The 55,023-nt window shown below is 67.8% G+C and carries 57 protein-coding genes and 1 pseudogene (1 of these 58 only partly in view); 30 read left to right on the top strand and 28 right to left on the bottom strand.

Translation table 11 applies throughout. The features are described 5' to 3' along the window. Both purD and ACJH7A_RS18380 read left to right on the top strand, forming a co-directional pair. A protein-coding gene (gene purD / locus ACJH7A_RS18385; protein ID WP_212813519.1) for a phosphoribosylamine--glycine ligase crosses the window boundary here: on the top strand, positions 1-603 show its 3' end. The gene continues 666 nt to the left of window position 1, outside the view; only the last 603 of its 1,269 coding nucleotides appear in the window; the start codon falls outside the window, past its left edge; it ends in the stop codon at positions 601-603. Between the two features lie 117 nt (positions 604-720). Beyond that, the gene (locus ACJH7A_RS18380) at positions 721-1,917 is read left to right on the top strand and encodes an IS481 family transposase (RefSeq protein WP_406802505.1); all 1,197 of its coding nucleotides are present in this window, start codon (positions 721-723) and stop codon (positions 1,915-1,917) included. Positions 1,918-1,999: 82 nt separating this feature from the next. On the opposite strand, the gene ACJH7A_RS18375 is transcribed toward ACJH7A_RS18380, so the two are convergent. Then, positions 2,000-2,896, bottom strand: coding sequence for an alpha/beta hydrolase-fold protein (locus tag ACJH7A_RS18375; RefSeq protein WP_318987364.1), 897 nt, complete (start codon positions 2,894-2,896; stop codon positions 2,000-2,002). Positions 2,897-2,981: 85 nt separating this feature from the next. Between ACJH7A_RS18375 and ACJH7A_RS18370 the strand changes: the two genes are divergently transcribed. From ACJH7A_RS18370 to ACJH7A_RS18360, 3 genes are read left to right on the top strand one after another with little or no spacing between them, the layout of a single operon-like run. Then, the gene (locus tag ACJH7A_RS18370; protein WP_020098760.1) at positions 2,982-3,596 is read left to right on the top strand and encodes a TetR/AcrR family transcriptional regulator; all 615 of its coding nucleotides are present in this window, start codon (positions 2,982-2,984) and stop codon (positions 3,594-3,596) included. Between the two features lie 24 nt (positions 3,597-3,620). After that, entirely contained in the window at positions 3,621-5,039 is a 1,419-nt protein-coding gene (gene purB, locus ACJH7A_RS18365) for an adenylosuccinate lyase (RefSeq protein WP_318987363.1), read from the top strand. After that, entirely contained in the window at positions 5,036-6,253 is a 1,218-nt protein-coding gene (locus ACJH7A_RS18360; protein WP_318987362.1) for a cytochrome P450, read from the top strand. Before purB ends, ACJH7A_RS18360 begins: the two co-directional genes overlap by 4 nt. Positions 6,254-6,301: 48 nt before the next feature. Here the strand turns inward: ACJH7A_RS18360 and ACJH7A_RS18355 are convergent, their stop codons facing one another. Both ACJH7A_RS18355 and ACJH7A_RS18350 read right to left on the bottom strand, forming a co-directional pair. After that, positions 6,302-7,156 carry a cyclopropane mycolic acid synthase family methyltransferase gene (locus tag ACJH7A_RS18355; RefSeq protein WP_318987361.1) on the bottom strand — a complete coding sequence of 285 codons (855 nt, stop codon included), beginning with the start codon at positions 7,154-7,156 and terminating at the stop codon, positions 6,302-6,304. Between the two features lie 121 nt (positions 7,157-7,277). After that, positions 7,278-7,943 (bottom strand): fasciclin domain-containing protein, encoded by a 666-nt coding sequence (locus tag ACJH7A_RS18350; RefSeq protein WP_318987360.1) that lies wholly within the window; start codon positions 7,941-7,943, stop codon positions 7,278-7,280. A gap of 265 nt (positions 7,944-8,208) precedes the next feature. On the opposite strand from ACJH7A_RS18350, the gene ACJH7A_RS18345 reads away from it, so the two are divergent. Further along, the gene (locus tag ACJH7A_RS18345; RefSeq protein WP_318987359.1) at positions 8,209-9,420 is read left to right on the top strand and encodes a geranylgeranyl reductase family protein; all 1,212 of its coding nucleotides are present in this window, start codon (positions 8,209-8,211) and stop codon (positions 9,418-9,420) included. A 72-nt stretch (positions 9,421-9,492) separates the two neighbouring features. On the opposite strand, the gene ACJH7A_RS18340 is transcribed toward ACJH7A_RS18345, so the two are convergent. From ACJH7A_RS18340 to ACJH7A_RS18330, 3 genes are all read right to left on the bottom strand, one after another. Continuing rightward, positions 9,493-10,377: a cyclopropane mycolic acid synthase family methyltransferase gene (locus ACJH7A_RS18340; RefSeq protein WP_318987358.1), complete on the bottom strand. Its 885-nt coding sequence runs from the start codon at positions 10,375-10,377 to the stop codon at positions 9,493-9,495. 75 nt (positions 10,378-10,452) lie between these two features. Then, a complete protein-coding gene (locus ACJH7A_RS18335) occupies positions 10,453-11,316 on the bottom strand; it encodes a cyclopropane mycolic acid synthase family methyltransferase (protein ID WP_406775169.1) in 864 nt (287 codons plus the stop codon). A 379-nt stretch (positions 11,317-11,695) separates the two neighbouring features. Next, the gene (locus tag ACJH7A_RS18330; protein WP_406775107.1) at positions 11,696-12,325 is read right to left on the bottom strand and encodes a hypothetical protein; all 630 of its coding nucleotides are present in this window, start codon (positions 12,323-12,325) and stop codon (positions 11,696-11,698) included. A 30-nt stretch (positions 12,326-12,355) separates the two neighbouring features. Here ACJH7A_RS18330 and ACJH7A_RS18325 point away from each other — a divergent pair, with 30 nt between their 5' ends. Further along, positions 12,356-13,255 (top strand): phosphoribosylaminoimidazolesuccinocarboxamide synthase, encoded by a 900-nt coding sequence (locus tag ACJH7A_RS18325; RefSeq protein ID WP_406802493.1) that lies wholly within the window; start codon positions 12,356-12,358, stop codon positions 13,253-13,255. Continuing rightward, a complete protein-coding gene (locus ACJH7A_RS18320; RefSeq protein WP_406775105.1) occupies positions 13,252-15,408 on the top strand; it encodes a S9 family peptidase in 2,157 nt (718 codons plus the stop codon). Before ACJH7A_RS18325 ends, ACJH7A_RS18320 begins: the two co-directional genes overlap by 4 nt. Here the strand turns inward: ACJH7A_RS18320 and ACJH7A_RS18315 are convergent. Next, positions 15,337-15,783 carry a DoxX family protein gene (locus ACJH7A_RS18315; protein ID WP_212813490.1) on the bottom strand — a complete coding sequence of 149 codons (447 nt, stop codon included), beginning with the start codon at positions 15,781-15,783 and terminating at the stop codon, positions 15,337-15,339. The genes ACJH7A_RS18320 and ACJH7A_RS18315 overlap by 72 nt on opposite strands. 80 nt (positions 15,784-15,863) lie before the next feature. On the opposite strand from ACJH7A_RS18315, the gene ACJH7A_RS18310 reads away from it, so the two are divergent. From ACJH7A_RS18310 to ACJH7A_RS18300, 3 genes are all read left to right on the top strand, one after another. Continuing rightward, positions 15,864-16,415, top strand: coding sequence for a TetR/AcrR family transcriptional regulator (locus tag ACJH7A_RS18310; protein ID WP_212813488.1), 552 nt, complete (start codon positions 15,864-15,866; stop codon positions 16,413-16,415). Between the two features lie 398 nt (positions 16,416-16,813). Then, positions 16,814-17,518 carry a DUF2334 domain-containing protein gene (locus ACJH7A_RS18305; protein ID WP_212813486.1) on the top strand — a complete coding sequence of 235 codons (705 nt, stop codon included), beginning with the start codon at positions 16,814-16,816 and terminating at the stop codon, positions 17,516-17,518. A gap of 24 nt (positions 17,519-17,542) precedes the next feature. After that, positions 17,543-19,183 carry an FAD-binding dehydrogenase gene (locus tag ACJH7A_RS18300; protein WP_212813484.1) on the top strand — a complete coding sequence of 547 codons (1,641 nt, stop codon included), beginning with the start codon at positions 17,543-17,545 and terminating at the stop codon, positions 19,181-19,183. 4 nt (positions 19,184-19,187) lie between these two features. Here the strand turns inward: ACJH7A_RS18300 and ACJH7A_RS18295 are convergent, their stop codons facing one another. Together ACJH7A_RS18295 and ACJH7A_RS18290 are read right to left on the bottom strand one after the other, a co-directional pair. Further along, positions 19,188-19,781: a phosphatase PAP2 family protein gene (locus ACJH7A_RS18295; RefSeq protein WP_212813482.1), complete on the bottom strand. Its 594-nt coding sequence runs from the start codon at positions 19,779-19,781 to the stop codon at positions 19,188-19,190. Positions 19,782-19,798: 17 nt separating this feature from the next. Then, positions 19,799-20,449, bottom strand: coding sequence for an MBL fold metallo-hydrolase (locus ACJH7A_RS18290; RefSeq protein ID WP_212813480.1), 651 nt, complete (start codon positions 20,447-20,449; stop codon positions 19,799-19,801). A gap of 111 nt (positions 20,450-20,560) precedes the next feature. On the opposite strand from ACJH7A_RS18290, the gene purS reads away from it, so the two are divergent. Together purS and purQ are read left to right on the top strand one after the other, a co-directional pair. Beyond that, positions 20,561-20,800: a phosphoribosylformylglycinamidine synthase subunit PurS gene (gene purS / locus ACJH7A_RS18285; protein WP_020098778.1), complete on the top strand. Its 240-nt coding sequence runs from the start codon at positions 20,561-20,563 to the stop codon at positions 20,798-20,800. Beyond that, positions 20,797-21,471, top strand: a complete 675-nt coding sequence (gene purQ, locus ACJH7A_RS18280) for a phosphoribosylformylglycinamidine synthase subunit PurQ (protein WP_406802492.1) — start codon at positions 20,797-20,799, stop codon at positions 21,469-21,471. The genes purS and purQ overlap by 4 nt, the downstream gene beginning before the upstream one ends. A gap of 227 nt (positions 21,472-21,698) precedes the next feature. On the opposite strand, the gene ACJH7A_RS18275 is transcribed toward purQ, so the two are convergent. After that, positions 21,699-22,496, bottom strand: a complete 798-nt coding sequence (locus ACJH7A_RS18275) for a family 1 encapsulin nanocompartment shell protein (RefSeq protein ID WP_212813478.1) — start codon at positions 22,494-22,496, stop codon at positions 21,699-21,701. Continuing rightward, positions 22,493-23,509 carry a Dyp-type peroxidase gene (locus ACJH7A_RS18270; protein WP_212813471.1) on the bottom strand — a complete coding sequence of 339 codons (1,017 nt, stop codon included), beginning with the start codon at positions 23,507-23,509 and terminating at the stop codon, positions 22,493-22,495. Before ACJH7A_RS18270 ends, ACJH7A_RS18275 begins: the two co-directional genes overlap by 4 nt. Positions 23,510-23,560: 51 nt before the next feature. Here ACJH7A_RS18270 and ACJH7A_RS18265 point away from each other — a divergent pair, with 51 nt between their 5' ends. After that, complete coding sequence (locus ACJH7A_RS18265) at positions 23,561-24,820, top strand: M18 family aminopeptidase (protein ID WP_406802491.1); 1,260 nt, start codon at positions 23,561-23,563, stop codon at positions 24,818-24,820. Positions 24,821-24,829: 9 nt separating this feature from the next. After that, positions 24,830-25,183, top strand: coding sequence for a VOC family protein (locus ACJH7A_RS18260; RefSeq protein WP_020098783.1), 354 nt, complete (start codon positions 24,830-24,832; stop codon positions 25,181-25,183). A gap of 4 nt (positions 25,184-25,187) precedes the next feature. Here ACJH7A_RS18260 and ACJH7A_RS18255 read toward each other — a convergent pair whose 3' ends face one another. Beyond that, positions 25,188-25,358: a hypothetical protein gene (locus ACJH7A_RS18255; RefSeq protein WP_212813467.1), complete on the bottom strand. Its 171-nt coding sequence runs from the start codon at positions 25,356-25,358 to the stop codon at positions 25,188-25,190. Positions 25,359-25,494: 136 nt separating this feature from the next. Between ACJH7A_RS18255 and ACJH7A_RS18250 the strand changes: the two genes are divergently transcribed. Genes ACJH7A_RS18250 through ACJH7A_RS18240 form a run of 3 tightly spaced genes read left to right on the top strand, consistent with a single transcriptional unit; the run spans position 25,495 to position 28,691 of the window. Then, positions 25,495-25,917 carry a DoxX family protein gene (locus tag ACJH7A_RS18250; protein WP_212813465.1) on the top strand — a complete coding sequence of 141 codons (423 nt, stop codon included), beginning with the start codon at positions 25,495-25,497 and terminating at the stop codon, positions 25,915-25,917. A gap of 51 nt (positions 25,918-25,968) precedes the next feature. Next, positions 25,969-28,257, top strand: coding sequence for a phosphoribosylformylglycinamidine synthase subunit PurL (purL, locus tag ACJH7A_RS18245; RefSeq protein ID WP_406775820.1), 2,289 nt, complete (start codon positions 25,969-25,971; stop codon positions 28,255-28,257). A gap of 53 nt (positions 28,258-28,310) precedes the next feature. Further along, entirely contained in the window at positions 28,311-28,691 is a 381-nt protein-coding gene (locus ACJH7A_RS18240) for a sterol carrier family protein (protein ID WP_406775819.1), read from the top strand. A 3-nt stretch (positions 28,692-28,694) separates the two neighbouring features. On the opposite strand, the gene ACJH7A_RS18235 is transcribed toward ACJH7A_RS18240, so the two are convergent. Further along, on the bottom strand, positions 28,695-30,047 hold the full coding sequence (locus ACJH7A_RS18235; protein WP_406775818.1) for a DoxX family protein: 1,353 nt from the start codon (positions 30,045-30,047) through the stop codon (positions 28,695-28,697). Between the two features lie 207 nt (positions 30,048-30,254). Here ACJH7A_RS18235 and purF point away from each other — a divergent pair, with 207 nt between their 5' ends. Next, positions 30,255-31,787: an amidophosphoribosyltransferase gene (gene purF / locus ACJH7A_RS18230; protein ID WP_406775827.1), complete on the top strand. Its 1,533-nt coding sequence runs from the start codon at positions 30,255-30,257 to the stop codon at positions 31,785-31,787. A 63-nt stretch (positions 31,788-31,850) separates the two neighbouring features. Next, a complete protein-coding gene (gene purM / locus ACJH7A_RS18225; protein ID WP_406775817.1) occupies positions 31,851-32,933 on the top strand; it encodes a phosphoribosylformylglycinamidine cyclo-ligase in 1,083 nt (360 codons plus the stop codon). A gap of 61 nt (positions 32,934-32,994) precedes the next feature. Here the strand turns inward: purM and ACJH7A_RS18220 are convergent, their stop codons facing one another. The 5 genes from ACJH7A_RS18220 to ACJH7A_RS18200 form a co-directional block, all read right to left on the bottom strand. Then, the gene (locus ACJH7A_RS18220) at positions 32,995-33,210 is read right to left on the bottom strand and encodes a DUF3073 domain-containing protein (protein WP_318987077.1); all 216 of its coding nucleotides are present in this window, start codon (positions 33,208-33,210) and stop codon (positions 32,995-32,997) included. A 144-nt stretch (positions 33,211-33,354) separates the two neighbouring features. Beyond that, a complete protein-coding gene (locus ACJH7A_RS18215; RefSeq protein WP_406802490.1) occupies positions 33,355-34,464 on the bottom strand; it encodes an alcohol dehydrogenase catalytic domain-containing protein in 1,110 nt (369 codons plus the stop codon). After that, a complete protein-coding gene (locus ACJH7A_RS18210; protein ID WP_406802489.1) occupies positions 34,461-35,678 on the bottom strand; it encodes an aminotransferase class III-fold pyridoxal phosphate-dependent enzyme in 1,218 nt (405 codons plus the stop codon). Before ACJH7A_RS18210 ends, ACJH7A_RS18215 begins: the two co-directional genes overlap by 4 nt. After that, positions 35,675-36,691, bottom strand: coding sequence for a transketolase family protein (locus ACJH7A_RS18205; protein ID WP_406802487.1), 1,017 nt, complete (start codon positions 36,689-36,691; stop codon positions 35,675-35,677). Before ACJH7A_RS18205 ends, ACJH7A_RS18210 begins: the two co-directional genes overlap by 4 nt. Continuing rightward, a complete protein-coding gene (locus tag ACJH7A_RS18200) occupies positions 36,688-37,563 on the bottom strand; it encodes a transketolase (protein ID WP_406802486.1) in 876 nt (291 codons plus the stop codon). Before ACJH7A_RS18200 ends, ACJH7A_RS18205 begins: the two co-directional genes overlap by 4 nt. Before the next feature lie 65 nt (positions 37,564-37,628). Here ACJH7A_RS18200 and ACJH7A_RS18195 point away from each other — a divergent pair, with 65 nt between their 5' ends. The 3 genes from ACJH7A_RS18195 (at position 37,629) to ACJH7A_RS18185 (ending at position 41,557) form a co-directional block, all read left to right on the top strand. Further along, the gene (locus tag ACJH7A_RS18195) at positions 37,629-38,369 is read left to right on the top strand and encodes an Lrp/AsnC family transcriptional regulator (protein WP_244872685.1); all 741 of its coding nucleotides are present in this window, start codon (positions 37,629-37,631) and stop codon (positions 38,367-38,369) included. Positions 38,370-38,540: 171 nt separating this feature from the next. Further along, on the top strand, positions 38,541-40,007 hold the full coding sequence (locus ACJH7A_RS18190) for an aldehyde dehydrogenase family protein (protein ID WP_406802485.1): 1,467 nt from the start codon (positions 38,541-38,543) through the stop codon (positions 40,005-40,007). A gap of 74 nt (positions 40,008-40,081) precedes the next feature. Further along, on the top strand, positions 40,082-41,557 hold the full coding sequence (locus ACJH7A_RS18185; RefSeq protein ID WP_406802484.1) for an APC family permease: 1,476 nt from the start codon (positions 40,082-40,084) through the stop codon (positions 41,555-41,557). On the opposite strand, the gene ACJH7A_RS18180 is transcribed toward ACJH7A_RS18185, so the two are convergent. Beyond that, on the bottom strand, positions 41,554-42,621 hold the full coding sequence (locus ACJH7A_RS18180; RefSeq protein WP_406802483.1) for a YgfZ/GcvT domain-containing protein: 1,068 nt from the start codon (positions 42,619-42,621) through the stop codon (positions 41,554-41,556). The genes ACJH7A_RS18185 and ACJH7A_RS18180 overlap by 4 nt on opposite strands. 39 nt (positions 42,622-42,660) lie before the next feature. Here ACJH7A_RS18180 and ACJH7A_RS18175 point away from each other — a divergent pair, with 39 nt between their 5' ends. Continuing rightward, complete coding sequence (locus tag ACJH7A_RS18175; protein ID WP_406802482.1) at positions 42,661-43,467, top strand: aminodeoxychorismate lyase; 807 nt, start codon at positions 42,661-42,663, stop codon at positions 43,465-43,467. Positions 43,468-43,706: 239 nt separating this feature from the next. On the opposite strand, the gene ACJH7A_RS18170 is transcribed toward ACJH7A_RS18175, so the two are convergent. The 8 genes from ACJH7A_RS18170 to lmeA form a co-directional block, all read right to left on the bottom strand. After that, positions 43,707-44,111: a hypothetical protein gene (locus ACJH7A_RS18170; RefSeq protein ID WP_244872684.1), complete on the bottom strand. Its 405-nt coding sequence runs from the start codon at positions 44,109-44,111 to the stop codon at positions 43,707-43,709. A 141-nt stretch (positions 44,112-44,252) separates the two neighbouring features. Beyond that, positions 44,253-44,912, bottom strand: coding sequence for an FABP family protein (locus ACJH7A_RS18165; RefSeq protein ID WP_212814988.1), 660 nt, complete (start codon positions 44,910-44,912; stop codon positions 44,253-44,255). Positions 44,913-45,203: 291 nt separating this feature from the next. Further along, positions 45,204-45,506 (bottom strand): DUF1416 domain-containing protein, encoded by a 303-nt coding sequence (locus ACJH7A_RS18160; RefSeq protein ID WP_020098804.1) that lies wholly within the window; start codon positions 45,504-45,506, stop codon positions 45,204-45,206. 1 nt (position 45,507) lies between these two features. Then, positions 45,508-46,344, bottom strand: a complete 837-nt coding sequence (locus ACJH7A_RS18155; protein WP_061001504.1) for a sulfurtransferase — start codon at positions 46,342-46,344, stop codon at positions 45,508-45,510. Positions 46,345-46,382: 38 nt separating this feature from the next. Then, the gene (locus ACJH7A_RS18150) at positions 46,383-46,850 is read right to left on the bottom strand and encodes a DUF4395 domain-containing protein (protein ID WP_212813441.1); all 468 of its coding nucleotides are present in this window, start codon (positions 46,848-46,850) and stop codon (positions 46,383-46,385) included. Between the two features lie 82 nt (positions 46,851-46,932). Beyond that, positions 46,933-47,025: an Ms5788A family Cys-rich leader peptide gene (locus ACJH7A_RS18145; RefSeq protein ID WP_350224456.1), complete on the bottom strand. Its 93-nt coding sequence runs from the start codon at positions 47,023-47,025 to the stop codon at positions 46,933-46,935. Positions 47,026-47,054: 29 nt separating this feature from the next. Then, positions 47,055-47,480 (bottom strand): thioredoxin family protein, encoded by a 426-nt coding sequence (locus tag ACJH7A_RS18140; RefSeq protein WP_318987067.1) that lies wholly within the window; start codon positions 47,478-47,480, stop codon positions 47,055-47,057. Next, entirely contained in the window at positions 47,477-48,274 is a 798-nt protein-coding gene (lmeA, locus tag ACJH7A_RS18135) for a mannan chain length control protein LmeA (RefSeq protein ID WP_406802481.1), read from the bottom strand. The genes ACJH7A_RS18140 and lmeA overlap by 4 nt, the downstream gene beginning before the upstream one ends. A 208-nt stretch (positions 48,275-48,482) precedes the next feature. Here lmeA and ACJH7A_RS18130 point away from each other — a divergent pair, with 208 nt between their 5' ends. The 6 genes from ACJH7A_RS18130 (at position 48,483) to pstB (ending at position 54,224) form a co-directional block, all read left to right on the top strand. After that, positions 48,483-49,259 carry a winged-helix domain-containing protein gene (locus ACJH7A_RS18130; RefSeq protein WP_406802480.1) on the top strand — a complete coding sequence of 259 codons (777 nt, stop codon included), beginning with the start codon at positions 48,483-48,485 and terminating at the stop codon, positions 49,257-49,259. Beyond that, positions 49,256-50,146 carry a mycothiol synthase gene (mshD, locus tag ACJH7A_RS18125; RefSeq protein WP_406775813.1) on the top strand — a complete coding sequence of 297 codons (891 nt, stop codon included), beginning with the start codon at positions 49,256-49,258 and terminating at the stop codon, positions 50,144-50,146. The genes ACJH7A_RS18130 and mshD overlap by 4 nt, the downstream gene beginning before the upstream one ends. 149 nt (positions 50,147-50,295) lie before the next feature. After that, positions 50,296-51,405, top strand: coding sequence for a phosphate ABC transporter substrate-binding protein PstS (gene pstS, locus ACJH7A_RS18120; protein ID WP_406775812.1), 1,110 nt, complete (start codon positions 50,296-50,298; stop codon positions 51,403-51,405). Positions 51,406-51,477: 72 nt separating this feature from the next. Then, the gene (gene pstC / locus ACJH7A_RS18115; protein WP_036427561.1) at positions 51,478-52,509 is read left to right on the top strand and encodes a phosphate ABC transporter permease subunit PstC; all 1,032 of its coding nucleotides are present in this window, start codon (positions 51,478-51,480) and stop codon (positions 52,507-52,509) included. An 8-nt stretch (positions 52,510-52,517) separates the two neighbouring features. After that, positions 52,518-53,432, top strand: a complete 915-nt coding sequence (gene pstA, locus ACJH7A_RS18110; RefSeq protein ID WP_318987087.1) for a phosphate ABC transporter permease PstA — start codon at positions 52,518-52,520, stop codon at positions 53,430-53,432. A 15-nt stretch (positions 53,433-53,447) separates the two neighbouring features. Further along, positions 53,448-54,224, top strand: coding sequence for a phosphate ABC transporter ATP-binding protein PstB (gene pstB / locus ACJH7A_RS18105; RefSeq protein ID WP_020098814.1), 777 nt, complete (start codon positions 53,448-53,450; stop codon positions 54,222-54,224). Between the two features lie 110 nt (positions 54,225-54,334). Here pstB and ACJH7A_RS18100 read toward each other — a convergent pair. Continuing rightward, a pseudogene (locus ACJH7A_RS18100) lies at positions 54,335-54,943 on the bottom strand (hypothetical protein); the annotation flags it as partial. Between the last annotated feature and the right edge of the window lie 80 nt (positions 54,944-55,023).

Genomic DNA, 55,023 nt, shown 5'->3' with positions numbered 1-55,023 from the left:
AACACCGGTGGCATGGGCGCCTACACGCCGCTGCCGTGGCTGCCCGCCGCGGTCGTCGACCAGATCGTCGACGAGGTCGTCAAACCCGTTGCCGCGGAACTGGTCCGGCGCGACAGCTCCTTCTCGGGCCTGCTGTACGCGGGCCTGGCCATCACCTCGAACGGCCCGGCCGTCGTCGAATTCAACTGCCGCTTCGGCGATCCCGAGACTCAGGCGGTCCTGGCGCTGCTGCAGACCCCGCTCGGCACGCTGCTGAACGCCGCCGCCACCGGGACCCTGGACTCCGTCGGCCCGCTGCAGTGGCAGGACGGATCGGCCGTGACGGTCGTCGTCGCCGCCGAGAACTACCCGGGCCGCCCCCGCGTCGGCGACGTCATCACCGGATCGGAGACGGCAGGCGTGCTGCACGCAGGCACCACCCGCCGTGACGACGGCAGCGTCGTCTCCTCCGGCGGCCGGGTGCTGTCGGTGGTCGGTACCGGTGCGGATCTGGCGGCCGCGCGGGCCGAGGCGTACCGGATCATCGAGTCGATCCGCTTGCCGGGCAGCCACTTCCGCACCGACATCGGCCTCGCCGCAGCCGAAGGCCGCATCTCCCTCTAGGGATTTGTGCACGATTTTCCGCGGTACGCGCGGTGTTCTGTTTCGGGACATCGCTGACACATGGATGTCTCGGGACATCGCTGACACCTGAGTGAGGTTGTGGACCCATCGTGGTTCATGGCCCAGAAGGTGACGGCGATGGATATTCGTGCCGCGACGGCGTTGGCCGGGCAGGTCGAGAATGTGGCGGCGTTCTGCCGGGATCAGCAGATCAGTCGGCAGACGTTCTACAAGTGGCGAAAACGGTTCGGGCAGCTGGGGCTGGCCGGACTCGAACAGCGGTCACGTCGGCCGATGTCGTGTCCCGGACAGACCGCGGCCGCGGTCGAGGAGCTGGTGCTGCGCCGCCGCAAAGAACTGTTGGAGGCCGGCCGGGATCACGGCGCGCACTCCATCCACTGGACCCTGCAGCGTGAGGGCCATGCTGATGTGCCTGCACCGGCCACGATCTGGCGGATCCTGACGCGCCATGGTGCGATCACCCCGCAGCCGCGTAAACGCCCCAAGTCAGCGACCAAACGGTTTGTCTTTGATCGCCCGAACGACTGCTGGCAATCGGACTGGACCGAATGGGCACTGACCGACGGCACCGCAGTGGCCATCGCGGGCTGTCTCGATGATCATTCTCGCTACCTGGTCGGGTCGGCCGCCGCGGCCGGGCCCGGCACCGGTGAGTTGGTGTGGTCGGTGGTGCTGGCCGGTATCGATGAGTGTGGGATTCCGTCAATGTCGTTGTCGGACAACGGACTGATGTACACCGGGCGGCGGCTCGGGTTTGAAACGACGTTCGAGGCCAACCTACGCGCCCTGGGAGTCAAAACGATCAACTCCGCCCCCTATCACCCGCAGACCTGCGGCAAGATCGAGCGGTTCTGGCAGACCCTCAAAAAGTGGCTCCACGCGCACCCCACCCCGGACACGGTCGCTGATCTCAACGATCTACTCGAGGCGTTCCGACACTTCTACAACCACCAACGACCACACCGAGCACTCGGCGGAGCCACTCCCGCAGAGGCTTTCGCCGCCACCGAACGCGCCCGCCCCGCCGACCGGCCCTTGCCGGCCCCGGTGTTCGTCACCACCGGCACCGTCAACGACACCACAGGTCGGGTGTTCGTGCCGCCCTACGTCATCAACGTCGGCCGGTACTGGGCTGGGCACCACTGCGACTGCATCCGCGACGGCGACCACATCGCCATCTTCAGCGGCACCACCTTGATCCGCGAACTCACCGCCGACCCAACCCGCCGCTACCAGCCCGGCGACAAAACCACGCGAACCTACCGCACCCGCGCACCCAAACCCGCACACTGACTGTCAGCGATGTCCCGAGACATAAGTGTCAGCGATGTCCCGAGACACCACACCGCGGTACGCGCGGAAAATCGTGCACAAATCACCGGACGAGGAGCGGGGCGAGCCAGGAAATCTCGGCCGGCAGCTGCGCGCTCCAGAACGACGCGTCATGCCCGCCGGGGGAGAAGCCGCCCGCAGCGCCGTTCGGCAGCTGCGCGATGAACTGCTTGGTCGCCGAGTAGAACGGGTCGCTGTCACCGCAGTCGATCCGGATCGGGATACCGGCCAACCCGGGCAGGCCCCACACCGAGTTGGCCGCGTAATCGGCCGCACCGTCGAACGCGCCCGGGGCCGTCGCGCCCGATGACGTCCACAACGCCGGGCTGACGGCGCAGATCGCCGCGGTGCGGGCCGCGCCCAGTCGGGCCCCCAGCAGCAGCGCGCCGTAGCCGCCCATCGACCAGCCGAGGAAACCCACCCGCGAAGTGTCGAGGCCCTCCGAGGCCAGCATCGGGATCAGCTCGTCGAGCACCATGGCGCCCGAATCCTCCCCGGACGCCCGTTTGTGCCAGTACCCACCGCCGCCGTCGACGGCCACCACCGCGAACGGCGGCAGTCCTGCGACCACGGCCTGCGCCAGCCCCTGCTCGACACCGCCGGCCATCACCGTCGCGGCGTCGCTGCCTTTGCCGTGAAGCGCGATCACGGGCCGCAGCGGCGCGGTCTGGCCCGGCGGGCGGGCGATGGCCCAGTTGGTGGAGATGCCGCCGCGCGCCTGCGAGACGAACGAACCGGTCACGTAGGTGGGTGCCGGATCCGCGACGGTCGGCGGTGGCGCGAGGGGCGCCCCGACGCTCGTCATGGTCACCGGGGGCGCGGTGACGGTCGGGCGGTTGGACGTCGACCCCAGCGCGAACGCGCCGGCGGCCCCTGCGGCGGCGCCGGCTCCGAGACGGAGGACGGCGCGTCGGCTCAGCTCTGCCATGGCCGTCATCATGCCATCGGCATTTCTGAGCGTTGCCTAATGGATTACGTGAAATCGTGATCGCCGCGTGACCATTCCTGGCAGCATTTACAGGGTGATGACAGCAGTCACCCCGAAGGGGGAACGGCGACGGTATGCGCTGGTCAGCGCGGCTGCCGAGCTGCTGTGTGAGGGCGGCTTCGACGCCGTCCGGCACCGCGCCGTGGCGCAGCGGGCCGGGCTGCCGCTGGCCTCCACGACGTACTACTTCTCGTCCCTCGACGACCTCATCGAAAAGGCGGTCGAGCACGTCGGAGAATCGGAATCCCAGCAGCTGCGCATGCGCGTCTCGGCGCTGTCGCGGCGCCGCCGCGGCGCGGACGCGACAGCGGACCTGCTGGTTGACCTGCTGGTCGGCGACGGTAACCGCGCGTCCGACCAGTTGATCTCCCGCTATGAGCGCTACATCGCCTGCGCCCGCCAGCCCGGGCTGCGCGACGTGCAGCGACGCATCCTCAAGCAGCGGTCCGAAGCCGTCGTCGAGGTGGTGGAACGGTCCGGGCGCTCGGTGCGCGCCGAACTGCTGACGGCCCTGGTCTGCGCCGTGGACGGGGCAGTGGTCGCCTCGATGGTGAGCGACGGCGACGGTCCGCGTGCGACGGCTCGGGCGACGCTCGTGGACGTCATCGACGTCTTGGCCCCTTTCGACCAGGAACGCCGGGTCGCCCTGTAAGCGGGCTTAGTAGGCTGTAGTTCCGTGAGCATCCCCAACGTGCTGGCCAATCGTTACGCCAGCGACGAGATGGTGGCCATCTGGTCCCCGGAGAACAAAATCGTCGCCGAACGCCGGCTGTGGCTGGCCGTGCTGCGCGCGCAGTCCGAACTGGGCGTGGCCGTGCCGGCCGGCGTCGTCGAGGACTACGAGCGGGTGCTGGAGCAGGTCGACCCGGGTTCCATCGCCGCGCGAGAGCGCGTCACCCGGCACGACGTCAAGGCGCGTATCGAGGAGTTCAACGCGCTGGCCGGCCACGAGCACGTCCACAAGGGGATGACGAGCCGCGACCTCACCGAGAACGTCGAGCAGCTGCAGATCCGGCAGTCGCTGGAACTGGTGTTCTCGCACGGTGTCGCGGTGGTGGCCCGGCTCGCCGAGCGCGCCGCGCTGTACCGCGACCTGGTGATGGCCGGCCGCTCGCACAACGTGGCAGCGCAGGCCACCACCCTGGGCAAGCGGTTCGCCTCGGCCGCCGAGGAGACGCTGATCGCGCTGAACCGGCTGCGGGAGCTGATCGACCGGTACCCGCTGCGCGGCATCAAGGGCCCGATGGGTACCGCGCAGGACATGCTGGACCTGTTCGACGGTGACGCGTCCCGCCTGGCCGACCTGGAGCGCCGGGTTGCCGAATTCCTGGGATTCACCGAGGTTTTCACCTCCGTCGGGCAGGTGTACCCGCGGTCGCTGGACCACGACGTGCTGTCCGCGCTGGTGCAGTTGGGCGCCGGCCCGTCGTCGTTCGCGCACACCATCCGGCTGATGGCCGGCCACGAACTGGCCACCGAGGGCTTCGCGCCCGGGCAGGTCGGCTCGTCGGCCATGCCGCACAAGATGAACACCCGCTCGTGCGAGCGCGTCAACGGCCTGCAGGTCGTGTTGCGCGGCTACGGCTCCATGGCCGCGGAACTGGCTGGGGCGCAATGGAATGAGGGCGACGTTTTCTGTTCGGTGGTGCGCCGCGTCGCGCTGCCTGACGCGTTCTTCGCGATCGACGGCCAGACCGAGACGTTCCTGACGGTGCTCGACGAGTTCGGCGCCTACCCCGCGGTGATCCAGCGCGAGCTGGACCGCTACCTGCCATTCCTGGCGACGACCCGCATCCTCATCGCCGCGGTGCGCGCCGGAGTCGGCCGCGAGACCGCGCACGAGGTCATCAAGGAGCACGCCGTCGCCGTCGCGCTCGCGATGCGCGAAAAGGGTTTGGAGCCCGACCTTCTGGACCGGCTGGCCGCCGATCCGCGACTGCCGCTGGACCGTGTCGAGCTCGACGCGGCACTGGCCGACAAGCAGGCGTTCAGCGGTGCGGCCGGCGACCAGGTCGACGCCGTCGTCGCCGCGGTGGACCGCCTGGTGGCGCAGTACCCGGAGGCCGCCAAGTACACCTCGGGCGCCATCCTGTGACCTTGGCGGGAAGCTTGGCCGGGGTTGACCTGACCGATCTCGACAACTTCGCGTCGGGCTTCCCGCACGAGTTGTTCGCGCGGCACCGCGCGGAAGCTCCCGTGTACTGGCACGAGCCGACCGAGAACACCCCCGACGGCGAGGGCTTCTGGTCCGTCGCCACCCACGCGGAAACACTTGCGGTGCTGCGTGATCCGGTGACGTACTCGTCGGTGACGGGCGGTGCCCGGCCGTTCGGCGGGACTCTGATCCAGGACCTGTCGATCGCCGGCCAGGTGCTGAACATGATGGACGACCCGCGGCACGCGGAGATCCGGCGGCTGGTGTCGTCGGGGCTGACGCCGCGGATGATCGCGCGGGTCGAGGACGACCTACGCGCGCGCAGCCGGGCGCTGCTGGACGCGGTGGCGCCGGGGGTTCCGTTCGACTTCCTGGTCGACATCGCCGCCGAGCTGCCCATGCAGATGATCTGCATACTGATGGGTATCCCTGAGTCGCAACGGCATTGGCTTTTCGAGGCCATCGAGCCGAGCTTCGATTTCGGCGGCTCGCGCAAGGCCGCCATCACCCGGTTGTCCGTGGAGGAAGCCGGTTCCCGGATGTACAACTTCGGCATGGAGCTGATCGCCGCCAAGCGCGCCGAACCGACCGACGACATGCTGTCGGTGGTGGCCAACGCCGAGGGCGTGTCGGACCTAGAGGTGTACCTGTTCTTCAACCTGCTTTTCAGCGCGGGTGCCGAGACCACCCGGAACGCGGTGGCCGGCGGACTGTTGGCGTTGTGCGAGAACCCATCTCAGCTGGCGCGGTTGCGCGCCGACCTGTCGCTGCTGCCGTCGGCGATCGAGGAGATGGTGCGCTGGACGTCGCCGTCGCCGTCGAAGCGGCGCACCGCCACGCGGGCCGTGTCGCTCGGCGGCTGCGACATCGAGGCGGGGCAGAAGGTGGTCGTCTGGGAAGGTTCGGCCAACCGCGACGAGCTGGTGTTCGCCGACCCCATGACTTTCGACGTGACACGGAAACCCAACCCGCACTTGGGATTCGGGCAGGGCCTGCACTACTGCCTCGGGGCCAACCTGGCCCGTCTGGAGCTGCGGGTGCTGTTCGAGGAGATGCTCGCCCGGTTCCCGGACATCCGGGTCGTCGAGCCGCCGGAATGGACCCGCAGCAACCGGCACACCGGACTCCGGCACCTCTGGGTCTCCCTGTCGTGATTTGTGCACGAAAATCCGCGGGTGGCGCGGAAAATCGTGCACAAATCACTACTTTTCGAGGGTGAATTGATTGACGTCGACCTGGCGCAGCCGGAACAACTTCGCACACCCGGTCAGGTATTTCATGTACCGGTCGTAGACCTCGACCGATTGCACTGCGATGGCTTCGTCGCGGTGTGATTCCAGGGCTTCGGCCCAGAGGTCGAGGGTTTTCGCGTAGTGCGGCTGCAATGACTGGACACGAGTCACCTTGAATCCGGCCGCGGCGGCGTGCTGACGGACCATCGGGGCGGACGGCAGCCGGCCGCCCGGGAAAATCTCGGTCATGATGAACTTGACGAACCGCAGGAGGTCAATCGTCACGGGCAGGTTCGTGTAACGCGGATCGGTGGTGCAGATGGTGTGCAACAGCATGACGCCGTCGGGCGGGAGGGCGTCGTACGCCATCTGGAAGAACGCGGGATAGCGTTCGTGACCGAAATGTTCGAAGGCGCCGATCGACACGATACGGTCGACTGTTCCGTCGTATTGTTCCCAGCCTCCGAGGAGGACGCGACGGGAGCGGGTGGTGTCCATGTCGTCGAAGAGCCGCTCGACGTGGGTGGCCTGGTTTCTGGACAAGGTGAGGCCGATGACGTTCACGTCGTACTTCTCGATGGCGCGGCACATGGTGGCACCCCAGCCGCAGCCGACGTCGAGCAGCGTCATTCCCGGTGTGAGGCCGAGTTTTCCGAGGGCGAGGTCGATCTTGGCTGTTTGGGCTTGTTCGAGCGTCATGTCGTCGCGCTCGAAGTATGCGCAGCTGTAGGTCTGGCTGGAATCCAGGAACAGCCTGAAGAAGTCGTCGGACAGGTCGTAGTGGGCTTGAACGTCCGCGAAATGGGGTTGAAGTTTCTGCGCCATGAGGTTCCTTCCTGGCGGTTGGACTGGAATCGGTCGCTTATGAAAAGCCTTGAAGTGCAACGGATACCGGCTTGACGTCGGCGACTTCGCCTGATCAGTACCGAATCGCGGTGTGATTGCGTCAGGTCGGCGGCATCAGGACCGAATCGATCATGTACACCGTGGCATTCGCGGTCTTGACCCCACCGCACACGAGCGCGGCGTCATTGACTTTCAGACCTGCGCCGACGCCGGTGACGTTCACCGGCGAGCTCTCGAGGGTGGTGTGGATTCCGGCCACCGCCGCAGGCGAGAGTTGGCCTTGCACTACGTGATACGTGAGGATCCTGGTCAGGGTGGCGGAGTCCGTCTTGAGTGAGTCCAGAGTCGCTGCCGGCAGCTTCTTGAAGGCATCATCGGTGGGCGCGAAAACGGTGTATTCGCCGTTGTTCAGAGTCGCGACCAGGTTGACGTTTGGGTTCAGCTTGCCCGACAGCGCCGCCGTCAGCGTGGTCAGCATCGGATTGTCGGAGGCTGCCGTCGCGACCGGGTGCAACCCCATCCCGGCGACCGAACCCGGCCCGGTGGGGACCTGCTGTGCGTAAGCCTGGCAACCAGTGCCCACGAGTGCCGTATCGGGTGGGGCCGATGTCGCTGCCGAGGCAGCACTTGGCATAGAAGCCATGTTCGTACTCGGCGCAGCTGAGGATGCCGACTTGGTGCCGGCGTCCGAACACGCTGATAGGCCGATGACGGCGGCAATCGACAGGCCGGCGGCCGCGATGTGTGGATAGCGAGGGTGTTGCATCGAGGTCTCCTCAGTACGGACGACTGCCGCCGTGGTTTGTTCTTTGTTTACTGATTCGGAGCCCCGGCGCTTTTGGATGGGTCTGCGGGCAGATGGAATCAGGATTGTCCGCCAACGTGATTCGACTGAAGGGGAGGAGCGGCCAGACTCGTGTACCCGAAGACACCGAATTCGCTGCCACACCCATCCGGGCCGCCCCTGACTCCGAATCCCTTCTGTGACCCGCAGCGTGGTGGCTCGGGCGTTCGGACGAGAGTGAAACCAGATGACGCAGCGATTTGACGTGGCGATCGTGGGCGGCGGTCCGGCAGGGTCGGCGGCCGCATGGCAGGCGACGCAGGCCGGGGCTCGCGTGCTGTTGCTGGACAAGGCTGAGTTCCCCCGAGACAAGCCGTGTGGTGATGGCCTGACACCGCGGGCCGTCAGCTACATCCAGAAGATGGGACTCGCTGAGCAGGTCGCGAAGTTCCACCGCGTGAATCGAGCCACGGTCTACAGTCCGAGTCGCTGGGACCTGGCATTCCCGGACCGCCCAGGGATGCCTGATCACGGCCACGTGGCGCGCCGACTGGATCTCGACTTGATGCTGCTCGACCGGGCCGAGTTCTGCGGTGCCGAGGTGCGCCGCGGCACCGAGGTCGCCGGACCGATTCTCGATGACGGTGGGCGCGTGGCAGGAGTGGTGCTCAAAAGCGGCGAACGGGTCGCAGCTGATGCGGTGATTGCCGCAGACGGCGCCCATTCGCCGATCAAGCGGGCCCTGAATCTCGTCTCGCAGCACAACGGTTACGCCGCGATCGCGATCCGGGCCGAGATGTCCGCCAGTCGACCGGATGTCGACTCGCTCGATGTGCACCTACAACTGAGATTCCGTGGCGATCAGCTGCCGGGTTATGGCTGGGTTTTCCCACTCGGCGGGGGCCGGGTGAACATCGGTCTCGGGTATGTGAACAGCTACAAGAAGTGGCAGCAGATCAACGCGACGCAATTGTTGGGTGAGTTCCTGGCGGGACTACCCCAAGAGTGGCAGCTACCGTCGATCGGCGAGTTGATGAAAGCGAAGGCCGTACGGGCGTGGCGGCTACCGATGGGATTCACGGCGTGGCCGCCGTGGCGACCCGGTGTCCTGTTCGCCGGCGACGCGCTCGGCGCGGCGCGGCCGGCTTCAGGCGCAGGAATCTCCAAGGGGTTGCAATCCGGACTGGCGGCCGGCGAATGCGCAATCGCGGCGCTGACCAACGGTGGGCCAGACGATTTCACCAACTACACCCAGCGGGTGGAAGCGGCATGGGGCAAGGAGTATCGCCGCGGTCGATGGTTCCACCGGCTGGTCGGTGTGCCTGCGATCGCGGCTGCCGGGGTGCGCACGCTCGATGCTGTCAGCAATCCATCGGTGCGGGCGAGGCTGCTGTTCTGGGAGCAATGGTCCGACCCCGGCGCCCTGCCGCATGTTGCAGGGCCGGGTACCGAATCCTAGGTATTAGCAAAAGAGCTGAGGGGCAACGCATTAAACGTGCGACCGGCCCGCCCGGGCCGGTCGCACGTTTACCTAGGCGCTGCGCTTGTGATAACTGGCGAGCGTGACGTCGAGCAGGCCTTCGGTGAAGTACCGTTCACACCCGCGCAGATACCTCATGAAGCGCTGGTAGACCTCCTCGGATTGGATTTCCACCGCCTCGCTGTGGTTGGACTCCAGCGCGTCGCCCCACGTCTTGAGCGTCCGGATGTAGTGCGGCCGTAGGGAGATGGCCTCGGGGACAACGAAACCGGCCCGTTCGCCGTGTTCGACCATCATGTCCGTCGTCGGAATCCGACCGCCCGGGAAGATTTCGGTGACGATGAATTTGATGAAGCGCGCGGTCTCGAAGGTGACCTTCTTGCCGTCCGCGTTCAACTGATACGGATGGAAGCCGACGCTGCTCTGGATGGTCATCCGGCCGTCGGCGGGAAGGATGTCGAAACACTTCTTGAAGAAATCCGGATAGCGCTCGAAACCGAAGTGCTCGAAGGCCTCGATGGACACGATCCGGTCGACGGGCTCGTCGAATTGTTCCCAGCCCTGCAGGAGGACCCGGCGGGTCCGGTCGCTGTCGATGCCGTCCAGAAGTTGTTGTGTGAACGCCCTCTGGTTCTTCGACAGCGTCAATCCGATGACGTTGACGTCGTACTTCTCGACTGCTCGTCTAGCGGTCGCGCCCCAGCCACAACCGATGTCCAACAACGTCATTCCCGGTTTCAGGTCGAGTTTGTCGAGGTTGAGATCGATCTTGGCGAGCTGCGCTTCCTCAAGGGTCAGGGTCGGAGGCTCGAAGTACGCGCAGCTGTAGGTGCGCGACGGGTCTTGGAATAGGGCGAAGAAATCGTCCGACAGGTCGTAGTGGGCTTGAATCTCTTCGAAATGTGGACGCATTTCTTCTTGGGAACCAGCAGGCATGGATCCGTGCTTTCCAACGCGGCGCAACGCCGCGTCTGTGTGATTGCGGTCTGGTGACAGGCTGTGGGTGGTCTGCTACTTCTGCAGGGTGAATTGATTGACGTCCACCTGGCGACGGTGGAACATGTCGGCGCAACCGGTCAGATATTTCATGTACCGGTCGTAGACCTCCACCGACTGGATCGCGATGGCCTCGTCGCGGTGCGCCTCCAGTGCCTCGGCCCAGTGGTCGAGGGTTTTCGCATAGTGCGGCTGCAGTGACTGCACGCGGGTGACGCGGAATCCGGCTGCGGTGGAGAGGTTTTCAACCATCTCGATGGACGGCAGACGGCCACCGGGGAAGATCTCGGTCACGATGAACTTCACAAATCTGGCCAACGCGAACGTCAACGGAATGCCCATTTCCGCGGCCCGGCGCGGGTCGATGCCGCAAATGGTGTGCAGCAGCATGACGCCATCGGACGGCAACGCGTCATAGGCCATCTGAAAGAACGCCGGATAACGGTCGTGACCGAAATGCTCGAACGCGCCGATAGACACGATGCGGTCGACCGTTTCGTCGAACTGTTCCCAGCCTTCGAGGTACACGCGGCGCGAACGCGTGGTGTCCACGCCGTCGAGCACATGATTGACATATGCGGCTTGGTTTTTCGACAGGGTCAGCCCGACGACGTTGACGTCGTACTTTTCGATCGCGCGCCGCATCGTCGCGCCCCAGCCGCAGCCGACGTCGAGCAGTGTGATGCCGGGTTCGAGGCCCAGCTTGCCCAACGCGAGGTCGATCTTCGCCAATTGGGCCTGTTCCAGCGTCATGTCGTCGCGCTCGAAATATGCACAACTGTAGGTCCGGCTCGGATCCAGAAACAGTCTGAAGAAATCATCTGACAGGTCGTAATGCGCCTGGACGTCCGCAAAATGCGGTTTGAGTTTTTCTGCCATGGCTTCCTCTCCAGGCCGGCGGCCTGAGAATGCTGATCGCGCGCACACCTGCTCGAGCCGGCGACGTCGACGGCTCGTTGGGAGGTGCTGTGCCCTGTACACGTATGTGGTGCCCGCACGGTTCACGAGCACGACACCCTGGTATTCGTTGCCAGGTTTCAGTTGGATGGGTGGGGCGCCGAAATTGAAGATTTGCCCGGTTGCTGGAGCGATATCGGCACAGCGATCGGCAGCGCAGGAATTCGCGGTCCGGCGGTGCCCGCGCTGCTGGAGCGATCAGCCAGAGAAGCCCTGAAGTATGTTGCCGACGGCTTACCAGTGAAGCAACGACTCAGCTGCAATGCAAGAGCAAACGCCCACCAACCGTCGACGTCATCCGTTAGGCCGACGTCGGCCGGGCCGGCCGTAGACCGGCCGACCGCAGCTCCAACGCCGCCAACTTCCGGATCGCGACGGTGTCGTGGGTGCGCCACGCGGTCACCGGGTCGTCGGAAACCTCGGTCAGCTTTGCCAGCGGCCGGTTGGCCAGCGCCCGCAACGCCAGCAGCTGTTCGCCGGCGTCGGTCGACGCCAGCGTCACGGCCGTCCACTTCCGGCGGAAGAACCTGATCCGCAGCACCAGCCACGGCATCGCGACGGCGAGGATCGGCGGCAGCGCCACCGCCAGCGCGAGCACCCAGGCCAGCCAGCTGGCGGTGCTGTTCAGGCTGTCACCGGCGCCCGCGATGTCGACCGCGGCGTGGCCGGCCGAGCGCAATGGACCGCCGAAGGCCTTTCCGATCAGAGGAATGCCGTCGGCGTTGTGGCCGGCGGAGGCCAGGCTGTCGGCGACGCCGTCGGCGCCGTCGTGCACCTGGCGCCCGACGTCGGCGATGGTGGCGATGGCGCTGTGCACCGCGACGCCGACCGAGATCCAGATGGCGAACCACACCAGCGCGACGACATCGCTGGTCAACTGGGCGAGCAGCCGGCCCGGCGTGCGGGCGTAGGGCACGTAGCGCGAACTCATGCCAACCATCCCAACAGATAGGGTGGTCCGATGCGCCCAGCTTTGTCCGACTACCGCCATCTCACCAGCGGCAAGGTTCGCGACCTGTACCGCATCGACGACGACCACCTGCTGTTCGTCGCATCGGACCGGATTTCCGCTTTCGACTATGTACTCGACAGCGAGATCCCGGACAAGGGCCGCGTGCTCACCGCCATGAGCGTCTTCTTCTTCGACTACCTGGCCGAGCAGCTGGGCACCGCCAACCACCTCGCCGGCCCGGCCGACGACGAGCGCATCCCCGCCGAGGTACTGGGCCGTGCCCTGGTGGTGCGCAGCCTGGAAATGATGCCGGTCGAGTGCGTGGCGCGCGGATACCTGACCGGTTCGGGGCTCATCGACTACCGCAAGACGGGCCAGGTGTGCGGCATCGCGCTGCCGGAGGGCCTGACGGAGGCCAGCCGGTTCGGTGAGCCGCTGTTCACGCCGGCGACCAAGGCCGAGATCGGTGCGCACGACGAGAACATCGCGTTCGACGCCGTCGTGAAGCTGGTCGGCGCCGAGCGGGCCGAGCAGCTGCGCGACGAGACCCTCAAGGTCTACAGCGCCGCCGCCGCGCACGCGCTGACCAAGGGAATTATCCTGGCGGACACCAAGTTCGAGTTCGGGGTCGACGCCGACGGTGGGCTGGTGCTGGCCGACGAGGTGCTCACTCCGGACTCGTCACGGTACTGGCCGGTGGACGGCTACGCCGAGGGCGTGGTGCAGCCCAGCTTCGACAAGCAGTTCGTCCGGAACTGGCTGACGGGCCCAGACTCCGGCTGGGACCGCGGCGGCGACACCCCGCCGCCGCCGCTGCCCGACGACATCGTCGAGGCCACCCGGGCGCGATACATCGAGGCGTACGAACGGATTTCGGGTCGCCGGTTCGCCGATTGGATCGGCGCATGAGCAACCCGCCGATCGCCAAGAAGGTCGAGCACCGCCGCGAACACCACGGCGACGTGTTCATCGACCCGTACGAGTGGATGCGGGACAAGAACGATCCCGAGGTGATCGCGCTCCTGAACGCGGAGAACGCCTACACCGAGGAGATCACCGCGCCGCTGGAACCGTTGCGGCAGAAGATCTTCGACGAGATCAAGGCCCGCACCAAAGAGACCGATCTGTCGGTGCCGACCCGGCGCGGCGACTGGTGGTACTACGCCCGCAGCTTCGAGGGCAAGCAGTACAGCGTGCACTGCCGGTGTCCCATCAGCGATCCCGACGACTGGACCCCGCCGCAGCTCGATGAGCACACCGAGGTCCCCGGCGAGCAGGTGCTGCTGGACGAGAACGTCGAGGCCGAGGGCCACGACTTCTTCTCGCTCGGCGCGGCCACCGTCAGCGTCGACGCCAACATCCTCGCCTACTCCGTCGACACCGTGGGCGACGAGCGATACACGTTGAAGTTCAAGGACTTACGCACCGGCGAGCTGTACGACGACCGGATCACCGGCATCGGCGCCGGCGGCACCTGGGCGGCCGACAACCGGACGCTCTACTACGTCACGGTCGACGACGCCTGGCGGCCGGACACCGTCTGGCGGCATCGACTGGGCTCCGGGCTGCCCGGTGAGAAGGTGCACCACGAGTCCGACGAGCGGTTCTGGGTGGGCGTGGGCCGCACCCGCAGTGACAAGTACATCTTCATCGCCGCCGGCAGTGCCGTCACCTCCGAGGTGCGTTACGCCGACGCGGGCGACGCCAAGGCCGAATTCAAAGTGGTGTTGCCGCGCAAGGACTCCGTCGAATATTCGGTCGAGCACGCGGTGGTCGGCGGCGAGGATCGGTTCCTGATCCTGCACAACGACGGTGCCGAGAACTTCACGCTGGTCGATGTGCCGGTGTCCGATGCTCCGCTGACGAGCCTCGACGGTGCCCGCACGCTCATCGAGCACCGCGACGACGTCCGCCTCGACGGTGTCGATGCGTTCGCCGACCAGTTGGTGGTGAGCTATCGGCGGGAGGCGTTGCCGCGAATCCAGCTGTGGCCCTTCGATTCCGACGGCAACTACGGCGAGACCCAGGAGATCGCGTTCGAGTCGGAGTTGATGTCGGTCGGCCTGTCGGGCAACCCGAACTGGTCGTCGCCGCGGCTGCGGGTGGGAGCGACGTCGTTCGTCATCCCGGTGCGGATCTATGACCTGGACCTGGCCACCGGTGAACGAATCCTGTTGCGCGAGCAGCCGGTTCTCGGTGACTACCGGCCCGAGGACTACCTCGAGCGCCGGGACTGGGCGGTGGCCGCCGATGGCACGAAGGTGCCGCTGTCGATCATCCAGCGCGTGGGCGCACCGACCCCGGCGCCGGCGCTGCTGTACGGCTACGGCGCCTACGAGTCCTGCGAGGACCCCCGTTTCTCGATCGCCCGGCTGTCGCTGCTGGACCGCGGCGTGGTGTTCGTCGTCGCGCACGTGCGTGGCGGCGGAGAGCTGGGGCGTGGCTGGTACGAGCACGGCAAGCTGCTGGAGAAGAAGAACACCTTCACCGACTTCATCAGTGCCGCAGAGCATCTGATCGCCACGGGCGTCACCAGGCCGGAGAATCTCGTGGCGCTCGGTGGCAGTGCCGGTGGCCTGCTGATGGGTGCCGTGGCCAACATGGCGCCGCACCTGTTCGCCGGCATCCTCGCCCAGGTGCCCTTCGTCGACGCGCTGACCACCATCCTCGACCCGTCGCTGCCGCTCACCGTCACCGAGTGGGACGAGTGGGGTAACCCGTTGGCGGACAAGGCCGTCTACGACTACATGAAGTCCTACACGCCGTACGAGAACGTGACGGCTCAGGACTACCCGGCGATTCTGGCGATGACGTCGCTCAACGACACCCGCGTGTACTACGTCGAGCCCGCGAAATGGGTTGCCGCGCTGCGCAGCACCAAGACAGACAACCATCCCGTCTTGCTCAAGACCGAGATGGCGGCCGGGCACGGCGGCACCAGTGGGCGCTACGAACGCTGGAAGGAAGCCGCGTTCCAGTACGCCTGGGTGCTAGCCACCGCGGACCGCGACAAATATGGCAGCGGCCAGGTAGATGACCTCCTGGACGGAGCGCACGCCTAGGTTCGACGCCATGGAGGGCGGCGTGTCGGGCATCTGCGCGGCGTAGATGTTGGCGGGGAACATGGCCAGCATCAGCAGGAACAGGCAGATGGCGGCCGCGACACGCGTGGGCGGGAACAGGAGCCCGACGGCGCCGAGCAGCTCCAGCACGCCGGTGATGGCCACCAGTCGTTCCGGCGACGGCAGCCGCGGCGGGACGATCGCGATCATGTCGCGCCGCATGCCCGGGGTGAAATGTGCGACGCCGGTCATGAAGAACATCAGAGCCAAGCCGACCGCGATGGCGCTCGGCCAGCTGTCGACGTAGCCGACCCCGAGCCAGCCGGCGACGCGTGCGGCCAGGCTGCCCAGCACGAGAGCGAGAAGAACGGCCATGGGCTGCGCCTCCGTAATCTAGTCGACGTCTAGATTGAAGGATATCCTGGAACTTGACACTGTCAAGATAGGATGCGGACATGGCCAGGCAGAGCTACCACCACGGCGACCTGAAGGCCGTCATCCTGGAGCAGGCGGCCGCGCTCGTCGCCGAACGTGGCGCCGACAGCATCTCGCTGCGCGAGTTGGCCCGCGCGGCCGGCGTATCGCACGCGGCGCCGGCGCACCACTTCACCGATCGGCGGGGGTTGTTCACCGCGCTGGCGACCGAGGGCTTCACGCAGCTGGCGGCTGCCCTCGCTGAGGCGGAGCCGGAATTCGCCTATGCGGCAAGGGCTTACGTGCAGTTCGCCCTCGACCACCCCGGCCACTACGCCGTCATGTTCGACAAGATGCTCTACGACGCATCCGACCCGGACCTGCGCGCCGCCGAAGCCGAGGCGGCCGCCGAACTCACCGGCGGCGTGGCGACCCTGGTTGATCCCAATGCCCAGAACGACCCCGAGGGCTCGGCGCTGGCCGCGTGGTCTCTGGTCCACGGTTTCGCGCTGCTGACCCTCAACGGCGCGGTCACCGACCCCGATCCCGTCGACACCGCCGAACGCCTCGCCCGCATCCTCTTCTCCGGCTAGTTCTCCGGCCAGCCCCGCCCACCTCCCGCCTCTCACCCCCACTTCCCGCGCACCCCACCTCCCGCCGCCCCCCTTCCCGCCTCCCACCCCCACTTCCCGCTGCCCCCACTTCCCGCGAGCGGCCGTGTTTGTACGGCGACGCGCCGCAATTTGCGTGCAGGAAGGTGCCGCTCACAACTGCTGAGCGGCCGTGTCTGTACGGCGACGCGCCGCAATCTGCGTGCAAGAAGGTGCCGCTCGTGGCTGCTGAGTGGCCGCGTTTTGTACACGTAGGTCGGCGTGTCGCCGTACAAACACGGCCGCTCGCGCTGAAGAGCAGGGAGAGAAAAGGGGCAGTGTTCAGGCGGCACCAATGTCACGGCAACCGACGGGACACCTGACGTTGTCACACTGCTTACATGGCTGGCCAATTGATCGTCTCGATCTCGGGGATCCGGGACCGCACGCTGGGTGACGTCGCCGACTTCTGTGCCGAGCTCGACGCCCGGCAGATTCCGGCGTCGCTGCTGGTCGCCCCGCGGCTCAAAGGCGGCTACCGGCTGGAGCGTGACATCCCCACGGTCGAGTGGTTGACCAAACGCCGTGCGGCGGGGGCCGCTGTTGTCCTGCACGGGTTCGACGAAGCGGCCAGCAAGAAGCGTCGCGGCGAATTCGCCGCCCTGCCCGCACACGAGGCCAACCTGCGGCTGATGGGCGCCGACCGGGTGCTCGAACACCTCGGCCTGCGCACCCGCTTGTTCGCCGCGCCCGGTTGGACGGCGTCGCAGGGCACCGTGACCGCGTTGCCGCGCAACGGATTCCGGCTGTTGGCCGGCGATGCGGGCATCACCGACCTGGTGCGGTCCACCACCTTGCGGTCGCGGGTCTTCGGCATCGGCGAGGGGTTCCTCACCGAACCCTGGTGGTGTCGCACCCTGGTGCTGGCCGCCGAGCGCACGGCCCGGCGCGGCGGCACCGTCCGGCTCGCCGTGGCCGCCGGTCAGCTGCGCCGGACCGGGCCGCGTCAGGCCATGCTCGACGCCATCGACCTCTCACTCATGCACGGTTGCGCCCCCGCGGCCTACGAGTGGACGCCCGACCCGGCACTAACTGACGCGGCCTGACCCCTGGGACGCTAGCGTGGCCCCATGGACGCTGACGTCATCGTGGTGGGGGCCGGGCTGGCCGGGCTGGTCGCTGCCGCCGAACTGCTCGAGCGGGGCCGGTCAGTTCTGATCGTCGACCAGGAGAACGAGGCCAACATCGGTGGCCAGGCGTTCTGGTCGTTCGGCGGACTGTTCTTCGTCGACAGCGCCGAACAGCGACGGGTCGGTATTCGCGACAGCTACGAGCGGGCGCTGGAAGATTGGCTGCGCACAGCAGGTTTCGACCGCGACGAGGACCACTGGCCCGAGCAGTGGGCGCGCGCCTACGTCGACTTCGCCGCGGGCGAGAAGCGCAGCTGGCTGCGCGAGCGGGGCCTGCAGACCTTCGCGTTGGTCGGCTGGGCCGAACGTGGCGGCTGGGACGGCAAGGGGCCGGGCAACTCGGTGCCGCGCTTCCACATCACCTGGGGTACCGGCCCGGCACTGGTCGACATCTTCGCGCGACGGGTCGTCGGGCACCCCAAAGTGCGCTTCGCACACCGGCATCGGGTCGACGAACTGATTGTCGATCAAGGCGCCGTCGCCGGCGTGCGCGGCGCGGTGCTGGAACCGTCGAACACTGCCCGTGGTGAGGCGTCATCGCGTAACACCGTGGGGGAGTTCGAGTTCCGCGCGCAGTCGGTGATCGTCGCAAGTGGTGGCATCGGCGGCAACCACGACCTGGTGCGCCAGAACTGGCCCAAGCGCATGGGCCGGGTGCCCGGCCAGCTGCTGTCCGGTGTGCCCGCGCACGTCGACGGCCGCATGCTCGGCATCAGCCAGGCCGCCGGCGCCAGCGTCATCAACAACGACCGGATGTGGCACTACACCGAGGGCATCACCAACTACGACCCGATCTGGCCGCTGCACGGCATCCGCATCCTGCCCGGGCCGTCGTCGCTGTGGCTGGACGCCACCGGCAAGCGGCTGCCCGACCCGCTGTACCCGGGCTACGACACCCTGGGCACGCTGGAATACATCTGCCAAACCGGTTACGACTACACGTGGTTCGTGCTCGACCAGAGCATCATCGCCAAGGAATTCGGGCTGTCCGGACAGGAGCAGAATCCCGACCTCACCGGCAAGAACCTGCGGGAAGTGCTGGGGCGTAGCCGGGGCGGTGGCCCGGCCCCGGTCCGCGCGTTCGTCGACAAGGGCGTGGACTTCGTGTCGGCGAACACATTGCGCGACTTGGTTTCTGCCATGAACAAGGTGCCCGACGTCGAACCGCTGGACTACGCGACCGTCGAGGCCGAGGTCAACGCCCGCGACAAGGAGATGACCAGCAAGCTCACCAGCGACGGCCAGACCGTGGCCTACCGGGCCGCACGCTCGTACCTGCCGGACCGGCTGGCGCGCATCGCCGGGCCGCACAAACTGACCGACCCCAAGGCCGGCCCGATGATCGCCGTCAAGCTGCACATCCTGACCCGAAAGTCCTTGGGCGGCTTGCACACCGACCTCGACTCGCGGGTGCTGACGCCGGAGGGCGCGGTGCTCGACGGACTGTACGCGGCCGGCGAGGCGGCCGGTTTCGGCGGCGGCGGTGTGCACGGCTACCGGGCGCTGGAAGGCACCTTCCTGGGTGGCTGCATCTTCTCCGGCCGCGCCGCCGGACGTGCCGCGGCCCGCGCCGTCGGCTGAGTACCTAGCCGCCGGCGGGTGACTGCACGCGGTCGGCGCCCCTGGCGCGCGGGGAACGATGCAGTACCTGCGGGCCGGCGGCCAGGACCGCCAGGCACACCATCGACGTGGCATAGAGCGCGCCGCCGATGATGTCGGTGAAGTAGTGGAAGTGGTTGCTGGCCATGCCGATAGACGGGATGGCGGCGCCGATCGTCGCGATCGTGACGCTCCACGCGTGCACCCCGATCCCGAGCACCAGCATGGCCGCGACGGTGATCGCCACGGTGGTGTGGCCGCTGGGATACGCCAGATTCTCGCCGTACCAGGGCCGGCCGAACAGCACCTTCAGCACCTTGGCGCCGATGATCGAGATGACCGGGCACAACGCGGCCACGGTGGCCAGCCGCCACTCGCGTCGCCACAGCGGGATGCCCACAGCCAGCAGATAGAGCGGTACCAGCACCTTGACGCGGTTGAGCAGCAGCATCCAGTACGGGTGGTCGCCGAGCAGTGCGCGCGACGTCTGCATGAACCAGTGATCCACGGCCGAGTCACCCGACCGGACGACGATGCCCAGCGCGATCATCGCGGTGAACCCGACAAGCGGCCACCACACCAAGAACCGTCGCGCGTTCAGAACCGCATCTCCTGCTCGGGCGTCAGCACCCGGAAGTCGGTGTCGGTCATCTCGTCGAGGCGGCCGTAGTAGATGCCCTTGGCCTGCTCGGCGACGACGCCCTGATGGATCGGCACCGCATGCTGCGGCGCGACGGCCCGCAGGAAGTCGACGGCCTCGGCGATCTTCATCCACGGAGCGGCGGCCGGTGCGGCCAGCACCTCGACCGGCTCGTCCGGCACGAACAGCGCGTCGCCCGGGTGCATCAGGCGGGCAGCGTGACCAGCATCACCGACCAGGTACGAGATGTTGTCGATGATCGGAATCTCCGGGTGGATCACCGCATGCTTGCCGCCTGCGCCGCGCACCGTCAGGTGACCGATCGACACCGTGTCGCCGACGTGCACGGCCTGCCACGCGCCACCCAGCTGCGCCGCGGTCATGGGGTCGGCATACAGCTTGGCCTGCGGATTCGCCTCGACCAGGGCCGGCAGCCGGGCCGGATCGGCGTGGTCGGGGTGCTGATGAGTGATCAGGATGGCGTCCAGTCCCGTGATGCCCTCGAACCCGTGCGAGAAGTTGCCCGGGTCGAACAGGACCGTCGCCTGCGCGTCGCCGTCGGTGAATCGGGCCAACAGGCAGGAATGTCCGAAGTGCGTCAGCTCCATCAGTCCATTGTGCGGGCATCGCGGCGCACAAGGGCGCCGGTAGAGTACAGATGTCTTCCCGTCGCTACGCTCGCCTCGGCAGAGCAATCCGACCCGAACAAAGGAGCGCGCGTGGCCCGCGTCGTTGTGCACGTGATGCCCAAGGCCGAAATCCTGGACCCGCAAGGCCAGGCGATTGTGGGAGCGCTGGGGCGCCTCGGGATCACCGGAGTGTCCGACGTCCGCCAGGGCAAGCGCTTCGAACTCGAGGTCGACGACACCGTGTCCGACGAGACGCTGGAGCACGTCGCCGAGACGCTGCTGGCCAACACCGTCATCGAGGACTTCTCGGTGCACCGGGAGAACGCATGACCACCAAGGTCGGTGTCATCACCTTCCCCGGCACGCTCGACGATGTCGACGCAGCGCGCGCCGTCCGGGCCGTAGGCGGCGAGTCCGTCAGCCTCTGGCACGCCGATCCGGACCTGAAGGGCGTCGACGCCGTCATCGTCCCCGGCGGCTTCTCCTACGGCGACTACCTGCGCTGCGGCGCCATCGCCAAGTTCGCGCCCGTCATGACCTCGGTCGTCGAAGCGGCCGGCAAGGGCATGCCCGTGCTGGGCATCTGCAACGGCTTCCAGGTGCTGTGCGAGGCCGGGCTGCTGCCGGGCGCGCTGACCCGCAACGAGGGTCTGCACTTCATCTGCCGCGACGTGTGGCTCGAGGTCACCGCGACGTCGACCGCGTGGAGCAGCCGCTATGAACCCGGCGCCGACATCCTGATCCCGCTCAAGTCGGGTGAGGGACGGTACGTCGCGTCGGAGAGCGTGCTCGACGAGCTCGAAGGCGAAGGTCGCGTGGTCTTCCGCTACCGCGACAACATGAACGGTTCGATGCGCTCGATCGCCGGGATCAGCTCGGCCAACGGCCGCGTCGTCGGCCTGATGCCGCACCCCGAACACGCCACCGAGGCCCTCACCGGCCCGTCCGACGACGGACTCGGCATCTTCTTCTCGGCACTCGACGCGGTCCTGAGCGCCTGACGCCGTTCTGGCTTGCCCGCGAGGGTGCATACAGATCGCGAAAATCGCCCGCGAGACGCGCTAGGCGCACCCTCGTTGGCGTGGCCGACGCAGCTGCGCCCAGGGTTCAGGGTCAACTCGATTCGAGCATCCCGACCTGTTGACCCTGACCTGAGGGCGCACCTCACTCGAAGAAGTGCGCCCTGGGTACAGGATCAATGCGGTGGTGCGGGGGAGCAACCGATGCGTCAGCTGTCGAGCGCGACCGACGCCTCGGCGGTGTAGCACAGGAACGTCAGCGTCTCCTGCAGGTACAGCTGCACCGTCTCGGCATCGTGCGACAGGTAGCCGATGGTCACGTCGGTGCCCAGCTGCAGGTCGAAATCGCCTCCGCGCGTGGACAATACGAACGCGCCGTCGATGGCGGGCGCCCAGATGATCTCACCGTCGACCAGGCGGTTGAGGTGCTCCAGCAGCGGGTAGCCGTGCTCGGTGGTCTCACTGACCTTGGTGTAGGCCTCCGCCGACAGCAGCACCGAGTACGGCCCGTCCACACCGGCCAGACGCAGCTCGGACAGCGCCTGCGAGATCACGTCCGGGTAGCCCCGCGGGTCGCTCGGCAGCGCCAGCGCCGGGTTGGAGCTGGCGGCGCGGATGCCCTCGATCTGCGCGGCCGGGTAGCCCTCGAAGATCGCCCGGTCCTCCGAGAACGCCAGCTTCTTGGCGGCTTCCTTCACCGGATCCCAGTCGGAGTCCTGCGCGCCGCGCTCGACGTCGTCGATCGCCGTGCGGGTCACCGTGAACGGCACCCGCAGCCGCACCAGCGGCCGGGCTTCCCGAAGGTGCGCCACCACACCGTCGGCCGGCGACGTGACATCGACGAGATGGCCGGTGCTGACCGCGGCCGTCTTCGGTCCACCCGGCTCGCTCACGTCGACGACGCGACGGCCGGCGATGTGCCGCTTGAACGTCCGGGCGGCCTCCTCTTCGATCTGGGCCCACGCGGCCGCGGTGATCGGAGCGAGATCGCGGTACAGGTTGTTCATTGCGGTTGACCTTTCAGACTGCCGATGGACAGGGTGCCAGTTGACGTGGGTTGGGCTTCGGGTTCGGCCGGTGCTGCGGCGGGCAGGGGCGGCGGCGCATCGAGGAAATCGACTGTGGGAGTGAAGAACAACACTCCGGTGACTGCCGTGGAGAAATCCAGGATGCGATCGGTGTTGCCCGGCGGATCGCCGATGAACATGTTTCGCAGCATGCGTTCGGTGACGGCCGGGTCGGCCGAGTACGCGATGTAGTACGTGCCGAATTCCCCTGAGCCGACGCGGCCGAACGGCATGTTGGCCCGCACGATCTGCAGTTGGTTACCGTCGTCGTCCTCGATGACGTTGAGGGCCAGGTGTGAGTTGGGTGGCTTGACGTCGTCGGCCATCTCGATGTCCTCGAGCTTGCTGCGGCCGATCACCCGTTCCTGCTCGGTGACGCTGAGCGACTCCCACGACGCCATGTCGTGCAGGTACTTCTGCACGTGAACGTAACTGCCACCGGCGAATTCGGGATCGTCGTCGCCGACCAGCGCGGCGACCACGGCATCCGGTCCGTCCGGGTTCTCGGTGCCGTCGACGAAGCCGAGCAGGTCGCGGTTCTCGAAGAACTTGAATCCGTGTACCTCGTCGATCACCGTCACCGCGCCGTCGAGTGACTTCAGAATCTGGCTGGCCAGCTCGAAACACACGTCCATGGCGTTCGCCCGGATGTGGAACAGCAGGTCGCCCGGCGTCGACGGCGCGTGGTGACGCGCACCCTGCAATTCCGGGAACTCATGCAGCCCGGCCGGCCGCGGCCCGCTGAACAAGCGATCCCAGGCGTCCGAGCTGATGCCGGTCACGAGGCTCAGACGGCTTGCGGGCGTGCGGAATCCAACTGCCCGAACGAGTCCGGACAGCCCGGTGAGCGCATCGTGCACTTCGGGCTCGGCGCCCTCATCGATGGTGGCGATGAGAAAGATGGCAGCAGATGTCAACGTGGTGAGAACGGGCTGAGGCCGTGCGGGACACACGAACTCGACCCTAGCGGCAACGGCAACGGATTTCCGGGTGATGATGGCCTCATGACCGGAGCTACTGCCGCAGGCCTCTGCGGGTTCATCGACGCGTCGCCCTCGCCGTTCCATGTGTGCGCGACGGTGGCCGCGCGGCTGACCGCCGCCGGCTTCACCGAACTCGCCGAGACCGACGCCTGGCCCGCCTCTCCCGGTAACTACTTCACGGTGCGGGCCGGCTCGCTGGTGGCGTGGCGGGCGACGGAGGCGCCGAAGCCCTTCCGCATCGTCGGCGGCCACACCGACAGCCCCAACCTGCGGGTCAAGCAGCACCCCGACCGGTTCGTCAGCGGCTGGCAGGTCGTGGCGCTCGAGCCCTACGGCGGCGCCTGGCTGAACTCGTGGCTGGACCGCGACCTCGGCATCAGCGGCCGGCTGTCGGTGCGGCGCGGCAACACCGTCGAGGACGTCCTGGTCCGGATCGACGACCCGATCCTGCGGGTGCCGCAGCTGGCCATCCACCTGTCCGACGACCGCAAGGGCGTCAGCCTCGACCCGCAGCGGCACGTCAACGCGGTGTGGGGCGTCGGGACCGGAACCCGTGACTTCCTGGCCTTCGTCGCCGAGCGGGCGGGCGTCGACGGCGCCGACGTCCTGGCCGCCGACCTGATGACGCACGACCTGACGCCCTCTCGGCTGATCGGCGCCGACAGTGAGCTCGTCAGCGCACCCCGGCTCGACAACCAAGGCACCTGCTACGCCGGGCTGGAGGCATTCCTGGCCGCGCCGGCTGCCGACTACGTTCCGGTGCTGGCGCTGTTCGACCACGAAGAGGTCGGGTCGACGTCCGACCACGGCGCGCAGTCCGATCTGCTGCCGACGGTGCTGGAGCGCATCGTGCTGGCGGCCGGCGGAACGCGCGAGGATCTGCTGCGCCGGCTGGCCGGCTCGATGGTGGCCTCGGGCGACATGGCGCACGCCACGCACCCGAACTACCCGGAGCGGCATGAACCGGGGCACCTCATCGAGGTCAACGGCGGCCCAGTGCTCAAGGTGCAACCCAACCTGCGGTACGCCACCGACGGCCGGACCGCCGCGGCGTTCGCATTGGCCTGCGCGCAAGCCGGGGTACCGCTGCAGCGGTACGAGCACCGCGCCGACCTGCCGTGCGGATCGACCATCGGCCCGATGACCGCCGCCCGCACCGGCATCCCGACCGTCGACGTCGGCGCCGCGCAGCTGGCTATGCACTCGGCACGCGAGGTGATGGGCGCGCTCGACGTGCCGGCCTACGCCGCGGCGCTGCAGGCGTTCCTGGCACCCGCCTAGAGTTCGACCATGGCACTCAAAGTGGAGATGGTCACATTCGACTGCACCGACGCACAGGCCCTCGCCGACTGGTGGGCCGCGCAATTCGGCGGCAAGGTGCACACCCTGATGCCGGGGGAGTTCTTCGTCGTCAACTTCCCGGAGGGCCCGAATCTGGGCTTCCAGCAGGTCGACGACCCGACGCCCGGCAAGAACCGGCTGCACCTGGACTTCCACCTCGAAGGCGACATCGAGCCCGAGCTCGAGCGCCTCAAAGCCGCGGGCGCGACGGAAACCGAGCGTCATGCCTTCGGCGAGGTGGCCCGCTGGGTGGTGCTGGCCGACCCGGAAGGCAACGCGTTCTGCATCGCGGGCGCGGCCTGACGGGCTAGGGACCGGCCTGCTCGACCAGTTCGACGCCGGTGGACACCACCGGCTCCGACGCGGCATGCCACGCCTTGGACGCGACGACGATGGCGCCGGCACAGATACACACCAGGGCCGCGATCACGGCCAGCACCGCGATCGCACCCCGGTTGAGTCCGATGTGAAGTCTCATCCGGCCACGCTAAGAGCGCGGGATGAGGCCCCGATGGGTCCTACCTAGCAGCCCGCTATGAGGGCCGCCGCGATGAGTTCCCCCGCTCGGGCGAGTCGACTTAGTGTTGAACCGCCGATCGAGAACGGAGTCCGCCATGGCCGACGCCAAGGATGTATCGCAATCACGGGCCGTATGGGCCGGTCGCACCACACCGCAGAAGGCCGGCCTCGTCCTGAGCGCCTTCCTCCTGCTGTTCCTGCTGGCCGATGCCATTCCGAAGATTCTCGGGATGGAGTTCGCGCGCACCGCGACCGAGGGCATCGGCTTCCCGCCCTACCAGACGTACGTCATCGGGTGGGTGCTGCTGGCCTGCATCATCGTGTGGGTGATCCCCCGCACCGCAGTGCTGGGCGCGGTCGGGCTGACGGCCTATCTCGGCGGTGCCGTGACCATCGACATGCATCAAGAGGCGTGGTTCCCCGTGGTCTTCGCGGTGGCCTTCGGACTACTGATCTGGGGCGCGCTCATCCTGCGGCGGCCGGCGCTGCTCAAGGTGCTGGTCAGCGGCGACGAGTAGCCGGCGCTCGCCGTGGCGGGCGGGCCAGGTCGGCAACGGTAGACTCTCTGCGTGACGTCCTCGGTCGATACCGTCAATAACGCGACTACCACGCCCGACCAGCCGCAGCCGTATCGCGAGCTCGGTCTCAAGGATGACGAGTACCAGCGCATCCGCGAGATCCTCGGCCGTCGGCCCACCGATGCCGAGCTGGCCATGTACTCGGTGATGTGGAGCGAGCACTGCTCGTACAAGTCCTCGAAGGTGCATCTGCGCTACTTCGGTGAGACCACCACCGACGAGATGCGCGCCGGCATGCTGGCCGGTATCGGCGAGAACGCCGGCGTCGTCGACATCGGTGACGGCTGGGCCGTCACCTTCAAGGTCGAATCGCACAACCACCCGTCGTACGTCGAGCCCTACCAGGGCGCGGCCACGGGCGTCGGCGGCATCGTCCGCGACATCATGGCGATGGGCGCCCGCCCGGTCGCGGTGATGGACCAGCTGCGCTTCGGCGCGGCCGACGCGCCCGACACCCGCCGCGTGCTCGACGGCGTCGTCCGCGGCGTCGGCGGCTACGGCAACTCGCTGGGCCTGCCGAACATCGGCGGCGAGACCATCTTCGACCCGTCCTACGCCGGCAACCCGCTGGTGAACGCGCTCTGCGTGGGCGCGCTTCGTGTCGAGGACCTGCACCTGGCGTTCGCGTCCGGCACCGGCAACAAGATCATCCTGTTCGGCGCCCGCACGGGCCTCGACGGCATCGGCGGCGTCTCGGTGCTGGCCTCCGACACCTTCTCGGGTGACGAGTCCGGCGCCGGCCGCAAGAAGCTGCCGAGCGTCCAGGTCGGCGACCCGTTCACCGAGAAGGTGCTCATCGAGTGCTGTCTCGAGCTTTACGCCGCGCATCTCGTGGTCGGTATCCAGGATCTCGGTGGCGCCGGATTGTCCTGTGCCACTTCGGAACTGGCATCGGCCGGCGACGGCGGCATGCACATCGACCTCGACAAGGTGCCGCTGCGCGCCGCCAACATGACCCCGGCCGAGGTGCTCTCCAGCGAGTCGCAGGAGCGCATGTGCGCCGTTGTGACGCCGGAGAACGTCGACGCGTTCATGGCCGTCTGCCGCAAGTGGGACGTCCTGGCGACCGTCATCGGTGAGGTCACCGACGGTGACCGGCTGAAGATCAGCTGGCACGGCGAGACCGTCGTCGACGTGCCGCCGCGCACCGTCGCCCACGAGGGCCCGGTCTACAACCGGCCCGTCCAGCGCCCCCACACCCAGGACGCACTGATCGCGGACACCTCCGCCAACCTGCCCCGGCCCAAGACCGGCGACGAGCTGCGCGCCACCCTGCTGCAGCTGCTCGGCAGCCCGCACCTGTGCAGCCGCGCGTTCATCACCGAGCAGTACGACCGCTATGTCCGCGGCAACACCGTGCTGGCCGAGCACGCCGACGGCGGCGTCCTGCGCATCGACGAGGCCACCGGCCGCGGCATCGCGGTGTCGACCGACGCCTCGGGCCGCTACACGCAGCTGGACCCGTACACCGGCGCGCAGCTGGCGCTGGCCGAGGCCTACCGCAACGTCGCCGTCACCGGCGCGACGCCGGTGGCCGTCACCAACTGCCTCAACTTCGGTTCGCCGGAGGACCCGGGCGTCATGTGGCAGTTCTCGCAGGCCGTGCGCGGCCTCGCGGATGGCTGTGCGGCCCTTGGTATTCCGGTCACCGGCGGCAACGTCAGCTTCTACAACCAGACCGGCTCCACCGCGATCCTGCCGACCCCGGTGGTGGGCGTGCTCGGCGTCATCGACGACGTGCACCGCCGCATCCCGACCGGCATCGGCCTGGAGCCGGGCGAAACGCTGATCTTGCTGGGCGACACCTACGACGAGTTCGACGGTTCGGTCTGGGCCCAGGTCACGGCCGACCATCTCGGTGGCGTGCCGCCGCGTGTCGATCTCAAGCGCGAGCAGTTGCTGTCCGAGGTGCTGACCGCGGGTTCGCGCGACGGCCTGATCTCGGCCGCCCACGACCTGTCCGAGGGCGGGCTCATCCAGGCCGTCGTCGAGGCGGCCCTGGCCGGCGAAACCGGTTGCCGCGTCCTGCTTCCCGAGGATGCGGACCCGTTCGTGCAGCTGTTCTCCGAGTCGTCGGGCCGCGTCCTTGTCGCGGTGCCGCGCACCGAGGAGAGCCGCTTCATGGCGATGTGCGAGGCCCGCGAACTGCCGGCCGTCCGCATCGGCGTGGTCGATCCGGGCAGCGACTCGGTGGAGGTGCAGGGTCAGTTCAGCGTCACGCTGGACGAACTGCGCACAACTTCCGAGAGCGTGCTGCCCGCCCTGTTCTCCCATGAGTGATTTGTGCACGAAAATCCGCGCCCACCGCGGAAAATCGTGCACAAATCCCTGAGATGGTGACGCGCAAGGCGCCCGACCCGGCCCAGACCCGGGCGGCGGTGCTGCTCGTCGCCGACTGGCTGCGTGACGAGCACGCCGAAACGCCGCCGCGCGCCGCGATCGCGGAGGCCGTCCGGCTGACGGCGCGCACGCTGGCGGCCGTCGCGCCCGGCGCCAGCGTCGAGGTCCGCGTGCCGCCATTCGTTGCGGTGCAGTGCATTTCGGGCCTCAGTCACACCCGCGGCAATCCGCCCAACGTGGTGGAGACGGACCCGCGCACCTGGCTGCTGTTGGCCACCGGGTTGTTGTCGCTGGACGACGCGGCGGGCGCCATCGAGATGTCCGGGTCACGGGCACGGGAGATCGGCCCGTGGCTGCCGCTGGTCGAGCTGTAGGGCTCACTTGAAGAACGGGTATTCCTGCACCCAGTGAAAGCCCCTGTTGCGCAACGTGAATTGATCGAGGTCGACCTGATCGAGGGCGATCTGCACCGGGCGCCCGTGCAGCGTGCCGGTCAGTTGCAGCTGCTGGGCCGACGGCCGTGACACCTTCAGCTCGGCCAGTGCCGCGCCGCCGGGTTCGGACACCGTGATGGTGTCGGACTTGACCGTGGTGGGGGCGTCGACCAGTTCGCCGTTCATCCGCTGGTACGTCAGCGCGCCGTCCTTCTCGAAAACCACGCGTTGCCAACGGGTTTGATCGGTCGTCAGCGGCGGGACCGGCTTGCCGTCAACGCTGAACTCCCGGACCGCCCAGATGCCGTACAGCTCGGGTTTGGCCATGCCGCCGCCGTAGGCGTGCCACGCCTGCCAGCTCGCGAAGACGCATCCGACCAGTACCCAGAGACCCAGCACGGCCTGCGCGGTGGCGGCTCTGCGATTGGCGCGCTCCGAGCTGAACAGCGGTGGTTGGGTCACCGGCTCCGACGGGCGTTGCAGGACGAACAGGTCCGTCAGCCGGCGCAGCTGCGGGGCGAGCAGTACCAGGCTCATCAGCAGCAGGTGGCCGGACAGGATCTTGACCGGCACGTCGAAGGTCATGTTCAACAGGAACACCTGGGCCATGCTGGCCAGCCCGAGCAGCGTCCCCAGCGTCGCGGTGCGGGGCAGGAACATCAGCAATCCGGCCAGCACCTCGACGGCGCCGAGCGTCATCTCGTACGGAGGCGAGCTGCCCACCTGCAGCCACAGCACCGAGGCCGGACTGAAGTCGCCGAAGGACCGCAGCAGCGCGGACGGCGGGGGTGACGGCATCTGGGTGGGCACCAGTTTGGCGAAACCGTAGAACAGCATCTGCCCGGCGACGCACAAGCGCACGAACGTCAGGAACCACGCCGACAGCCGCGCGTAGTCGGGCCGGTGCCGGTCCAGCACGGTCCACACCGCGGTCCCGACGGCTGCGACGACCGCCAGGCTGAACACCATCACCCACACCACGGTCTGATCGCCACTGCCCGAGTCCTGGTGCAGCACGGCGTCGACGCCGAAGACCTCGCGGCCGACCCACTTCAGCGGCGGGGCCAGCACGGTCATCTGCCACATCACGGCGAGCTTCGGCAGGAACTCGCCCACGATCCCGAAGAAGGCAAAAGTGATCTGCGCGAACAACACACAGAACAGGCCGAAGTACAGAAAGCAGAATCTGAATGCGATCTTCGTCACGCTCGACCATGGCCGGGTCGCGTCGGCGGTGACGGGGTCGAGGACGGGAGGATCAGGGCTCTCTGATAATTGACTGGCCACGAAACCCATATAAACAGCCGGACTGAAGTGGGCTGATGAGACGGTGTGCGGCCGGGCGGGAAGTCGTCCGCGGCGCGGGGGCCGAGTCCGAAACAGGCCCGACGCGTGCGCCTCCGGTGGGCGACGCGCCGACAGACAGAAGATTCGATTCCGTTTCCCGCCCGGCTGGACCGTAGACTCATTCCTGTCACCAACCGCCTCCCCGGGAGCAGCCCTATCGTGACCGAACAGACCGAGAACGAGCCACGCGAGGAATGCGGCGTATTCGGGGTCTGGGCCCCTGGCGAGGACGTGGCGAAGCTCACGTACTACGGCCTTTATGCGCTGCAGCACAGAGGGCAGGAAGCGGCAGGCATCGCCGTCGCTGACGGATCTCAAATCCTGGTGTTCAAGGACCTCGGTCTGGTCAGTCAGGTGTTCGACGAGCAGACCCTGGCCGCCATGCACGGCCACGTCGCCGTCGGACACTGCCGCTACTCCACCACCGGCTCCACGACGTGGGAGAACGCGCAGCCGGTGTTCCGCAACACCGCCGCCGGCACCGGCGTCGCGCTCGGCCACAACGGCAACCTGGTCAACACCGCCGAACTGGCGGCCCGGGCCCGCGAAGACGGCCTGATCAACGCGCGTGGCCATGTCGCCGCCACCACCGACTCCGACATCCTGGGCGCCCTGCTGGCGCACGGCGCCGCCGACTCGAGCCTGGAGCAGTCCGCGCTGGAACTGCTGCCGCAGGTGCGCGGCGCGTTCTGCCTGACCTTCATGGACGAGAACACCCTGTACGCCGCGCGCGACCCGCACGGCGTCCGTCCGTTGTCCCTGGGCCGCTTGGACCGCGGCTGGGTCGTCGCCTCCGAGACCGCCGCACTGGACATCGTCGGCGCGTCGTTCGTCCGCGACATCGAGCCCGGTGAACTGCTGGCCATCGACGCCGACGGCGTGCGCTCCACCCGGTTCGCCAACCCCGAACCGAAGAGCTGCGTCTTCGAGTACGTCTACCTGGCCCGTCCGGACAGCACCATCGCCGGCCGTTCGGTGCATGCCGCGCGTGTCGAAATCGGCCGCCGCCTGGCGGAGGAGAAGCCCGTCGACGCCGACCTGGTCATCGGCGTGCCCGAATCGGGCGTGCCCGCGGCCGTCGGCTACGCGCAGGGCTCGGGTATCCCGTTCGGTCAGGGCCTCATGAAGAACGCCTACGTCGGGCGCACCTTCATCCAGCCGTCGCAGACCATCCGCCAGCTCGGCATCCGGCTCAAGCTCAACCCGCTGAAGGAAGTCATCCGCGGTAAGCGGCTGATCGTCGTCGACGACTCGATCGTCCGCGGCAACACCCAGCGCGCCCTGGTCCGCATGCTGCGTGAGGCCGGCGCCGTCGAGGTGCACGTGCGCATCGCGTCGCCGCCGGTGAAGTGGCCGTGCTTCTACGGCATCGACTTCGCCACCCCCGCCGAGCTGATCGCCAACGCCAAGAGCACCGAGGCGAGCGAGGACGAGATGCTCGAGGCGGTCCGGCACGCGATCGGCGCCGACTCCCTCGGCTACATCAGCCGGCAAGGCATGATCGCTGCCACCGAGCAGCCCGCCTCCCGGCTGTGCGCGGCCTGCTTCGACGGCAACTACCCGATCGAACTGCCAGGTGAAGCTGCCCTCGGCAAGAACGTCGTCGAGCACATGCTGGCGTCGGCGGCCCGCACCGGCCTGCCCCTGACGGCCGACAACGACAACGCCTCAGCCCTGCGCCGTCCCTGACCTGACGCCCGTCAACAGGCGCGACGTGCATCCGCGAGGGTGCGACCGGTAGCCTTGGGGCCGATGACTAGCCAGGATGAGCGAGCTGAATCGATTGGCGCCTCCTACGCTTCGGCGGGGGTTGACATCGAGGCAGGCGATCGCGCCGTCGAATTGTTCAAGCCCCACGCCAAGAAGGCCACCCGCCCCGAGGTACGCGGCGGCCTCGGAGGTTTTGCCGGGCTGTTCGGCCTGAAAGCCGGGTACCGCGAGCCACTGCTGGCTTCGTCGACCGACGGCGTGGGCACCAAGCTCGCCGTGGCGCAGGCCATGGACAAGCACGACACCGTCGGCATCGACCTCGTCGCGATGGTCGTGGACGACCTCGTGGTGTGTGGCGCCGAGCCGCTGTTCCTGCAGGACTACATCGCCGTGGGCCGGACCGTGCCCGAGCGGGTGGCCGAGATCGTCTCGGGCATCGCCGACGGCTGTGTCCAGGCCGGCTGTGCGCTGCTGGGCGGTGAGACCGCCGAGCACCCGGGCCTGATGGAGCCAGACCACTACGACATCTCCGCGACCGGCGTCGGCGTCGTCGAGGCCGACGACCTCCTGGGCCCCGAGAACGTCCGCCCCGGCGACGTGATCATCGCCATGGCCGCCACCGGCCTGCACTCCAACGGCTACTCGCTGGCCCGCAAGGTGCTGCTCGAGATCGACCGCATGAGCCTGTCGGGCCACGTCGAGGAGTTCGGCCGCACGCTCGGTGAAGAGCTGCTGGAGCCGACCCGCATCTACGCCAAGGACTGCCTGGCACTGGCCGCCGAGACCCAGGTGCGCACCTTCTGCCACGTCACCGGTGGTGGACTGGCCGGGAACCTGGAACGCGTCATTCCGCACGGCCTGACCGCCGAGATGGACCGCGGCACCTGGACGCCGGCGCCGGTGTTCCAGATGATCGCCCAGCGCGGCCGCGTGGAGCGTGCCGAAATGGAGAAGACGTTCAACATGGGTGTCGGCATGGTCGCCGTCGTCGCGCCGGAGGACACCGACCGCGCACTGGCGATTCTGACTGCCCGGCACCTGGATTGCTGGACCCTGGGCACCGTCAACAAGGGTGGCAAGAGCAGCGTTCGCGCCGAGTTGGTGGGCCAGCACCCGCGCTTCTGACCTTCAGGTCGTGCGCGGGGGCTGGGCCGGCGGCCTTGGGACTCAGGGCCGCTCGTGGGGTCTAGTGACGCCAGTCGTCTTCGGGAACGGCCCAGCGACCGGCGGGCTCGTCGTCCGAGTCGTCGTCGCCCAGGTCGTCATCGAAGGCACTGGTGCGGTAACCAACGGGGTCGTTCGAGAGCTCTCGTTGCAGCCGACCGAAATCGGTCTGCGGTGAGCTGTACTTAAGGTCTCGAGCAACCTTGGTCTGCTTTGCCTTTGCTCGGCCGCGGCCCATGGGGGACCCCCTCGCGCAATAACGGAGCGGCCCGATGTGCAGGCGGCTCCGATCTGAGTGTGTTTATTGTCCTGCCGTTAGCTTACCGTGCCCGGCGGTCTCATGCTGGCAGGCCACCCTTACGGGGGTCTGGGGGCCGAATCGTCAGCCCTGGTCGAACAGGATGACCTGACGAATGGCCTGCCCGTCGGCCAGCCGATCCATCGCCTCGTTGATCTGATCGAGCCGAATCCGCGCGGAAATGAGCTTCTCCACCGGCAGCTTCCCGTCGCGCCACAGTTGCGCGTACCTGGGGATGTCGCGGGCCGGGACCGACGAGCCCAGATAGCTGCCGACGACCGTCCTGGCCTCGGCGGTGACCGTCAGCGGTGAGATGGCGGCCAGTGCGGCCGCGGCCGGCAGGCCCACCGTGATGGTGTTGCCGCCCGGCAGCGTCGCGCCGAAGGCCGTCTCGAAGGCGCGGGGATGCCCGGCACACTCGATGACGTGCCGGGCCTTGATGCCGAGTTCAGCGGCCTGACCTGCGGTGTAAGTCTCGGTCGCGCCCAGCGCGGCCGCCTGGCCGAGCTTGTCCGCGGCGGTGTCGACCGCGATGACCCGCGCGACCTGCAGCGCCCGCGCGGTGATGACGGCCGCCATGCCGACGCCGCCGAGACCGACCACCATCAGGCTGTCGGTCGGCGCGGGCCTGGCGACATTGAGGACCGCACCACCGCCGGTCAGCACGGCGCAGCCGAGCATCGCGGCGACGTCGGGCGGGACATCGGATCCGACGGGCACGACGGAGGCCCGGTCGACGACGGCGTGGGTGGCGAAACCGGAGACGCCGAGGTGGTGGTGCACGGGCCGGCCGGCCGCGCTCAGACGGCGGCCGGCCAACAGCGTGCCGGCGGCGTTCGCCGCGGATCCGGTCGGGCACGGCAGGCGGCCGCCTTCGGCGCAGTCGGGGCACTCGCCGCAGCGGGGCAGGAACGACATCACGACGCGCTGCCCGGGGCGGATGTCGCCGACGGCGTCACCGACGCCGGCGACGACACCGGCGGCCTCGTGCCCCAGCAGCATCGGCAGCGGGCGGGGCCGGTTGCCGTCGACGACGCTGAGGTCCGAGTGGCATACGCCGGCCGCCTCGATCCGGACCAGCAGCTCGGTCGGGCCGGGATCCGCCAGCTCCACCTCGCCGACGGTGATCGGCCGTGACTGCGCGTACGGCCGCGGCCGCCCGGACTCCTCGAGGACTGCACCGGTGATCTTCATCGCCGGGCCAATGCCGCGAAGGCGTCGTCGGTGCGGTCGAGGGCGTCGTCGATGTCCGCTGCCGTGTGGGCCGCGCTGAGGAACCAGTTGTGGTACGGGTGCAGGTAGACGCCGCGGGCACCGGCCTCGTCGCACCACAGCCGGGTCTGGCTGAAGTCGTCGTCACCAGCGAACCGCAGCAGTGGCATCTGCACCGGCCCCGTCTGCACGACCTCGAAGCCGTGCGCGCGGGCCTGGGCCGCCAGCCCGTCGCGCAGGCGCTGACCCGAGTCGGACATGCGCTGCATCGCGTCGGTGTCGCGCAGTTCCCGGATGGTCGCCAGCGCGGCCGCCATCGACACCGCGGAGTACCAGAACGACCCCGTGGCGTAGATGCTGCCGGCCGCTTCTCTCATCGCGTCGGTGCCCGTCACCGCCGCCAGCGCGTAACCGTTGGCGATGGCCTTGGACCACGCCGAAAGATCGGGACGCACGCCCAGCGGCTCCCAGCTACCGGCGAGGTCCAGCCGGAAGCCGCAGCGGACGTCGTCGAGAATCAGCGCCGCGCCGGTGCGGTCGCACAGTTCGCGTAACCCCTTGGCGAACAACGGATCGGCCAGTTCCTGATCGCGGTACACGTCGTGCCGGAACGGGCAGACGATGACGGCGGCAGGATCGCCGCCGGCGCGGTCGACAGCGGCGCGAAGGGAATCGAGGTCGTTGTACTCGAAGTAGTCGAGATGCGCCCGGTCCTCACGCGTCACCCCTGCCGTCACGGGGGTGCACCACGGCACCGCACCGTGATACGCCCCGTGAGCGATGAGCACCTTGCGCCGCCCGGTGGCCGCGCGCGCGATCGTCACACACGCGGTGGTGGCGTCGGTGCCGTTCTTGGCCAGCATCGCCCAGTCGGCGTGGGCCACGGTGTCGACGAGCAGTTCGGCCAGTTCCACCATCACCGGAGCCGCGCCGTTGAGGCAGTCGCCCTTGGCGATCTGCTCCGAAACCGCTTGTTGTACAGCGGGATTGCGATGGCCGAGCACCACGGGGCCCCAGCCGCACATGAAATCCAGGTACGTGTTGCCGTCGGTGTCCGTGATGCGGCAGCCCTCGCCGGTGGCCATGTACTGCGGCAGCGTGGCCGAGAACGACCGCACGTTCATGTGTCCGTACATGCCGCCGGGGACGACGAGCCGGGCCCGTTTGGTCAGGGCCGTGTCGTTGTGGTCGATCATCGCAACAGCTCCCGGGCCACCGCCGCGACACCGGGTGCGTCCAGCCGGTACTTGGCATACAGCGCCGCCGGGGGACCGACGGGGATGTACTCGTCGGGCACACCGTGTTTGGCGAACGGCACGGTGGGCGCGCAGTTCAGGAACAGCGCTTCGGCGACCGCCGACCCCAGACCGTTGGTGACGTTGTGTTCCTCGACGGTGAGGATGGCGCCGGTCTCGTGCGCGGCGGCGAGTACCTCGTCGATGTCGAGCGGCGCCACGGTGTGCATGTCGACGACGCGGGTCCTGATGCCTTCGTCCGCCAGGATCGCCGCGGCCTCCAGGGCCGGGTGGACCTCGCTGCCGGTGGCGATGATGGTCAGGTCGTGGCCGTCGCGCAGCCGGATGGCCTTGCCGAAGGTGAGCTCGGGCACCGTCGGGTAGACCTCGGGGTCACGGCCGCGGCCCAGCCGGATGTACATCGCGCCCGGGTGGTCGACGGACGCCCGCAGGATCGCGCGCAGGTGGTTGGCGTCGGTCGCGCAGACGACGGTCAGTTCGGCGAAAGTGCGCAGTACGCCAAGGTCTTCCAGCGCGTGGTGGCTGGTGCCGTAGAACCCCATCGACATGCCGGAGTGGTGTCCGACGATCCGCACGGGCATCCGCGGGTACGCGCAGTCGGTGCGGATCTGCTCGGCGCACAGCAGTGCCGAGAACGACGCGAACGTCGCGGCGAACGGCACGTAGCCGCACGACGCCATACCGGCCGCGGACGTGATCATGCCCTTCTCGGCGATGCCCATGTTGAAGAACCGGTTCGGGTGGCGCGCCGAGAAATCGGTGGCCCGGTTGGCGCTCGCCAGATCGGCCGTCAGCACGACGACGCGCGGATCGTGGTCGGCCAGGTCGGCCAGTTCCTCACCGAACACGAACGCGGGAATCGAACTGACGTCGCTGCCGTCGAACGAGCGCTTGTCGCGCAGTTCGGTGGCGCCGCCGCCGAAAATCTCTGCCTGGTCCTGGGTTTCGGTCATTTCGCTGCCTCCAGCGGACGCAGGCCGGCCTGCAGTTCCGCGATCACGTCGTCGTAGTCGGCGCCGACGAGGTTGCCGACGTGCCAATCGGGGTTGTATTCCATGAGCTGCACGCCGCGGCCCTTGACCGTGTCGGCAACGATGAGTTGTGGTGGGCCGTCGGGTTTGTCGGGCAGGGTGCCGAACAAATCCAGCAGCGCGGCGGGGTCATGCCCGTCGACGCGGTGGGTCTGCCAGCCGAAGGCGGCGAAGCGGTCTTCGATGGGCTCGACGCTCATCACGTCATCGGTGAAGCCGTCGATGCACAACTGGTTACGGTCGACGATCGCGACCAGCTTTCCGAGGCGGTAGTGCCCGGCGGCGTTGGCGGCCTCCCAGATCTGGCCCTCGTGCAACTCGCCGTCGCCCAACATGCAGAAGGTGCGGTACGGGCGGTCGCCGACCCGTCCGGCGAAGGCCATGCCGACGGAGATGGAGAGGCCGTGGCCGAGCGAGCCCGAACTGAAATCGATGCCCGGGATCTTCTTCATGTCCGGGTGATCGCCGAACGGGCTGCCCAGGCGCGTGTAGTCGTCGAGCGCCGACGGCGGGAAGAAGCCGACATCGGCCAGCACCGGGTACAGGCCGATGGCGGCGTGGCCCTTGCTCAGGACGAACCGGCCACGGTCGGCCCATTTCGGTTCTGCCGGGCGGTATTTCAGGACCGAGTAGTACAGGGCCGCGAACAGCTCGGCGGCCGAGAAGGACGACGTGTAGTGGCCGGCGCCGGCGATCCGGGACAGTCGCACGGTCTCGAGCCGGATGAACTTCGCCCGGTCGACGAGTTGCTCCAGTGCCGCCGCCCGGTCGGGCGTTCCCGTTGGTGGAATCATCTGCTGCTCCCTTGCAGTGGGTGGTGCCGACCGGGGTGTGCCAAAGGCGATGTGGCGCAACGGGTATGGCGCTGATCGCAGTTCCGGCTGTGGTCGGCCTCACGCTATGGTGGGAGATCTTTCGAGGCTGGACGGGTACAACCGAATTTCGTTCGGAAACTCCGGCGAACAAGACTCTTTTTTCGGCTGCGGCCCGTATTGTCCGAGATGCGCCGAAGGATGTGCTGCCCGAACTCGGGCGCGGACGCCGCGGCTTCAGGCTGTGGCACGAGGAGGTTCAGATGCAGCGGTATGAGGACGACCGGGTCGGAGAGGTCAAGACCGACGAGATCGACGAGTTGTTGCTCTGGGAGCTGACCACCAACGGCCGGCGCACCAACAATGAGTTGGCCCGCAAGGCGGGGATCGCGCCGTCGACCTGCCATGCGCGGATCAAGCGGCTCGAGCAGCTCGGTGTCATCCGGTCGATCAACGCGTTCGTGGACTACGAGGCGCTCGGATTCCCGGTGCAGGCAATCGTTTTCGTGCGGCTGCCCGCGTCTGCGCGCGATCAGGTGAAGAGCTACGCCAGTCGGGTGATCCGGTTTCCCCAGGTGCTCAACGTGTTTCACATGGGCGGGCCGGACGACTTCCTGATCCATGTGGCGTGCACGTCGACCAGTCAGCTGCGCGACTTCGTCGCGACCAAGCTCAGTTCCGGCCCCGTCGCGGCCACGACGACCAGCATCATGTTCGACCACTACATCGGCGTCCAGCACATGGAATACGTCAGCGGTTACGACGAGATGCGTCGGCCGATCCGGTAAATACCGAAGAAATTTCGGCGGGCACCAGGTCCGGCCGGGCTTGTTTCGAAGAACATCGAAACTTCCGGACCACCTGGCGCACGATGTTCGGAATCCTCCCGGGGCCCGAAATGTGGTCTGCATCATAGGCAGCGTCTTGCCGCCACGGCCCGCCCCGAGAGGAATTCGACGATGACCGCAGCAATGGAACTGCTCGCCAAGCACCGGATGTCGATCGGTGGTCAGGCGCGCGACAGCGCCTCCGGTGAGGTCATCGAGATCCGCGACAAGTTCGACGGCCACCTCATCGGCACCGTGCCCGCCGGCACCGTCGCCGACGCGCAGGACGCCCTCGACGCAGCCGTGGCCGGTGCCGAAACCTGGTCGGCAACACCGGCGTTCCGTCGAGCCGCCATCCTCAGGACCGCCGCGGCACAGATCCGCGCCGACCGCGCCCAACTGAGCGCGATGCTGTCGGCGGAGAACGGCAAGACCATCGCCGATGCCAGGGCGGAGATCGACACCACCGCCCGCATCTTCGACGGCTTCGCCGAGGAGTCCCTGCGGCTGTTCGGGCAGACCATCCCCCTCGACATCCAGGACGGGCTGCAATCGGACCTCATGCTCACAGTGCGGGAGCCGCTCGGCGTCATGGTCGGCATCGTCCCGTTCAACTTCCCCGCCGAGCTGTACGCGCACAAGGTGGGGGCCGCGCTCGCCGCGGGCAACGCCATGATCGTCAAGCCGCCGGAGGACGACCCGATCGTCACCGTCATGCTCACCGAGATCCTGCACCGGGCCGGAGTGCCCGGCGCCGCACTGCAATTGGTCACCGGCTATGGCCACATCGTCGGCGCGCACCTGGCCGGCAGCCCCGACATCGCGGCGGTCACGTTCACCGGCAGCACCGCGGTAGGAGCCGTCATCGCCGCCGCCGCGGGCCGCAACGTCGTGCGCGTCTTCCTCGAACTCAGCGGCAACGACGCCTTCATCGTCTGCGACGATGCCGACCTGGACACGGCCGTCGACCATGCCGTCGCGGGGCGCACCTACGCCAACGGACAGGTGTGCGTGGCCACCAAACGCATCATGGTCGTCCGGTCCCGCTACCAGGAGTTCGTGGACCGCCTGCGTGAGCGGGTCGCGGCGCTGCGGGTCGGCGATCAGCGCTGCGAAACCACCGATGTCGGTCCGCTCATCAGCGTCGAGGCAGCGCGGACCGTCGAACGGCAGATCCACGAAGCCGTCGAGCAGGGCGCGCGCGTGCTGGTCGGTGGCACCCGGCGCGGCGCCTTCATCGACCCCACGCTGCTGGAGATCGACACCCGCGTCGGCATCGCCACCGACGAAGAAATCTTCGGGCCGGTGTTCTCGGTGCTCGCCGTCGACGACCTCGACGAGGCCATCGAACTCGCCAACGCCTCCCAATTCGGCCTGGGTGCTGCGGTTTTCACCAACGACGTCACACAGGCCATCCGCGCCGGCCGGCGCATCAAGGCCGGCATCGTCTCGGTCAACGGCGGCAACACCTACCGGCCCGACGTGGCCGCGTTCGGCGGTTACAAGAAGAGCGGCCTGGGGCGTGAAGGGGTCGCCTACACGCTCGACGAATTCACCCAGGTCAAGAGCATCGTGCTGCGGGGCGTGCTCGCCGGCTGACCCCGCCCGATCGCCCCGCCGTTCCTGGGTTCCCGGAATTCACCCCGACAGCGTCGTCAGAAAGCCGAAAATCAATGATCAACACTCCACCATCCGACCCCGCGACCACGCTGGAAGCAGCGCCCGGGACATACACCATGCTGCAGCGCGGGCTGGGCGTCGGCTCCATCGTGTTCATGGTCGTCGCCGCGGCGGCCCCGCTGGCCGTCGTCACCGCCAGCGTCCCGATCATCATCTCGGTGAGCGGCAGCGCCGCCGCGCCGCAGTTCTTCCTGATCGCGATGGTGATCCTGGCCCTGTTCTCGGTCGGCTTCACCTCGATGAGCAAGTACGTGCCCAATGCCGGCGCGTTCTACTCGTACATCCAGCGCGGCCTGGGACGGCACGTCGGGGTGGGCGCAGCGGCACTCGCGCTGGGGTCCTACGGGGTGATGCTCATCGGGCTGTACACGTACCTCGGCGTGGCCACGTCGAAGCTGTTGACCGCGGTGCACATCGGAATTCCCTGGTGTGCCAGTGCGATTGGCTGGGTCTGCCTGGTCGGGGTGCTGGGCTACCGCGACATCGAGCTGAGCTCCAAGGTGCTGGGCGTACTGCTGATCGCCGAGACGCTGGCCGTCGTGCTCGTCGACATCGGTGTCATCTGTGCAGGCGGAGCCGGCTGGTCCGGCGGCGAGGGTGGCCTGAGCCTGGTACCGCTGTCACCGTCCGAATTCGCCACCGGCGCACCGAGTCTCGGGCTGATGTTCGCGTTCTTCTGCTTCATCGGATTCGAGGCCACCGCGGTGTTCCGCAACGAGGCCAAAGACCCCGACCGCACCATTCCGCGGGCGACCTACTCCGCCGTGGTCTTCATCGGACTGTTCTACGCGCTGGCGGCATGGGCGGTTGTCGAGGGCCTGGGTGTGGATCGGGCCGTCGATGCCGCCAAGGCCGAGCCCGAGAACGTCGTGCAGAATCTGGCGAGCACCTACATCTCACCGATCCTCACCGACGTCATCCAGGTGCTGCTGGTGACCAGTTTCTTCGCCTGCGTGCTGTCGTTCCACAACGTCATCACCCGCTACCAGTTCACGTTGGCGACCAAGGGGCTGCTGCCCGCGTCGCTCGCCGAGATCGACGAGCGGCACCGCACGCCGTCCCGATCGTCGCTGGTGTTCACGGTGATCTCGCTGGCCGCCATGGTGGCCGTCGCGGTGATCGGCTGGCACCCGATAACGCAGACCTACATGTGGTTCTCGGGCGCATCCACGCTGGGCCTCATCGCCCTCATGGCAATGACGAGCCTGGCCGTCATCGTCTTCTTCCGGACACAGGAGCACGGTGCGAGCGTGTGGCACACCGTGATCGCCCCCGGCCTGTCGTTCCTCGGCCTCACCGCGATCCTGCTGCTGGTGATCAAGAACTTCTCGCTCCTGGTCGGCAGCACCGCCACTGCGGTGGTGCTCGGTGGGCTCATCGCCGCGATCTTCGCCGCGGGCGTGGCCGTCGCCGAGCGGGTTCGGCGCCGTCGTCCCGACCAGTACCTGGCGCTGGTGCAGGACGACTAGTTCCGGGCGCCGCCGCGCAACCGGTCCACCGCGGCCCGGCCCGCGCCGGCAGAGGTATCGGCCTCCGGCAGCGAGTCCGCGTCGATCGCGGCGGGCACCTGGGCGTCACCGCCGGTGGCCAGCTCGGTGTCGGCGGGCACGCCGCGCTTGAGCAGCGCCAGCGCGATGGGGCCGAGGTCCACATGCTCGGCGACGGTCCCGACGCGGCCGATCGCCCGGCCGCCGGCGAGTACCGGATCACCCGTCGCGGGGCGGTCGTCGCCGCCGTCCAGATGCAGCAGGACCAGCATGCGGGGCGGCTTGCCCAGGTTGTGGACCCGCGCGACCGTCTCCTGGCCGCGGTAGCAACCCTTGTCCAGATGTACGGCGCCGACGCCCGGGCCGCCGATCCAGCCGACCTCGTGCGGGATGGTGCGTTCATCGGTGTCTACGCCCAGCCGCGGCCGCAGCGCCGCTACGCGCAGGGCCTCGTAGGCCCACAGCCCGGCGGGCCGGACACCCGCGTCGAGCAGCCGCTGTCGCCATGCCGCGGCGTCGGCCCGCGGGACCACCAGCTCGATCTCCTCGGGGCCCACCCGGCGCACGAAACCGCCCTGGGGCAGCGGCGCCGCGGTCCCGGCGGCGTCCGGGGTCGGCAGGTCCAGCTGGTTGACGGCGGGCCCGAGCAGCGACAGCACCGCGAGGTCGGCGGGCTTCACCTCGACCTTCGACCAGAACACCATCTTGCGCAGGAAGTCGGCGAGCGGTTGCCCGCGCCACGACTCGGTGTCCAGCGTGGTGACGCCGCCGAGTTCGGTCTGCAGCCAGTGGTCCTCGACCCGGCCCTGGCCGTCCAGACTCAGGTTCTGGACGACGGACCCCTCCGGAAGGGCGCTGACGTGCTGGCTCGAGATGGTGTGCAGCCAGCTCTGGCGATCGTCGCCGGTGAGCTCGATGGTCGCGCGGTGGCCGCGGTCGACGACGACGGCCTCGGTGGCGGCGGCACGCTGCTCCCCGAGCGGGTCGCCATAGTGCCAGACGGCGCCGGCGTCGGGTCCGGATTCGGGGGCGGGAACTGCGCTCATGCTTCGAGCGTAGTTGGCGTCCCGACTAGCCTTCTGGCCGTGACCACCCCGCCGCCCATCGTCGTCGCCGTCGACGGCTGCCGGGCCACGGTCCGCGCCGACGATCCCGTGTTCTCCCGCGGCGACGGGGTTTTCGAGACGGCACTCGTGCGTTCGGGGGCCGTCTGTCTGTTGGACGAGCACCTGGCGCGGTTGACGGCGTCGGCGGCGCTGGCGGGCCTGCCGTGTCCGGACGCCGGCCGATGGCGGGCGGCGGTGACGGCCGCGGTGGGCCAGTGGCCCGACGGGGAGGCCGTGCTGCGGCTGGTGCTCGGTCGCGGCGTCGACGGTGTGGTGGCCTTCGTGATGGTCTCGGCCGTGCCGGAGCGCGTCGCCACGGCCCGCCGGGACGGCGTCGCGGCGGTGACATTGGTGCGGCCGCATTGGCCGCTGGCCGCCGCGAAATCGTTGTCCTATGCGGCGAACGTGGCCGCGCTGCGGCACGCCGAACGGGCCGGCGCCGGCGACGCCGTGTTCGTCGACGCGACGGGCACGGTGCTCGAAGGGCCGCGCTCGGCCGTCGTGCTGGCGGTTCGTGGCGCGGCCGGGGAAGCCGTTCTGGTGACGCCCGATGCGTCGTCGATCCTGCCGTCGACCACGCAGCGCGCGCTGTTCGCGGCCGCCGCGGCGCAGGGCATCGAGTGCGTGTACCGACGGGTGACGGTACCGGATTTGATTGCCGCGCAAGGTGTTTGGCTGCTTTCGGCGATCACGCTGGCGGCGCGGGTGCATACGTTGGATGGGCGGACGCTGGCGGCTTCGCCCTTCGAAGCCTTGATCAGCGGGTTGATCGACCGGCAGATCTGAGCCCGAGAAAAATCGGTTGTCGGGTCTTCGACCTGGGAGTACGGTCGCACGTACACAGGGAAGGAGGTGGTCCGACAAATTGATTGATTCTTTGAGGACATGTGAGGTGGCTGCCCGCTAGTAGCGCCGGGTAATTCCCGAGCGCACTCGCGAATTCCCGCAGCCACCCGGCCCCCGAGCCTCCCGGTCTTGTCCAACCAGGAACCTTGGCTCGGGGGCTGCCTCATGTCCGGGGTAGGTCAGCCGGCCGGCGGAGGCGTCGGCGCGAGCGAGTTGCACGCCTGCGTCGCGGACTTCCAAGTGTTCTCGTCGACCCCGGGAGGAGCCGGCGGGGTGCCGTGCTCGCCACTGGGCGGGGGACCCTGATGGCCCTCGTGCTTGCCCGGAGCGCCCGGCGGCGGGCCCTGCGGCGGCGCGGGAACGCCGTGCTCGGTCAGGCACTGCGCGAAGGCGTCACCACCGGGTGGCGTGCCCGGAGCTTCCGAGCCGGACACCGGTGCCGCGCTGCTGGACGAGGCTGCCGACGACGCCGTGCTCGAGCTGCTCGGCGCCGAGTCGCTGCTCGACGAACACCCGACCACACCGCCGACCAGCGCGGCCGCAGTCGCACTGAAGACGGCGAGACGAATAGCGGAAGGAACCACGTTTCCCCCAATCTGGTTGCGAATTGCTGACCAGGCAGACGCTAGAGAGCGCCGATGGGGGAGTGATATCGAGAATCTAGGCGTCACCTGTGAAGTGGCGGCGCCGAGACCGACGAAACCCGACGCGAAGCCGAAGCAGCGTCAGCCGACGAAGCGCGACAGGCGCGCGGAGAGGTGCGGGGTCAGGCCGCCGTCGGCGTCCACGCGCTCCTCGACGTAGGCCAGGTCGCCGTTCTCGATGATGCCGTAGAGCCGCTTCGCGCCGCCGACGAGCATGCCGGACTTGCTACGGGCCAGGGCGTCGGTCGCCAGTTCCCAGGAGGCCTGGTTCAGCGGGGTGCCGTAGAACAGCTCGACGTAGCCGGCCGAATGCGCCAGCAGCAGCTCGATGGCCTGGGACTCGTCCTGCCCGTGGGGATCGTTCGGGTCGTTCACGAACCGCCAGTAGCCGGTCTCGCGCAGGCCCGGGCCGGCGTATTCGCCGTTCTCGTCGAGCCGCCAGGAGCGGGCATCCCAGTTGAGGTAGTCGCCGCCGTTGTGCGACACGATGATCTGCTGGCCGAAGCGGTAGTCACCGGCGGAATCGCGGCCTTCGCCCTCACCGCGCCAGACACCGACGAGCGGCAGCAGGGCCAGCAGGGCGTCGTTGAAGTCCGCGCCCTCACGGAGGTTGGCGGTATCCGCGGGCAGTGGCAGGTCGTCGAACCCGGGTACGTTGCGCGCGGCCGTGGCCTTGGCGCGATCGGCCGCCGCGGCGATGGCGCGGTCGCCGGAACCGGCCAGCGCGCCGAGCTCGCCCAAGCCGTCAGGGGCTGAATCGCTCCTCGCGTGCGCGGGGTCCTGGTCGGACGTCACGACTCGTCGGTGATCAGGCGGTACAACGCGTAGAGCGCAAACCAGGTGATGGCCAGCGAGGCCACGACCAGCAGGATCTCGAAGAAAAGCACCACGGACAGACAGGTTACTCGGGATGCCGGTGTGACGTGCGCCGCACCGGCCCCTCAGATGCGACGAGCGGCCGCATCTGTACGTCCAGACACGGAGTGTCGGGGTACAAACACGGCCGCTCGCGGCAGTAAGAACTAACTCAGGTCACGCGACCTTGACGTCGACCTCGTGGATGCCGGCACCGGTCGGCGCCACCACGGCGTCGCCGTTGCCGACCTTGGACAGCGCACGCAGCGTCCAGGTGCCGGGCGCGGCGAAGAAGCGGAAGTCACCGGTGGCCGACGCGACGACCTCGGCGGTGAACTCGTCGGTGCTGTCCAGCAGGCGCACGAATGCCCCGCCGACAGGCTGGCCCGAGCCGTCGACGACGCGGCCGGTGATGACCGTTTCCTTCTCCAGATCAACGCTGGCCGGCAGCGTCAGGCCTTGCTTGGGTGCAGAGCACATATCAATTTCCCAACTCGATCGGGGCACCCACCAGGGAGCCGTATTCGGTCCAACTGCCGTCGTAGTTCTTTACATTCCGATGGCCGAGCAACTCCTGCAGCACGAACCAGGTGTGCGACGAACGCTCACCGATGCGGCAGTAGGCGATGGTCTCCTTCTCGCCGTCGAGGCCGGCGTCGGCGTAGATCTTCGCCAGCTCCTCGTCGGACTTGAAGGTGCCGTCGTCGTTGGCGGCCCGGCTCCACGGCACGTTGATGGCGCTCGGCACGTGGCCGGGGCGCTGGCTCTGCTCCTGCGGCAGGTGCGCGGGAGCCAGAATCTTGCCGGAGAACTCGTCGGGCGAACGCACGTCGACCAGGTTCTTGGTGTTGATCGCGGCGATCACCTCGTCGCGGAACGCGCGGATGCTGTTGTCAATGGGCTTGGCCTCGTACGAGGTCGCCGGGCGGACGGTGGCGTCCTTGACCAGCGGGCGGTCGTCGAGCTCCCAGCGCTTGCGGCCGCCGTCGAGCAGCTTGACGTCGTTGTGGCCGTACAACTTGAAGTACCAGTAGGCGTAAGCCGCGAACCAGTTGTTGTTGCCGCCGTACAGGACGACGGTGTCGTCGTTGCTGATGCCCTTGTCGGACAACAGCTTCGAGAACTGCTGCTGGTCGACGAAGTCACGCTTGACCGAGTCCTGCAGATCATCGCGCCAGTCCAGCTTGACGGCGCCGGGGATGTGCCCCTCGTCGTCGTAGGCGCTGGTGTTCTCGTCGACCTCGACGAACACCACGCCGGCGGTGTCGAGGTTGTTCTCGGCCCATTCGGTCGAGACCAGGACGTCGGAACGTGCCATGTACGAATTCCTTTCGGTTGCTTATGAGCTCTAGCGGGTCAGGTGGCGGGGACGCCCGTGCGGCGCAGTCGCGCCACCAGGGGGTAAATCTGGCAACCGAGGCAGATGCCGAAGGCAGCGTTCAGGAAGGCGGCGATCAACGCGAACGCGGTGGCACCGAGTCCCAGGGCGGTGATACCCGTCGCGAAGCCGACGAATCCCGCGATGGCGAACAGCAGGCCCACGAGTTGGGCGAACTTCAGCGGTGCGACCGGTTCCTTCTCCGACACCGGCGCCAGCCGCGGCGCGATGAAGGTGGCGAAGATCCGGCCATAGGGGTGCTTGCGCGGGCCGCCGATCGCGCCGATCGCGAACACCACGGCCTGCACGCCGAGGATCACGGCCGCGGCGATCGGGCTGACAGCCGACACCAGCAGCGCAGCGATCAGCACCGCGGTGGTGACCCAGGCTGCGAAGCGGGGTCCACGCACGTCGACCTGCGGGGTTTCGATGGAATTGTCTGACATGGGAAAGCTCCTGTTGTTTGTGATCGTGGACTGGCCACAGAAGGGCTGCTCGGAGCGCAACACGAAATGACGGCGCGGCTACTCAGCAGCTACAACAACAACAGCAACAACCCGCAACGCGGCACAGATCTACTGCGCGACGCTTGGTGAGCAGGAGCTCGCGGGGGGCCAACACGGCAGACAGCTTACCCAAAGACGGGGTGGTCAGGCCAACAGCGGTAGCAGGGCCTCGCGCAGATCAGCGGATTTCGGGACGCCCGCGGTGCGGTACCGCTGCTGCCCCGCGGCGTCGAAGATGAACGTCGTCGGCAGCGAGAGCACCGACAGTCGTCGGGCCGCAACGGGATTGGCGTCCAGATCGAGCTCGACATGCGCGACCCCGAGGTCATCACAGACCTGGTCGACGACGCGGCGCACGGCCGCACAGGGTCCGCACCACGTTGCGCTGAAATGCACGACGGTCGGGCCGGTGGTCGACAGGCCGAGGTCGGCGTTGTCGTTTTCGGCCGACGTCTCGGCCGGCACGACTTCCTTCATCAGGCCGGCGCGCAGCGTCAGCAGACGCCCGATGATGTACGCGATCCCGAGCGCGGCGACCAGGACCGTCAGCACCACGACTGTGGAGTTCATGATTGTCTGAACCTATCCAGGGGCACGGTTACTCCCGTGGCGATGCCTTCGATGATGACGTCGGAGCCGCGCGCCCCCTCGCTGGTCGGCGTGAGCCCGAACGGCAGCTTCATCCCCGGCATCGTGGTGGAGAAGGCCCGCAGGACCGCGGCCTTCTTGTCGTCGGGCACCTTTTCTTCCGCCGTGCCCGGACCGGTGAGCACATCGGTCGCCGTGAACACCAGGTTCGTGTGGTCGGCGCCGGTGATGGACAGGTCCACCGAGACGCTGACGCGCTTGTTCAGGCCGGCGGCGGCCGGGGTCCCGGTGAACACGAGGCCGTGGTTCTCGGAGATACCGGATTCGGTGGTGCCGCCGGTGGCGTCGTTGGAATCGTTGGTCGGGGCTTCCACCAACAGGTCCTTGATACCCATGAAGCGGCCGACATGGGTCGAGTCGACGATGATGCGGCTTTCCAGCTTGGCCGCGGTCAACTTGGCGTCGGGTCCGATCAGCCAGGACTTGGGCGTCGCGACCATGTCGTACAGCGTGGCCTCGATGGACGCCTTCCCCACGACGGGGTGCGCGACGGCGGCGGCCTTGACCTCGACCTGCTGGTAGCGGCCCCGCGCCGCCTGGGTCGCGAAGGGGAAACCGAGGATGGACACCCACGGATCGAAGTGCAGGTGGGCCGCGGTCCGGACGCTGCGGGACATTCGGTATTCGGCGAAGATCGCGAAGCCGAAATCGGTGCCGACGACCGCGAGGATCAGCACGACCGCTGGGATCAGCAGCCGGGTCAGCACCTTACGCATCCGGACATTCTGGCGTACGGCCAGCCACGCAGTGTTGCGACCGGCCGTTCCAAGCCGCTAAATCGCAGGTGGCAAGCTATCGTTAGATGATCTTGGCCGGTAACGGCCATGTGTCAGCCATGATTCTCCGGAGTTGAATCGGATTGAACTGCGACAGCGTCGTCGCGGGGGCGGGTCCGGTGCGGCCCCGGACGTACTGGAGGACCCGTTGGATCTTCTGCTACTGACCGTCGACCCGCACCCGGAGTCTGTGCTCCCGGCGCTGGCGCTACTGCCGCACAGTGTGCGGCCGGCACCCACCGAGGTGTCGTCGTTGCTGGAAGCCGGCAACGCCGATGTGGCGATCGTCGACGCGCGCACTGATCTCGCGGCCGCCCGCGGACTCTGTCGTCTGCTGGGCAGCACCGGAGCGTCGGTACTCGTGGTGGCCGTGGTCAACGAAGGCGGCCTGGTGGCCGTCAACGTCGAGTGGGGTATCGACGAAATCCTGCTGCCCGGCACCGGCCCGGCCGAGATCGACGCCCGGCTGCGTCTGCTCGTGGGACGCCGTAACGGCGTCGCCGACCAGCAGAGCGCCGGCAAGATCACGCTCGGTGAACTCGTCATCGACGAGGGCACCTACACCGCGCGGCTGCGTGGCAAGCCGCTGGACCTGACCTACAAGGAATTCGAGCTGCTGAAGTACCTGGCCCAGCACGCCGGCCGGGTCTTCACCCGCGCCCAGCTGCTCCAGGAGGTGTGGGGCTACGACTTCTTCGGCGGCACCCGCACCGTCGACGTGCATGTCCGGCGCCTGCGCGCCAAGCTCGGCCCCGACTACGAATCGCTGATCGGCACCGTCCGCAACGTCGGTTACAAGGCCGTGCGGCCCGCGCGCGGCCGCGCCAACGGCGCCCCCGAATCGGTCGACGACATCGACGACGAGGACGACGGCGACTCCGGTGACGTCGAGAACGGCGCCCGCCAGACCCAGCCCGTGCAGTGACAGAACTGACCTGGCACACCGCACTGAGTGCTGCCGACCAGACGGCCATCCGTGAACTCGTCGCGGCGGCGACCGCCGCCGACGGCGTGGCCCCGGTCGGGGACCAGGTGCTGCGCGAACTCCCGCTGGACCGCACCCGGCACCTGCTGGCGCATGACTCCGGTGCGCTGGTCGGCTATCTGAATCTCGCGCCGGACATGGCCGAGGCCGTCGTCGCCGTCGGCGCCCGGGGCCGGGGGATCGGCAGCGACCTGATCCGCACCGGCCTGGCCGCCGGTGGTCCGGCCACCCGAATCTGGGCGCACGGCAACCTCGATGCCGCACGGGCCACCGCCGCGGCACTCGGCCTGACCGCGGTGCGCGAACTCTGGCAGATGCGCCGCTCGTTGTCCGATCTGCCTGCGCTGACCGATGTCCCGGGCGTTCGGCTGACCACGTATCCCGGGCCCGAAGTCGACGACGAACTGCTGCGCGTCAACAACGCGGCCTTTCACTGGCACCCCGAGCAGGGCGGCTGGACGCAGGCCGAGGTGGACGAGCGCCGGGGTGAGTCCTGGTTCGATCCGGCCGGGTTGTTCCTGGCGTACGACGCCGACGATCTGACCGGGGAACGGTTGCTCGGCTTCCACTGGACGAAGATTCACCCGGGCTCGGGCCTGGGCGAGGTGTACGTCGTCGGGGTGGGCCCGGACGCGCAGGGCCGCGGCCTCGGGGCGTTGCTGACGCTGGCCGGTCTGCACCACCTGGCCGACCGGCTGGGGCCGGACGGGACCGTACTGCTGTATGTCGAGGCAGACAACACCGCGGCGGTGAAAACCTACCGACGTCTGGGGTTCGAGCTGTACAGCGCCGATGTCGCCTACGCGGCGGCTCCGACCGTTAGCTGAAACGGCGAGTTGGCTGAAAAGTCCCTGACCGTGTTCACCCGGTGTTCATTCGGCATCAGTGATTCGTCCATTACGGCCGCATACGTTGCGCGGGAGTCGGAAGCCGACCCTTGAAAGCCGACCATCGGCCGACACCGAAAGTAGGACCCGTGAAGTTCACCAGCATCGGTAAAGCATTCGTCGTCACCGCAGCGGCTGCGTCGCTTGCCGTCGGCATGACCGCGTGTGGCAATGACAACACGTCCGGCACCGCGTCGTCGACGTCCGGTTCGTCCGCCGAGTGCGGCGGCAAGAACGCGCTGACCGCCGAGGGCTCGACCGCGCAGCAGAACGCGATCGCCGAGTTCAACAAGGCTTGGGGCCAGGTTTGCTCGGGCAAGAACCTGTCCTACAACGGCACCGGCTCGGGCGCCGGCCGCCAGCAGTTCATCGCCAAGCAGGTCGACTTCGCCGGCTCGGACTCGGCGCTGGCCAAGGAGCAGATCGAGAAGGCCGCCGAGCGTTGCGGTGGCAACCCGGCATGGAACCTGCCGCTGGTCTTCGGCCCCGTCGCCCTGGCCTACCACCTCGAAGGTGTGAGCAAGCTCGTCGTCAACGCCGATGTGCTGGCCAAGATCTTCCAGGGTGAGATCAAGAAGTGGAACGACCCGGCCATCGCCGCGCTGAACGCCGGCACCAGCCTGCCGGACGCCGACATCAAGCCCGTCTACCGCTCGGACTCGTCGGGCACCACCGACAACTTCCAGAAGTACCTGTCCGCCGCGGCTCCGGAGAGCTGGAAGAAGGGCGCCGGCAGCGAGTTCCAGGGCGGCGCCGGTGAGGGCGCGCAGAAGTCGGCCGGCGTCGTGCAGGCCGTCCAGGCCACCCCGGGCGCCATCGGCTACGTCGAGAAGAGCCCGGCCGCGGCCGCCGGCCTGCCGTTCGCGCAGATCGACACCGGTTCGGGCGCAGTCGAACTGACCGACGACAACGCCAAGAAGGCCATTGCCTCCGCCAAGTTCGCCAAGGACGGCAACGATCTGGCCCTCGACCTGAAGTCGCTGTACTCGACCAAGGAAGCCGGCGCGTACCCGCTGGTGCTGGCCACCTACGAGATCGTCTGCTCGAAGGGCTACGACGCCGACACCGCGGCCGCGGTGAAGTCGTTCCTGAAGGTGGCCGCCAACCAGGGGCAGGCCAACCTGTCGAAGGCGGGCTACATCCCGCTGCCCGACGCCTTCAAGACGCGTCTGCTGCAGTCGGTCGACGCAATCGCTTAAGCAGTGCTGGCGCTCCGGTTCCATCGCAGTAAGGATGGAACCGGAGCCCACGACCGTTAGGTTCCTGACAGGATGACAGTGACAACACCGAATCCAGCCGACGCGGGGTCGGGGGAGGCGCTTGCCGCACCCTTCCCCGAGCCGACGCCGGTGTCTCTCGACCCGCTGAAGGGCTCGAAAGTTCGCCTGGGCGACCGGATTTTCCGCCTGCTCGCCGAGGGTTCCGGCGTACTGATCGTCGCCCTCATCGCGGCCATCGGTGTGTTCCTACTGTGGCGCGCCATCCCGGCGCTGGCCCGCAACAAAGAGAACTTCTTCACCTTCGGTGGCAACTGGGTCACCACCGACACCTCGGCGATGCACTTCGGCATCCTCGATCTGCTGCAGGTCACCGTCTTCGTGTCGGTGTTCGCGCTGCTGATCGCGATGCCGGTGGCGCTGGGTATCGCGATCTTCCAGACGCAGTACGCACCGCGCCGGCTAGCCGGACCGCTGGCGTATGTGGTGGACCTGCTCGCGGCGGTGCCGTCGATCGTCTACGGCGTGTGGGGCCTCTACGTGCTGGCACCCGTGCTCAAGCCGTTTGCGTTGTGGCTCAACAAGAATCTCGACTGGCTGTTCCTGTTCAAGACCGGAAACGCCTCGGTCGCCGGCGGCGGCACCATCTTCACCGCTGGCATCGTGCTCGCGGTGATGATCCTGCCGATCATCACCGCTGTCACCCGTGAGGTCTTCATCCAGACGCCGCGCGGCCAGATCGAAGCCGCGCTGGCGCTGGGCGCCACCCGCTGGGAGGTCGTGCGCACCACCGTGCTGCCGTTCGGCCTCTCGGGCTACATCAGCGGCGCCATGCTCGGCCTCGGCCGCGCGCTCGGTGAGACCATCGCGCTGCTGATCATCCTGCGCGGTACGCAGACCCAGTTCAGCTGGACCCTGTTCGACGGCGGCTACACGTTCGCCAGCAAGATCGCGGCCACCGCAAGCGAATTCAACGACCAGTACAAAGCAGGCGCCTACATTGCCGCCGGCCTGGTGCTGTTCATCCTGACGTTCGTGGTGAACTCCGCGGCGCGCGCGGTCGTGGCCGGAAGGACGGCGAAATGAACGCAAAGATGGCGGCGATGCTGGAGCGGCCCGTCAAGCACCAGTCGTTCGAAGGGGTGGGCCTGCGCCGCAAGGTGACCGACAAGGTCGCGACGGTGCTCGTGAGCCTGTCACTGCTCGTGGCGCTGATCCCGCTGGTGTGGGTGCTGTATTCCGTTGTCACCAAGGGCTACAAGGCCCTCACGGCGTCGGAATGGTTCACCAACTCGCAGTCCGGCATGACGGCGTTCGTCGAGGGCGGCGGCGCGTACCACGCCATCGTCGGCACCGTGCTGCAGGCGCTGGTGTGCGCCGTCATCTCGATCCCGATCGGCGTGATGGTGGCGGTGTACCTCGTGGAGTACGGGGGCGGCACCAAGCTGGGCAAGGTCACCACGTTCATGGTCGACATCCTCACCGGTGTCCCGTCGATCGTCGCCGCGCTGTTCGTCTACGCGCTGTGGGTCGCGACCCTGGGCTTCCAGCGCACGGGCTTCGCGGTGTCGCTGTCTCTGGTGCTGCTGATGATCCCGGTCATCGTGCGGTCCACCGAGGAGATGCTGCGCATCGTGCCGATGGACCTGCGTGAGGCCAGCTACGCACTGGGTATCCCGAAGTGGAAAACCATTGTGCGCATTGTCATCCCGACTGCACTGTCGGGCATCGTCACGGGCGTCATGCTGTCGCTGGCCCGCGTCATGGGTGAGACGGCCCCGCTGCTGGTCCTGGTGGGCTACGCACAGGCCATGAACTTCGACATGTTCGGCGGCTTCATGGGTTCGCTGCCGGGCATGATGTACGACCAGATCGGCGCCGGTGCCGGCGCCAACGAGGTCCCCACCGACCGGATGTGGGGAGCGGCACTGACCCTGGTGCTGCTGATCGCGCTGCTGAACGTGGCGGCGCGGTTGGGCGCCAAGTTCTTTGCCCCGAAGAAAGTTTGAGCAGGAGTACCGTCAATGGCCAAGCGTCTGGATCTCAAAGATCTCAACATCTACTACGGCTCGTTCCACGCCGTGCAGAGCGTCAGCCTGTCGGTGGAGCCGCGCAGCGTGACGGCGTTCATCGGGCCGTCGGGCTGCGGTAAGTCGACGGTGCTGCGCACCCTCAACCGCATGCACGAGGTCATCCCCGGCGCCCGCGCCACCGGATCGGTGCTGCTCGACGGTGACGACATCTACGCCCCCGGCGTGGACCCCGTCGGCGTGCGCAAGACCATCGGCATGGTGTTCCAGCGCCCGAACCCGTTCCCCACCATGTCCATTCGCGACAACGTGGTGGCCGGGCTGAAGCTGCAGGGCGTGCGCAACAAGAAGACGCTCGACGAGGTCGCCGAGCGGTCGCTCAAGGGCGCCAACCTGTGGAACGAGGTCAAGGACCGCCTCGACAAGCCCGGTGGTGGTCTCTCCGGTGGTCAGCAGCAGCGTCTGTGCATCGCCCGCGCCATCGCGGTGCAGCCCGACGTGCTCCTGATGGACGAGCCGTGCTCGGCGCTGGACCCGATCTCGACGCTCGCCATCGAGGACCTGATCGCAGAACTGAAGCAGGACTTCACAATTGTGATCGTCACGCACAACATGCAGCAGGCAGCGCGTGTCAGCGACCAGACCGCGTTCTTCAATCTCGAGGCCACCGGCAAGCCCGGCCAGCTGATCGAGATCGACGACACCGAGAAGATCTTCTCCAACCCGTCCAAGAAAGCCACCGAGGACTACATCTCCGGCCGCTTCGGTTAGGTCGCCCGCGGATATGCGCGGGGGTTCGCGGTCACTTTCTCTCGCGAGCAGACGTAAAACTGTCGTTTTTGGTTGAAACTTGACAGTTTTGCGTCTGTTCGCGCAGGAACTCATGCCGCGCGATCAAAGTGACGTCTGATTCTTGTGCACAGCTCGACCGGGTATTGCCTGATGTCGTCGACGACAGCCGGAACGCTGGTCCAGCTCATTTCCTGTAGCCGTGCCGTCTTGATGCGATCATGTTTGACCGCAGCGGGATTCGAGTGCCATTCCATACTGTCGTACTCAGCTGCCACGCGGTATTCGGGCCAGGCGAAATCGAGTCGCCATAGTTGACCGTGGAGATCGCGTACCTCGTACTGCAATTCGGGAGTCGGAAGCTGCCATTCGATGAAGACCAACCGCATCTCGGATTCCATTGGAGACTCGGCTCGCGCGTCAGCCAGTGGCAGCAGCTCCCGGACATTGACCACGCCGCGACGGCCACGTTGTTCCTCAAGGGCCTGCAGCAGTTCCGCCCTGCTGCAGGTGCCGCTGCGGAGAGCGGCATCCAATACCGCCAGCACCCGCGGACGTTTCAGTGTCCGGGCGACTTCTATCGCTGTCCATGCGGGCGCGGTGGCGAGTCGGCCGTCAAGTTTCTTGAGCGGCGCGCCAATTCGCTGGTGCACGATGAGGTCGAGCGAAGTCCGTATGCGCACGCCCGGGTCGAGGATGTGGGTGGGCTAAGTCCCCTGGGGTGGTGGGAATTCGGGGACGGGGCTGAGGTGGGCGGAGATGTTCAGGCCGTGTCGGTGCC

The sequence above is a fragment of the Mycobacterium sp. SMC-17 genome (assembly GCF_045310915.1).
In the GTDB taxonomy this organism is placed as follows: domain Bacteria; phylum Actinomycetota; class Actinomycetes; order Mycobacteriales; family Mycobacteriaceae; genus Mycobacterium.
Note: the sequence above shows the minus strand (reverse complement) of the source record. Positions and strands in the feature narration are given on the sequence as shown.

Excerpts from the sequence above, each read along its gene's own strand:
- ACJH7A_RS18380 (WP_406802505.1), top strand. The coding sequence starts at position 721 with ATGGCCCAGAAGGTGACGGCGATGGATATTCGTGCCGCGACGGCGTTG.
- ACJH7A_RS18375 (WP_318987364.1), bottom strand. The coding sequence starts at position 2,896 with ATGATGACGGCCATGGCAGAGCTGAGCCGACGCGCCGTCCTCCGTCTC.
- ACJH7A_RS18370 (WP_020098760.1), top strand. The coding sequence starts at position 2,982 with ATGACAGCAGTCACCCCGAAGGGGGAACGGCGACGGTATGCGCTGGTC.
- ACJH7A_RS18355 (WP_318987361.1), bottom strand. The coding sequence starts at position 7,156 with ATGGCGCAGAAACTTCAACCCCATTTCGCGGACGTTCAAGCCCACTAC.
- ACJH7A_RS18350 (WP_318987360.1), bottom strand. The coding sequence starts at position 7,943 with ATGCAACACCCTCGCTATCCACACATCGCGGCCGCCGGCCTGTCGATT.
- ACJH7A_RS18345 (WP_318987359.1), top strand. The coding sequence starts at position 8,209 with ATGACGCAGCGATTTGACGTGGCGATCGTGGGCGGCGGTCCGGCAGGG.
- ACJH7A_RS18340 (WP_318987358.1), bottom strand. The coding sequence starts at position 10,377 with ATGCCTGCTGGTTCCCAAGAAGAAATGCGTCCACATTTCGAAGAGATT.
- ACJH7A_RS18335 (WP_406775169.1), bottom strand. The coding sequence starts at position 11,316 with ATGGCAGAAAAACTCAAACCGCATTTTGCGGACGTCCAGGCGCATTAC.
- ACJH7A_RS18330 (WP_406775107.1), bottom strand. The coding sequence starts at position 12,325 with ATGAGTTCGCGCTACGTGCCCTACGCCCGCACGCCGGGCCGGCTGCTC.
- ACJH7A_RS18325 (WP_406802493.1), top strand. The coding sequence starts at position 12,356 with ATGCGCCCAGCTTTGTCCGACTACCGCCATCTCACCAGCGGCAAGGTT.
- ACJH7A_RS18320 (WP_406775105.1), top strand. The coding sequence starts at position 13,252 with ATGAGCAACCCGCCGATCGCCAAGAAGGTCGAGCACCGCCGCGAACAC.
- ACJH7A_RS18315 (WP_212813490.1), bottom strand. The coding sequence starts at position 15,783 with ATGGCCGTTCTTCTCGCTCTCGTGCTGGGCAGCCTGGCCGCACGCGTC.
- ACJH7A_RS18310 (WP_212813488.1), top strand. The coding sequence starts at position 15,864 with ATGGCCAGGCAGAGCTACCACCACGGCGACCTGAAGGCCGTCATCCTG.
- ACJH7A_RS18305 (WP_212813486.1), top strand. The coding sequence starts at position 16,814 with ATGGCTGGCCAATTGATCGTCTCGATCTCGGGGATCCGGGACCGCACG.
- ACJH7A_RS18300 (WP_212813484.1), top strand. The coding sequence starts at position 17,543 with ATGGACGCTGACGTCATCGTGGTGGGGGCCGGGCTGGCCGGGCTGGTC.
- ACJH7A_RS18290 (WP_212813480.1), bottom strand. The coding sequence starts at position 20,449 with ATGGAGCTGACGCACTTCGGACATTCCTGCCTGTTGGCCCGATTCACC.
- purQ (WP_406802492.1), top strand. The coding sequence starts at position 20,797 with ATGACCACCAAGGTCGGTGTCATCACCTTCCCCGGCACGCTCGACGAT.
- ACJH7A_RS18275 (WP_212813478.1), bottom strand. The coding sequence starts at position 22,496 with ATGAACAACCTGTACCGCGATCTCGCTCCGATCACCGCGGCCGCGTGG.
- ACJH7A_RS18265 (WP_406802491.1), top strand. The coding sequence starts at position 23,561 with ATGACCGGAGCTACTGCCGCAGGCCTCTGCGGGTTCATCGACGCGTCG.
- ACJH7A_RS18260 (WP_020098783.1), top strand. The coding sequence starts at position 24,830 with ATGGCACTCAAAGTGGAGATGGTCACATTCGACTGCACCGACGCACAG.
- ACJH7A_RS18255 (WP_212813467.1), bottom strand. The coding sequence starts at position 25,358 with ATGAGACTTCACATCGGACTCAACCGGGGTGCGATCGCGGTGCTGGCC.
- ACJH7A_RS18250 (WP_212813465.1), top strand. The coding sequence starts at position 25,495 with ATGGCCGACGCCAAGGATGTATCGCAATCACGGGCCGTATGGGCCGGT.
- ACJH7A_RS18240 (WP_406775819.1), top strand. The coding sequence starts at position 28,311 with ATGGTGACGCGCAAGGCGCCCGACCCGGCCCAGACCCGGGCGGCGGTG.
- ACJH7A_RS18235 (WP_406775818.1), bottom strand. The coding sequence starts at position 30,047 with ATGGGTTTCGTGGCCAGTCAATTATCAGAGAGCCCTGATCCTCCCGTC.
- purM (WP_406775817.1), top strand. The coding sequence starts at position 31,851 with ATGACTAGCCAGGATGAGCGAGCTGAATCGATTGGCGCCTCCTACGCT.
- ACJH7A_RS18220 (WP_318987077.1), bottom strand. The coding sequence starts at position 33,210 with ATGGGCCGCGGCCGAGCAAAGGCAAAGCAGACCAAGGTTGCTCGAGAC.
- ACJH7A_RS18215 (WP_406802490.1), bottom strand. The coding sequence starts at position 34,464 with ATGAAGATCACCGGTGCAGTCCTCGAGGAGTCCGGGCGGCCGCGGCCG.
- ACJH7A_RS18210 (WP_406802489.1), bottom strand. The coding sequence starts at position 35,678 with ATGATCGACCACAACGACACGGCCCTGACCAAACGGGCCCGGCTCGTC.
- ACJH7A_RS18205 (WP_406802487.1), bottom strand. The coding sequence starts at position 36,691 with ATGACCGAAACCCAGGACCAGGCAGAGATTTTCGGCGGCGGCGCCACC.
- ACJH7A_RS18200 (WP_406802486.1), bottom strand. The coding sequence starts at position 37,563 with ATGATTCCACCAACGGGAACGCCCGACCGGGCGGCGGCACTGGAGCAA.
- ACJH7A_RS18195 (WP_244872685.1), top strand. The coding sequence starts at position 37,629 with ATGGCGCTGATCGCAGTTCCGGCTGTGGTCGGCCTCACGCTATGGTGG.
- ACJH7A_RS18190 (WP_406802485.1), top strand. The coding sequence starts at position 38,541 with ATGACCGCAGCAATGGAACTGCTCGCCAAGCACCGGATGTCGATCGGT.
- ACJH7A_RS18185 (WP_406802484.1), top strand. The coding sequence starts at position 40,082 with ATGATCAACACTCCACCATCCGACCCCGCGACCACGCTGGAAGCAGCG.
- ACJH7A_RS18180 (WP_406802483.1), bottom strand. The coding sequence starts at position 42,621 with ATGAGCGCAGTTCCCGCCCCCGAATCCGGACCCGACGCCGGCGCCGTC.
- ACJH7A_RS18160 (WP_020098804.1), bottom strand. The coding sequence starts at position 45,506 with ATGTGCTCTGCACCCAAGCAAGGCCTGACGCTGCCGGCCAGCGTTGAT.
- ACJH7A_RS18155 (WP_061001504.1), bottom strand. The coding sequence starts at position 46,344 with ATGGCACGTTCCGACGTCCTGGTCTCGACCGAATGGGCCGAGAACAAC.
- ACJH7A_RS18150 (WP_212813441.1), bottom strand. The coding sequence starts at position 46,850 with ATGTCAGACAATTCCATCGAAACCCCGCAGGTCGACGTGCGTGGACCC.
- ACJH7A_RS18140 (WP_318987067.1), bottom strand. The coding sequence starts at position 47,480 with ATGAACTCCACAGTCGTGGTGCTGACGGTCCTGGTCGCCGCGCTCGGG.
- lmeA (WP_406802481.1), bottom strand. The coding sequence starts at position 48,274 with ATGCGTAAGGTGCTGACCCGGCTGCTGATCCCAGCGGTCGTGCTGATC.
- pstC (WP_036427561.1), top strand. The coding sequence starts at position 51,478 with ATGACAGTGACAACACCGAATCCAGCCGACGCGGGGTCGGGGGAGGCG.
- pstA (WP_318987087.1), top strand. The coding sequence starts at position 52,518 with ATGGCGGCGATGCTGGAGCGGCCCGTCAAGCACCAGTCGTTCGAAGGG.
- pstB (WP_020098814.1), top strand. The coding sequence starts at position 53,448 with ATGGCCAAGCGTCTGGATCTCAAAGATCTCAACATCTACTACGGCTCG.